Annotated in this window: 51 protein-coding genes, 9 tRNA genes and 1 other RNA gene; 29 read left to right on the top strand and 32 right to left on the bottom strand. The window is 71.6% G+C overall.

The features are described from left to right. The first annotated feature begins 160 nt into the window (after positions 1-160). The gene (locus ACH4VX_RS17325) at positions 161-358 is read left to right on the top strand and encodes a hypothetical protein (protein WP_398368237.1); all 198 of its coding nucleotides are present in this window, start codon (positions 161-163) and stop codon (positions 356-358) included. A gap of 105 nt (positions 359-463) precedes the next feature. On the opposite strand, the gene ACH4VX_RS17320 is transcribed toward ACH4VX_RS17325, so the two are convergent. The 8 genes from ACH4VX_RS17320 to ACH4VX_RS17285 all read right to left on the bottom strand — a co-directional run bounded on the left by ACH4VX_RS17320 (position 464) and on the right by ACH4VX_RS17285 (position 4,997). Beyond that, on the bottom strand, positions 464-1,366 hold the full coding sequence (locus ACH4VX_RS17320) for an RNA polymerase sigma factor SigF (RefSeq protein WP_398368236.1): 903 nt from the start codon (positions 1,364-1,366) through the stop codon (positions 464-466). Positions 1,367-1,613: 247 nt separating this feature from the next. Continuing rightward, positions 1,614-2,570, bottom strand: a complete 957-nt coding sequence (locus tag ACH4VX_RS17315) for an RNA polymerase sigma factor SigF (RefSeq protein ID WP_398368423.1) — start codon at positions 2,568-2,570, stop codon at positions 1,614-1,616. Between the two features lie 177 nt (positions 2,571-2,747). After that, the gene (locus ACH4VX_RS17310; protein ID WP_398368235.1) at positions 2,748-3,041 is read right to left on the bottom strand and encodes a Dabb family protein; all 294 of its coding nucleotides are present in this window, start codon (positions 3,039-3,041) and stop codon (positions 2,748-2,750) included. Continuing rightward, positions 3,041-3,217: a hypothetical protein gene (locus ACH4VX_RS17305; RefSeq protein WP_398368234.1), complete on the bottom strand. Its 177-nt coding sequence runs from the start codon at positions 3,215-3,217 to the stop codon at positions 3,041-3,043. The genes ACH4VX_RS17310 and ACH4VX_RS17305 overlap by 1 nt, the downstream gene beginning before the upstream one ends. A 90-nt stretch (positions 3,218-3,307) precedes the next feature. Continuing rightward, positions 3,308-3,392 (bottom strand) — tRNA-Ser (locus tag ACH4VX_RS17300). A gap of 45 nt (positions 3,393-3,437) precedes the next feature. Then, complete coding sequence (tadA, locus tag ACH4VX_RS17295) at positions 3,438-3,869, bottom strand: tRNA adenosine(34) deaminase TadA (RefSeq protein WP_398368422.1); 432 nt, start codon at positions 3,867-3,869, stop codon at positions 3,438-3,440. 56 nt (positions 3,870-3,925) lie between these two features. Next, a complete protein-coding gene (locus tag ACH4VX_RS17290; RefSeq protein WP_398368421.1) occupies positions 3,926-4,471 on the bottom strand; it encodes a hypothetical protein in 546 nt (181 codons plus the stop codon). A 322-nt stretch (positions 4,472-4,793) separates the two neighbouring features. Beyond that, a complete protein-coding gene (locus tag ACH4VX_RS17285; protein ID WP_398368233.1) occupies positions 4,794-4,997 on the bottom strand; it encodes a hypothetical protein in 204 nt (67 codons plus the stop codon). A gap of 137 nt (positions 4,998-5,134) precedes the next feature. Here ACH4VX_RS17285 and upp point away from each other — a divergent pair, with 137 nt between their 5' ends. Continuing rightward, positions 5,135-5,770, top strand: coding sequence for a uracil phosphoribosyltransferase (gene upp, locus ACH4VX_RS17280; RefSeq protein WP_358287171.1), 636 nt, complete (start codon positions 5,135-5,137; stop codon positions 5,768-5,770). 37 nt (positions 5,771-5,807) lie between these two features. Here upp and ACH4VX_RS17275 read toward each other — a convergent pair whose 3' ends face one another. The 3 genes from ACH4VX_RS17275 to ACH4VX_RS17265 form a co-directional block, all read right to left on the bottom strand. Further along, positions 5,808-6,419 (bottom strand): LytR C-terminal domain-containing protein, encoded by a 612-nt coding sequence (locus ACH4VX_RS17275; protein ID WP_398368420.1) that lies wholly within the window; start codon positions 6,417-6,419, stop codon positions 5,808-5,810. A gap of 135 nt (positions 6,420-6,554) precedes the next feature. After that, positions 6,555-6,851, bottom strand: coding sequence for a type II toxin-antitoxin system VapB family antitoxin (locus ACH4VX_RS17270; RefSeq protein WP_004929488.1), 297 nt, complete (start codon positions 6,849-6,851; stop codon positions 6,555-6,557). A gap of 335 nt (positions 6,852-7,186) precedes the next feature. Next, positions 7,187-7,909 (bottom strand): siderophore-interacting protein, encoded by a 723-nt coding sequence (locus tag ACH4VX_RS17265; protein WP_398368419.1) that lies wholly within the window; start codon positions 7,907-7,909, stop codon positions 7,187-7,189. A 67-nt stretch (positions 7,910-7,976) separates the two neighbouring features. On the opposite strand from ACH4VX_RS17265, the gene ACH4VX_RS17260 reads away from it, so the two are divergent. From ACH4VX_RS17260 to ACH4VX_RS17235, 6 genes are all read left to right on the top strand, one after another. Next, positions 7,977-10,556, top strand: coding sequence for a penicillin acylase family protein (locus ACH4VX_RS17260; RefSeq protein WP_398368232.1), 2,580 nt, complete (start codon positions 7,977-7,979; stop codon positions 10,554-10,556). Beyond that, positions 10,549-11,160, top strand: coding sequence for a GNAT family N-acetyltransferase (locus tag ACH4VX_RS17255; RefSeq protein ID WP_398368231.1), 612 nt, complete (start codon positions 10,549-10,551; stop codon positions 11,158-11,160). The genes ACH4VX_RS17260 and ACH4VX_RS17255 overlap by 8 nt, the downstream gene beginning before the upstream one ends. Beyond that, complete coding sequence (locus ACH4VX_RS17250) at positions 11,157-11,636, top strand: cupin domain-containing protein (protein WP_398368230.1); 480 nt, start codon at positions 11,157-11,159, stop codon at positions 11,634-11,636. The genes ACH4VX_RS17255 and ACH4VX_RS17250 overlap by 4 nt, the downstream gene beginning before the upstream one ends. Continuing rightward, positions 11,633-12,400 (top strand): SDR family NAD(P)-dependent oxidoreductase, encoded by a 768-nt coding sequence (locus ACH4VX_RS17245; RefSeq protein ID WP_398368229.1) that lies wholly within the window; start codon positions 11,633-11,635, stop codon positions 12,398-12,400. The genes ACH4VX_RS17250 and ACH4VX_RS17245 overlap by 4 nt, the downstream gene beginning before the upstream one ends. Before the next feature lie 157 nt (positions 12,401-12,557). Beyond that, positions 12,558-14,327: a copper resistance protein CopC gene (locus tag ACH4VX_RS17240; RefSeq protein ID WP_398368228.1), complete on the top strand. Its 1,770-nt coding sequence runs from the start codon at positions 12,558-12,560 to the stop codon at positions 14,325-14,327. A 124-nt stretch (positions 14,328-14,451) separates the two neighbouring features. Further along, on the top strand, positions 14,452-15,021 hold the full coding sequence (locus ACH4VX_RS17235; protein WP_398368418.1) for a DM13 domain-containing protein: 570 nt from the start codon (positions 14,452-14,454) through the stop codon (positions 15,019-15,021). A gap of 28 nt (positions 15,022-15,049) precedes the next feature. Here the strand turns inward: ACH4VX_RS17235 and ACH4VX_RS17230 are convergent, their stop codons facing one another. After that, entirely contained in the window at positions 15,050-15,715 is a 666-nt protein-coding gene (locus ACH4VX_RS17230) for a maleylpyruvate isomerase family mycothiol-dependent enzyme (protein ID WP_398368227.1), read from the bottom strand. A gap of 211 nt (positions 15,716-15,926) precedes the next feature. On the opposite strand from ACH4VX_RS17230, the gene ACH4VX_RS17225 reads away from it, so the two are divergent. Further along, the gene (locus ACH4VX_RS17225) at positions 15,927-16,385 is read left to right on the top strand and encodes an ATP-binding protein (RefSeq protein WP_398368226.1); all 459 of its coding nucleotides are present in this window, start codon (positions 15,927-15,929) and stop codon (positions 16,383-16,385) included. Between the two features lie 12 nt (positions 16,386-16,397). Here ACH4VX_RS17225 and ACH4VX_RS17220 read toward each other — a convergent pair whose 3' ends face one another. Beyond that, on the bottom strand, positions 16,398-18,803 hold the full coding sequence (locus tag ACH4VX_RS17220; RefSeq protein WP_398368225.1) for a helicase-associated domain-containing protein: 2,406 nt from the start codon (positions 18,801-18,803) through the stop codon (positions 16,398-16,400). Between the two features lie 270 nt (positions 18,804-19,073). Between ACH4VX_RS17220 and ACH4VX_RS17215 the strand changes: the two genes are divergently transcribed. Further along, the gene (locus ACH4VX_RS17215; RefSeq protein ID WP_398368224.1) at positions 19,074-19,370 is read left to right on the top strand and encodes a hypothetical protein; all 297 of its coding nucleotides are present in this window, start codon (positions 19,074-19,076) and stop codon (positions 19,368-19,370) included. On the opposite strand, the gene ACH4VX_RS17210 is transcribed toward ACH4VX_RS17215, so the two are convergent. After that, complete coding sequence (locus tag ACH4VX_RS17210) at positions 19,349-19,783, bottom strand: winged helix-turn-helix transcriptional regulator (protein ID WP_398368223.1); 435 nt, start codon at positions 19,781-19,783, stop codon at positions 19,349-19,351. The two genes, ACH4VX_RS17215 and ACH4VX_RS17210, sit on opposite strands and share 22 nt — an antisense overlap. 131 nt (positions 19,784-19,914) lie before the next feature. On the opposite strand from ACH4VX_RS17210, the gene ACH4VX_RS17205 reads away from it, so the two are divergent. Continuing rightward, complete coding sequence (locus ACH4VX_RS17205; protein ID WP_398368417.1) at positions 19,915-20,787, top strand: aldo/keto reductase family oxidoreductase; 873 nt, start codon at positions 19,915-19,917, stop codon at positions 20,785-20,787. A gap of 811 nt (positions 20,788-21,598) precedes the next feature. Here the strand turns inward: ACH4VX_RS17205 and ACH4VX_RS17200 are convergent. After that, a tRNA-Ser gene (locus ACH4VX_RS17200) sits at positions 21,599-21,686 on the bottom strand. Positions 21,687-21,759: 73 nt separating this feature from the next. Between ACH4VX_RS17200 and ffs the strand changes: the two genes are divergently transcribed. From ffs to ACH4VX_RS17170, 6 genes are all read left to right on the top strand, one after another. Next, positions 21,760-21,858, top strand: an RNA gene (gene ffs, locus ACH4VX_RS17195) — signal recognition particle sRNA small type. Positions 21,859-21,905: 47 nt separating this feature from the next. Continuing rightward, positions 21,906-24,149: a DNA polymerase III subunit gamma and tau gene (locus ACH4VX_RS17190; RefSeq protein ID WP_398368222.1), complete on the top strand. Its 2,244-nt coding sequence runs from the start codon at positions 21,906-21,908 to the stop codon at positions 24,147-24,149. A gap of 88 nt (positions 24,150-24,237) precedes the next feature. Continuing rightward, positions 24,238-25,491, top strand: coding sequence for a phosphoribosylamine--glycine ligase (gene purD, locus ACH4VX_RS17185; protein WP_398368221.1), 1,254 nt, complete (start codon positions 24,238-24,240; stop codon positions 25,489-25,491). A gap of 280 nt (positions 25,492-25,771) precedes the next feature. Then, a complete protein-coding gene (locus ACH4VX_RS17180; RefSeq protein WP_398368220.1) occupies positions 25,772-27,514 on the top strand; it encodes a hypothetical protein in 1,743 nt (580 codons plus the stop codon). Positions 27,515-27,759: 245 nt separating this feature from the next. Then, positions 27,760-29,283, top strand: a complete 1,524-nt coding sequence (locus ACH4VX_RS17175; RefSeq protein WP_398368219.1) for a N,N-dimethylformamidase beta subunit family domain-containing protein — start codon at positions 27,760-27,762, stop codon at positions 29,281-29,283. 119 nt (positions 29,284-29,402) lie between these two features. Next, complete coding sequence (locus ACH4VX_RS17170) at positions 29,403-30,302, top strand: phosphoribosylaminoimidazolesuccinocarboxamide synthase (protein WP_398368218.1); 900 nt, start codon at positions 29,403-29,405, stop codon at positions 30,300-30,302. Between the two features lie 49 nt (positions 30,303-30,351). Here the strand turns inward: ACH4VX_RS17170 and ACH4VX_RS17165 are convergent. The 8 genes from ACH4VX_RS17165 to ACH4VX_RS17130 all read right to left on the bottom strand — a co-directional run bounded on the left by ACH4VX_RS17165 (position 30,352) and on the right by ACH4VX_RS17130 (position 34,892). Next, positions 30,352-30,427 (bottom strand) — tRNA-Gly (locus ACH4VX_RS17165). Positions 30,428-30,449: 22 nt separating this feature from the next. Beyond that, complete coding sequence (locus ACH4VX_RS17160) at positions 30,450-31,064, bottom strand: response regulator (protein WP_398368217.1); 615 nt, start codon at positions 31,062-31,064, stop codon at positions 30,450-30,452. Beyond that, positions 31,061-32,302: a sensor histidine kinase gene (locus tag ACH4VX_RS17155; RefSeq protein ID WP_398368216.1), complete on the bottom strand. Its 1,242-nt coding sequence runs from the start codon at positions 32,300-32,302 to the stop codon at positions 31,061-31,063. Before ACH4VX_RS17155 ends, ACH4VX_RS17160 begins: the two co-directional genes overlap by 4 nt. Before the next feature lie 28 nt (positions 32,303-32,330). After that, positions 32,331-33,107, bottom strand: coding sequence for an ABC transporter permease (locus ACH4VX_RS17150; RefSeq protein WP_398368215.1), 777 nt, complete (start codon positions 33,105-33,107; stop codon positions 32,331-32,333). Beyond that, positions 33,104-34,066: an ABC transporter ATP-binding protein gene (locus ACH4VX_RS17145; protein WP_398368214.1), complete on the bottom strand. Its 963-nt coding sequence runs from the start codon at positions 34,064-34,066 to the stop codon at positions 33,104-33,106. The genes ACH4VX_RS17150 and ACH4VX_RS17145 overlap by 4 nt, the downstream gene beginning before the upstream one ends. A gap of 127 nt (positions 34,067-34,193) precedes the next feature. Then, positions 34,194-34,269, bottom strand: a tRNA-Gly gene (locus ACH4VX_RS17140). 97 nt (positions 34,270-34,366) lie between these two features. Further along, positions 34,367-34,438, bottom strand: a tRNA-Gly gene (locus tag ACH4VX_RS17135). Between the two features lie 136 nt (positions 34,439-34,574). Then, positions 34,575-34,892: an Lsr2 family protein gene (locus ACH4VX_RS17130; protein WP_398368416.1), complete on the bottom strand. Its 318-nt coding sequence runs from the start codon at positions 34,890-34,892 to the stop codon at positions 34,575-34,577. Positions 34,893-35,245: 353 nt separating this feature from the next. On the opposite strand from ACH4VX_RS17130, the gene purS reads away from it, so the two are divergent. From purS to purM, 7 genes are all read left to right on the top strand, one after another. Then, complete coding sequence (purS, locus tag ACH4VX_RS17125) at positions 35,246-35,509, top strand: phosphoribosylformylglycinamidine synthase subunit PurS (RefSeq protein WP_006133353.1); 264 nt, start codon at positions 35,246-35,248, stop codon at positions 35,507-35,509. Further along, positions 35,506-36,186 (top strand): phosphoribosylformylglycinamidine synthase subunit PurQ, encoded by a 681-nt coding sequence (gene purQ, locus ACH4VX_RS17120; protein WP_398368213.1) that lies wholly within the window; start codon positions 35,506-35,508, stop codon positions 36,184-36,186. Before purS ends, purQ begins: the two co-directional genes overlap by 4 nt. After that, the gene (purL, locus tag ACH4VX_RS17115) at positions 36,183-38,441 is read left to right on the top strand and encodes a phosphoribosylformylglycinamidine synthase subunit PurL (protein ID WP_398368212.1); all 2,259 of its coding nucleotides are present in this window, start codon (positions 36,183-36,185) and stop codon (positions 38,439-38,441) included. The genes purQ and purL overlap by 4 nt, the downstream gene beginning before the upstream one ends. Positions 38,442-38,533: 92 nt before the next feature. Then, positions 38,534-39,331 (top strand): sterol carrier family protein, encoded by a 798-nt coding sequence (locus ACH4VX_RS17110; RefSeq protein WP_398368211.1) that lies wholly within the window; start codon positions 38,534-38,536, stop codon positions 39,329-39,331. A 49-nt stretch (positions 39,332-39,380) separates the two neighbouring features. After that, positions 39,381-40,166, top strand: coding sequence for an META domain-containing protein (locus ACH4VX_RS17105; protein ID WP_398368210.1), 786 nt, complete (start codon positions 39,381-39,383; stop codon positions 40,164-40,166). 62 nt (positions 40,167-40,228) lie between these two features. Further along, entirely contained in the window at positions 40,229-41,755 is a 1,527-nt protein-coding gene (purF, locus tag ACH4VX_RS17100; protein WP_398368209.1) for an amidophosphoribosyltransferase, read from the top strand. Between the two features lie 33 nt (positions 41,756-41,788). Continuing rightward, a complete protein-coding gene (gene purM / locus ACH4VX_RS17095) occupies positions 41,789-42,856 on the top strand; it encodes a phosphoribosylformylglycinamidine cyclo-ligase (protein WP_398368208.1) in 1,068 nt (355 codons plus the stop codon). 131 nt (positions 42,857-42,987) lie between these two features. Here purM and ACH4VX_RS17090 read toward each other — a convergent pair whose 3' ends face one another. Together ACH4VX_RS17090 and ACH4VX_RS17085 are read right to left on the bottom strand one after the other, a co-directional pair. Beyond that, positions 42,988-43,236, bottom strand: coding sequence for a DUF3073 domain-containing protein (locus ACH4VX_RS17090; RefSeq protein WP_073933448.1), 249 nt, complete (start codon positions 43,234-43,236; stop codon positions 42,988-42,990). A gap of 318 nt (positions 43,237-43,554) precedes the next feature. Then, positions 43,555-44,643 (bottom strand): Leu/Phe/Val dehydrogenase, encoded by a 1,089-nt coding sequence (locus tag ACH4VX_RS17085; protein WP_398368207.1) that lies wholly within the window; start codon positions 44,641-44,643, stop codon positions 43,555-43,557. Positions 44,644-44,863: 220 nt separating this feature from the next. On the opposite strand from ACH4VX_RS17085, the gene ACH4VX_RS17080 reads away from it, so the two are divergent. Next, positions 44,864-45,706, top strand: coding sequence for a hypothetical protein (locus ACH4VX_RS17080; protein ID WP_398368206.1), 843 nt, complete (start codon positions 44,864-44,866; stop codon positions 45,704-45,706). Between the two features lie 539 nt (positions 45,707-46,245). Beyond that, complete coding sequence (gene bldC, locus ACH4VX_RS17075) at positions 46,246-46,452, top strand: developmental transcriptional regulator BldC (protein WP_003949541.1); 207 nt, start codon at positions 46,246-46,248, stop codon at positions 46,450-46,452. Positions 46,453-46,888: 436 nt separating this feature from the next. Here the strand turns inward: bldC and ACH4VX_RS17070 are convergent, their stop codons facing one another. The 7 genes from ACH4VX_RS17070 to ACH4VX_RS17040 all read right to left on the bottom strand — a co-directional run bounded on the left by ACH4VX_RS17070 (position 46,889) and on the right by ACH4VX_RS17040 (position 53,417). Beyond that, the gene (locus ACH4VX_RS17070) at positions 46,889-47,053 is read right to left on the bottom strand and encodes a hypothetical protein (protein WP_398368415.1); all 165 of its coding nucleotides are present in this window, start codon (positions 47,051-47,053) and stop codon (positions 46,889-46,891) included. A gap of 176 nt (positions 47,054-47,229) precedes the next feature. After that, positions 47,230-47,304, bottom strand: a tRNA-Asp gene (locus ACH4VX_RS17065). Between the two features lie 92 nt (positions 47,305-47,396). Then, positions 47,397-51,374 carry an ATP-dependent RNA helicase HrpA gene (gene hrpA / locus ACH4VX_RS17060; protein ID WP_398368205.1) on the bottom strand — a complete coding sequence of 1,326 codons (3,978 nt, stop codon included), beginning with the start codon at positions 51,372-51,374 and terminating at the stop codon, positions 47,397-47,399. A 94-nt stretch (positions 51,375-51,468) separates the two neighbouring features. Beyond that, positions 51,469-51,542, bottom strand: a tRNA-Phe gene (locus tag ACH4VX_RS17055). Positions 51,543-51,566: 24 nt separating this feature from the next. Then, positions 51,567-51,641, bottom strand: a tRNA-Asp gene (locus ACH4VX_RS17050). 37 nt (positions 51,642-51,678) lie between these two features. Next, a tRNA-Glu gene (locus ACH4VX_RS17045) sits at positions 51,679-51,751 on the bottom strand. Positions 51,752-51,830: 79 nt separating this feature from the next. Then, on the bottom strand, positions 51,831-53,417 hold the full coding sequence (locus ACH4VX_RS17040) for a metallophosphoesterase (RefSeq protein WP_398368204.1): 1,587 nt from the start codon (positions 53,415-53,417) through the stop codon (positions 51,831-51,833). A gap of 84 nt (positions 53,418-53,501) precedes the next feature. Between ACH4VX_RS17040 and ACH4VX_RS17035 the strand changes: the two genes are divergently transcribed. The 3 genes from ACH4VX_RS17035 to ACH4VX_RS17025 all read left to right on the top strand — a co-directional run. Beyond that, a complete protein-coding gene (locus ACH4VX_RS17035) occupies positions 53,502-53,852 on the top strand; it encodes a metallopeptidase family protein (RefSeq protein WP_073933509.1) in 351 nt (116 codons plus the stop codon). Between the two features lie 73 nt (positions 53,853-53,925). Next, a complete protein-coding gene (locus ACH4VX_RS17030; protein ID WP_398368203.1) occupies positions 53,926-54,468 on the top strand; it encodes a hypothetical protein in 543 nt (180 codons plus the stop codon). Positions 54,469-54,719: 251 nt separating this feature from the next. After that, positions 54,720-56,610: DEAD/DEAH box helicase (locus ACH4VX_RS17025; RefSeq protein ID WP_398368202.1), on the top strand; the 1,891-nt coding region annotated here is incomplete at its 3' end.

Below are 56,610 nucleotides of genomic sequence, written 5' to 3'. Positions count from 1 at the left end.
AACAAAAAAGGGCTTCCTGGTCCAAAAACTTGGCAAAGGCAAGTAATCGCGAAAGTAAATCCGCAGGTCCGAGCCCGTCCGCCCCGCCGACGCCGCCCGTCCGCCCTTGCCGGCGCCCCCACTTGGGCACCTCACCCGGCATTCGCTAGGGTCTCGGGACATGGCTAACACCCAGGGCCCGCAGGGCAACCACGACCCCGCCGGCAGCACCCAGATGTTCCGCGCGTTCGTCGACGAGGAACCCCAGGGCCGACAGGCCGCCGCGACCGGCGGTGGCGGCCCGCGGATCGGCCTGATCGTCGGCATCGTCGTCGCCGTGGCGGTCGTCGCCGCGGTGGCCTGGCTCGCGCTGAAGTAGCCGGAAACGCGGCGGCCGCCGTTGCGCCCGTAGAGGGCGCCCCGGCGGCCACGAAACCGATGTCATGCGCGGAGCGTCCTCGGACGCCCCGCCCCCTGTCGTGCCTCAGTCCGAGATGAGGCCCTCCCGCAGCTGGGCGAGCGTCCGGGTGAGCAGCCGTGAGACGTGCATCTGGGAGATGCCGACCTCCTCGCCGATCTGGGACTGGGTCATGTTGGCGAAGAAGCGCAGCATGATGATCCGCCGCTCCCGGGGCGGCAGCTTCGCCAGCAGCGGCTTGAGCGACTCCCGGTACTCCACGCCCTCCAGCGCCGTGTCCTCGTAGCCGAGGCGGTCCGCGAGGGAGCCCTCGCCGCCGTCGTCCTCGGGGGCGGGGGAGTCCAGCGAGGACGCCGTGTACGCGTTGCCGACCGCGAGGCCGTCGACGACGTCCTCCTCCGACACGCCCAGCACGGCGGCGAGTTCGGTGACCGTCGGGGAGCGGTCCAGCTTCTGGGAGAGCTCGTCGCCGGCCTTCGTCAGCGCCAGGCGCAGCTCCTGCAGCCGGCGCGGCACCCGCACCGACCACGACGTGTCGCGGAAGAACCGCTTGATCTCACCGACCACCGTCGGCATCGCGAACGTCGGGAACTCCACGCCCCGTTCGCAGTCGAAGCGGTCGATCGCCTTGATCAGCCCGATGGTGCCGACCTGGACGATGTCCTCCATCGGCTCGTTGCGCGAGCGGAACCGCGCCGCCGCGTACCGCACCAGCGGCAGGTTGAGCTCGATCAGGGTGTCCCGGACGTAGGCGCGCTCCGGGCTGTCCTCGTCCAGCGCGGCGAGCCGCAGGAACAGGGAGCGGGACAGGGTGCGGGTGTCGAGGGCCGCGGTGTCCGGGAGTTCCGGAGCGGGCGTGGTCGGGAGGGCCGGGCCCTCGTCGATGGGGCCGAGTGCGTCGAGAGCATGGGGAGCTGTCTCGCTCTCCGCGAGTGTGAGCACCTTCGAGCTGCCCTGTTCTGCGGACATGCCACCCCCTTTGGGTCGCGGGACGGTCGCGGCGGACGCTCCCCGATCGAGGAACGCAGCCATCACCTGGAATACCGGCGCCGAGGCTCCGGCAAACGCGCTTTCCGCAGAATGTCACATGTCGGCAACGCGCTGTAGCGACATGTCGACATCTGAGATGTGAATCAGCCCTGGAAACAAGGGGTCTGACAGACTTTCAGCTCAGAAACGCGCAGAACGGCACGCATGAGCGATTCGCTCTTTCCGGTTACGCCTCGATCCTGTTTGCGGAGCGCAGCCGCTGGAAGCTACGTGCCAGTAGACGGGACACGTGCATCTGCGAGACACCGAGTTCCGCACTGATCTGCGACTGGGTGAGATTGCTGTAGTAACGCAGCAGCAGGATGCGCTGCTCCCGCTCGGGCAGCTGGACGAGCAGGTGCCGGACGAGGTCGCGGTGCTCGACGCCGTCCAGGGCGGGATCCTCGTACCCCAGCCGGTCCAGCAGTCCGGGCATCCCGTCGCCCTCCTGCGCGGCCTCCAGCGAGGTGGCGTGGTACGACCGTCCGGCCTCGATGCAGGACAGCACCTCCTCCTCGGTGATACGCAGCCGCTGGGCGATCTCGGCGGTCGACGGGGAGCGTCCGAAGGCGGTCGTCAGGTCCTCGGTCGCGCTGTTGACCTGCACCCACAGCTCGTGCAGCCGGCGCGGTACGTGGACGGTGCGGACGTTGTCCCGGAAGTACCGCTTGATCTCGCCGATCACCGTCGGCATCGCGAACGTCGGGAACTGCACGCCCCGGTCCGGGTCGAAGCGGTCGATGGCGTTGATGAGCCCGATGGTGCCGACCTGGACGACGTCCTCCATCGGTTCGTTGCGGGAGCGGAAGCGGGCGGCGGCGTAGCGCACCAGGGGCAGGTTGGCCTCGATGAGCGCGGCGCGCACGCGGACGTGCTCCGGCATGCCCGGCTCCAGCTCCTTGAGCTGACCGAAGAGCAGCTGCGTCAGGGCCCGGGTGTCGGCGCCGCGCCGCTTGGCGGGGCTCATCGGCGGGTCGGCGGTCGCGGACGGGTCGGCGGTCGCGGGCGGGTCGGGGGAGGGGGGACCGGGGGAGGGGGAGCCGGGGAGAGGCGGGCCGTGGGAGGGCTGGGCGGGGGCCGGAGCCTGGACCGCGTCGGGGGACACCTCGTCCTGGGGCGGCGCAGTACTGGCCGACACGGTCAACGCCACCTCTTCATCGCTCACATCGTCCGTCAACTCGTCCGTCAAAAGCGGTCATAGCATCACAAGACTGACTCACTGTGCGCAAGCACCGCATATTCCGTGTTGAGCGCAAAACATGGGCATATGGCACAACAAAACCCCCCGCCGTCACGGCGGGGGGCTCCAGGGGGCGGGGTGTCAGAATTCGTAGTCGGCGATCACCCACGTGGCGAACTCGCGCCACAGTCCGACACCCGCCTGGTGCTCCGGGTGCTCCACGTACCGGCGCAGTGCCTCCGCGTCCTCGAACGCCGAGTTGATGGCGAAGTCGTAGGCGACGGGACGGTCGCTGATGTTCCAGGCGCACTCCCAGAAGCGGATCTCCGGGATCCTGCCGTCCAGCGAACGGAAGGCCTCCACGCCCTCCACGACCCTCGGGTCGTCGCGCTCGACGCCCTCGTTCAGCCGGAAGAGCACCAGGTGGCGGATCATCACTTTCCTCCGTCGGCCAGCCAGGTCATGAAGTCGCCGATGGCTTTCGCGGCGTCCGATATGCCCTCGAACCCGACCGTGACGTAGTCGCCGGCCGTCTCTGGGTCCGTGATGATCAGGTACAGCACGAAGACCACGACGACGTAGATGGCGATCTTCTTCGCGTTCACCGCCACCGCGGCCCCCCTGTCACTGGTGTCACACGAGCATCGAGCGGCCCCATGATCGCACGAAGGGCCCCGTCTGACGACGGGGCCCTTCACCAGCGGTAGCGGAGGGATTTGAACCCTCGGTGACTTGCGCCACACTCGCTTTCGAGGCGAGCTCCTTCGGCCGCTCGGACACGCTACCGAGGGAGACCTTACAGCACGGCGGGTCGTGGTTTGAAATCGGTATTCACCGGTTCCGGAAGAACTCCGTGATCGGCCGGGCGCACTCGTCGGCGAGCACGCCCCCGATCACCTCGGGGCGGTGGTTGAGCCGCCGGTCGCGGACGAGGTCCCACAGGGAGCCGACCGCGCCCGCCTTCTCGTCCCGGGCGCCGTAGACCACCCGGTCCACCCGTGACTGCTGGATCGCGCCCGCGCACATCGTGCACGGTTCCAGCGTCACCACCAGGGTGCAGCCGGACAGCCGCCACTCCCCGAGCCTCGCGGCGGCCCGCCGGACGGCGAGGACCTCCGCGTGTGCCGTGGGGTCGCCGACGGCCTCGCGCTCGTTGTGGGCGGCGGCCAGCACGGTGGCGCCGTCCGGGGCCAGCACGACGGCGCCGACGGGGACGTCCCCGCCCCGGACGGCCCGTTCGGCCTCGTCCAGGGCGAGCCGCATCGCGGGCTGCCAGGGGTCGCGTACCGGGTCCGGCGGCCCCGGTACGTTCTGCACGGTCAGCGGACGGTCTCCAGGACCTCCGAGGCGCCCAGGGCGTCGGCGATCTCGGTGACGGCGTCCTCGGTCATCGCACGCAACTCCTTCTCGCTCACGCCCAGATCCTCCAGGATCTGCGCGTCACCGACCGGTCCGTGCGGCACGGCGTCGGCGCCACCGGCGGGCGCGGCGCCGACGCCGACGCCGGCGTCCTCGTCGTCCGGTTCACCGTCCTCCGTGCCGTCGAGGTCGAGGGCGTCCAGGTCGGCGCCGTCGTCGCCGGATTCCCGGCCGAGCAGCTCGTCGGTGAGCAGGATCTCGCCGTAGCTGCTGCGGGCGGCGGCGGCGGCGTCGGAGACGTAGACCCGGGGATCCTCCTCGCCGTCCACGCGGACGACACCGAACCAGCCGCCCTCCTGCTCGATCAGCACGAGCACCGTGTCCTCGTCGGGAGAGGCCTCCCGGGCCAGGTCGGCCAGATCCGGCAGGGTCTCCACATCATCGAGCTCCGTGTCGCTCGCTTCCCACCCGTCTTCGGTGCGCGCGAGCAGTGCGGCGAAGTACACCGTGACTCTCCCACTGGTCATAGGCGTGCCGGTCGGGGGTCCCCCCGGCGGAGGTGTCGCGGGCGGGGAGACGGTGCTCCGAGCCCCACCCACTCGGAATCGTGGCAGAAACAAGGCCGTCAGGGGACGTCTTCGGCTCCCTGTGTCCGGCATTTTGACCGCAGTCCGCCGAGTGCGCCCACGAAGGACCCACCAGCGCACTCCTTGTCGCCACGTGCGGATCGTACGCGGACTCACGCGCCTTCTCCGCACGGGCACTTCGGCAAACGCGTGCGCGTGGCGCGATCTTCCCGCGGCCGGGTGGGATTTTCCCCGGTGCCGCCTACCAGCGGAAGGTGCGCATGCGCATCGCGTGGCGCAGCCGGGCGGCCTTGGCGCGGCGCGGCTGGACCCGGTCGCGCAGTTCCCGGGCCTCGGCGAGTTCGCGCAGGAACCGGGCGCGCCGCCGCCGTCGCTCGGCCTCCGTCTCCGCCGGATCGGGCGTCCCGTGCGGCGACGGATCGTCTCGGCTGTCCTGCTCAGGCATTGGTTCACCACCCCAGTCCGTCCCTCCCACCTTCCCCCGGACGGACGATTTGACGCAGGCGAACGAGTGACGGGCACACGGAGGGCTTGCCGTGTGCGGGGACGCCGGGCCGACCGGGCCCGGTTAATGTTGACGCCATGCGTCTCCACGTCGTCGACCACCCTCTGGTCGCCCACAAGCTCACCACGCTGCGCGACCGGCGCACCGACTCCGCGACCTTCCGCCGTCTCGCCGACGAACTGGTCACCCTGCTCGCCTACGAGGCCACGCGCGACGTGCGCACCGAACAGGTCGACATCCAGACGCCGGTCGAGCGGACCACGGGTGTCAAGCTCTCCCACCCGCGCCCGCTGGTGGTGCCGATCCTGCGGGCCGGTCTCGGCATGCTGGACGGCATGGTCCGGCTGCTGCCGACCGCCGAGGTGGGCTTCCTCGGCATGATCCGCAACGAGGAGACGCTGCAGGCATCGACGTACGCCACCCGGATGCCGGAGGACCTCTCCGGGCGCCAGGTCTACGTCCTGGACCCGATGCTCGCCACCGGCGGCACGCTGGTCGCGGCGATCCAGGAACTGATCCGGCGCGGCGCGGACGATGTGACCGCCGTGGTGCTGCTGGCCGCGCCCGAGGGCGTCGAGATCATGGAGCGAGAGCTGGCCGGCACCCCGGTGACGGTGGTGACGGCGTCGGTCGACGAGCGGCTCAACGAGCACGGCTACATCGTGCCGGGTCTCGGCGACGCGGGGGACCGGATGTACGGGGCGGCGGAGTAGGACCCGCGGCCCCGCGGCTCAGCGGTTCCTCTTCGTCTCAGCAGTTCTTCTTCGAGGCGGGCGTCGCCCCGGGCTCGGCCAGTACGGTCAGGGCCCGGTCGGCGTCCGCCTTCTTCGTCAGGGCCTTGAAGCCGTCGCCGATGACCAGGTCGACCTCGGTGCCCTCGCGGACGGGGTCGGTACGGCGTTCGGCGTCGGCGAGCTGGGCGCCGAGCACCGGCAGCGAGGTGTCGAGGGCGGCGGCGGGTCCGAGGAGTACGCCGGTGCCCTTGACCTTCTTGTCGTACTCCTTGGACGCGTTGCCGACCTCGCCGATCTTGAAGCCGCGCTTCTTCAGCTCGTCGGCGGTCTTCTGGGCGAGTCCGCCGCGGGTCGTGGCGTTGAGGACGTTGACCGTGATCGTCCCGGGCTCGGGCAGCGCCTTCGGCGCGGCCGTGCGGCTCGCCGTGTCGGCGCAGGCCGCCTTGGTGCCGTTCGCGGAAGCGGAGTCGCCGCCGCCGGTGAACACGTCGATGAGCTGGAGCGTGCCCCAGCCGCCCACGCCGAGCACGGCGACGGAGGCGACGGTCAGGACGACGAGCCTGCCGCGCCGCGGGGGCCGGCGCATCCGCGGGTACTTGTCACCCGTGATCCGGTACTGGCCGCCCATGCCGGGTGGAGTGAGCATGCTCATGAGCGCAGCGTAGTGCGCTCGGGCGGCAATGCCTACCGGATGATCATCCGACTGTGTGCGGTCCGACCCGAAAGGGCCAAAGCGGGCCCCGAGGGAGACGCCGGCCGGGCGTCAGTCCAGTTCGAGGACGCGGGCGTGCAGCACCTGGCGCTGCTGGAGCGCGGCCCGCACCGCGCGGTGCAGCCCGTCCTCCAGGTACAGATCGCCCCGCCACTTCACGACGTGCGCGAAGAGGTCGCCGTAGAAGGTCGAGTCCTCGGCGAGGAGGGTCTCGAGGTCGAGCTGCTGCTTGGTCGTCACGAGCTGATCGAGGCGGACCGGGCGCGGCGCGACGTCCGCCCACTGCCGGGTGCTTTCCCGGCCGTGGTCGGGGTACGGCCGGCCGTTTCCGATGCGCTTGAAGATCACACGGAAAGCCTACCGGTCAACGCGTTCCGGGCGCAGCCATGGCGACGCAGTGCGACGCCGGAAAAGGCACCCGAATACGGGGCGAAACGGGATGGTGATCTGATATGACCGATCGCGGTACGGGGTTGTCGGCCACCACGCCCGAGACACCGGGCCGTCCTTCCGGCCTCCCCGGGAAGACCTCCGTCCGCTTCCCGGAATCCTTCTCGGCCTTCGCCGCGGCCTTCACTTCCCGCGTATGCGCCCGGACTTCGGCCGGTGGTTCCGGGCCCGCGTGTCGGGGCCCGGCCGAGGTGCGGAGCGACGCCCGTGCCCCGGTGATCACGCCTCCCGGCTCAGCTCGCGCGCCAGTACCCCAGCGCGTGCACCCGGTGCTTGGGCACGTCCAGCTCCTTGCGTACGAACGCCGACAGCGCGCGGGTGGTCGCGGTGTCGCAGGCGATCCACACGTACGGGTCGGGGGTGGACCGCAGCAGCTCGGGCAGGTCCGCCCGGACCCGTTCGAGCAGCGCCGCCCCGGCCCCCGACCGGGGCACCTCGCGCACCTCGATCCGGTCGGGGTCGGCCCGGAAGGGCAGCCCGTCGAGGGTGCCCTCGAACCAGACGGTCGCCGGGGTCGCGCACAGCGCGCCGAGCAGCGAGTTGACGGCCGGCAGCGAGGCCGGGTCACCGATCGCGACGATGTGGGAGGGGCCGGGGTCCGGCTCCTCGAAGCCCGTGCCCTGCACGGTCGCCTCGATGGTGTCGCCGGGCTTCGCCGCCCTGGCCCAGTCGCTGGCGCACCCCTCGTGCAGTGCGAACTCCAGGCTGAAGGTGCCGGCCGCCGGCTCGGGGTCGACCAGGGTGTACGCCCGCTGGTGCGGCCTGCCCGCGTTGTCGAACCACAGCCGCACCCACATCGTCGGGTGGTCACCGGTCGCCACCAGCATCCCGCCGTCGGTGAAGCGCACCCGCCGGTAGTCGGCGGTGACGTCCTCCGTGCCGGTCACGGTGAACGCGAAGTCCTTCGCACGCAACAGCTTGAGGACCGCGCCCTCCCAGCCCCGCCCCTGCCCCATCGCGCCTTCACCCTTCGCGTACTTCGCGTACGATTTCGTCACGGTTCACTTAGGGGAGCCTAACCTAATGGGAAATGAGGGCACAGTGGGCGGCGAGATCTTCCGGGACCCCTGGGGCGTCCCCCATCTGCGCGCGGGGAGCGCGCACGAGCTCGCGTACGCCCAGGGCCGGGTCACCGCCCTCGACCGGGCCTGGCAGCTCGAGGTCGAACGGCACCGCGCGCAGGGCACCTCGGCCTCCTTCCTCGGCCCCGAGTCGCTCCCCTGGGACCGTTTCGCCCGCCGCGCCCGCCTGGCCGACACGGCCCGCCACTGCTGGACCGAACTGCGGCGGACGGACCCGGAAACGGCGGAGTGGGTACGGGCGTACGTGTCCGGCGTGAACGAGGGCCTGGCATCCGCCGGGGACCCGGGTTCCGGCCTGCCGGCCGGCAGCGGGGGCCCGGCGTCCGGGACCGGTGCCGCGCCTGCCGGGGACATGGGCTCCGGCCTGTCGGCCGCCGGCTCCGGAACCCGGGCCGACGCGTTGGACGGCGGCCCCGCGGGCAGCGTGGGGCCGGTGTCCGGGACCGGTGCCGCGCCCGTCGGGGACGCGGGTCCGCGCAGACCGGCCGGCGACTCCGGTGCCCGGGCCGACGTGTCGGACGACGGCCCCGCCGGGCAGGGCGGCCGTAGGGGTCCGGTGTCCGAGGTCGCGCCCGAGTTCGCCCGCGCGGGCCTTCGTCCCGGGCGCTGGGAGCCCTGGACCCCGCTCGCGGTCTGGCTCTCCACCCACATCCTGTTCGCCGGCTTCCCCGCCAAGCTCTGGCGCGCGCACATCACCGCCCACCTCGGTGCGGACGCCGTCGGCCTGTTCGCCTCCGACGGCCCCGGCACCGCCGGCAGCAACGGCTGGCTGGTCACCGGGCAGCGCACGGTCACCGGGCACGCGGTCATCGCCGGGGACCCGCACCGTTTCATCGAGGACCCCGGCGTCTACCAGCAGATCCGCCTGTCCTGCCCGGAGTTCGACGTCGTCGGCCTCGCCGTGCCCGGCGTCCCCGGCATCGCCCACTTCGGCCACACCGGCACGGTCGCCTGGGCCATCACCAACGCCATGGCCGACTACCAGGACCTCTACCGCGAACGGCTGCGGCGCACCGGCGCCGGCGTGGAGGCGCTCGGCCCGGACGGGACGTGGCACCGTGCCGCCCGGCACACCGAGACCGTCGAGGTGGCGGGCGAGGAGCCGGTCGAGGTCGAGGTCATCGAGACCGGCCGCGGCCCCGTCGTCATCGGCGGCCCCGAGGGCCTCGACGACGGCGTGCCCGAGCCCGGCGAGCCCCCGCTCGCCGTCGCCCTGCGCTACCCGCCCCGCGTCACCGGCGACCTCGGCTTCGGCGCCCTGCTGCCGCTGCTGCGGGCCCGCCGGGTCGCCGACGTCGACCGGGCCCTCGACCTGTGGGCCGAGCCGGTCAACGTGGTCATGGCCGCCGACACCGAGGGAGGCACCCTGCACCGGGTGGCCGGCCGGGTCCCGGTCCGCTCCGAGGCCAACCGGACCCGCCCGGTGCCGGCGTGGGAGCCCGGCCACGAGTGGCGGGGCCGGCACGAGCCGCCGCGCGCCGGACTGGCCGACGGTGTCGCCGTGATGGCGAACCAGCGCGGCCCGGCGGCCCCGCTGGGCGTCGAGTTCGCCCCGCCGCACCGCGCCGACCGCATCACCGCACTGCTGGCACAGCGGACCCGCTGGTCCGCCGCCGACATGTCCACCATCCACATGGACACCCACCTCGCCTCCGCCACCCCCCTGCTGAACCTCCTCGCCGCCCTCGACGGCCCCACGACGAGCGGCCCCACTGCCGCGGCCGACGACCCGGGCCCGGGTGACCCTGCTCCCGGGCACGACGCCCCGGGCGTCCCTGCCACCGGGTGTGACGGTTCGCGCCTGCGCGCCCCCGCACCCGCCACCGCGGCCGACGACCCGGCCCCGAGCGGTCCCCCCGCAGCCCCGGACGTCCCGCCCCTCACCGCCCCCGCCGCCGCCCTGCGCGACCGCCTCCTGCGATGGGACCGCCGGATGGACGCGGACAGCGCCGACGCGGCCGTCTTCGCGGCGGTGCGAGGCGCGGTCGTACGCCGGCTCGCCGCGCAGCCCGCCTTCGCCACGGCGGCCACGCCACCCCCGTACCCCGAGGTCTTCCGCCCCTGGCTCGCCCTCGTCCCGCGCGTCGGCCACGCCCTCGAACACCTCCTCTCCGCCGAGGAACTGTTCGGCATCGACCGCACCGCGGTGGTCCGCGCGGCCCTGGAGGAGGTGGCCGCCCGGCCGCCCGCCGGCACCTGGGGCGACACCCACCGCCTGGTCCCCTGGCGGGCGCTGCCGCCGGCCACGCCGTACGACGAACCCGGCCTCTCCGGCGACCACGACTGCGTGCTGTGCACCTCCCCCGTACCCGGCCTCACCGACCTCGCCGCACGCGGCCCGGCCGCCCGCTACGTCTGGGACCTGGCCGACCGGGAGAACAGCCGCTGGGTGGTGCCGCTGGGCGCGTCCGGCGTACCCGGCTCACCCCACCACCGCGACCAGCAGCCCCTGTGGCTCGCCGGAGACCTGGCCCCGGTCCTCACCGACTGGGCACAGCTGAAGAAGGAGACCGATGTCTGACCCGTACGCCTCCCGCGCGGCCGTCCACGAGCAGACGGCCGAGGGCTTCGGCACCGTACGCGTCCTGCCGCTGGACCCGGCCGCCGACGCCCCCCTCCTGCACCGCTGGGTGAGCGAGGAACGCGCCGTCTTCTGGGGCATGAACGGCCTCACCGCACAGCAGGTCGCCGAGGTCTACACCCACATGGACACCCTCGACACCCACCACGCGTACCTCGTCCTCAAGGACGGTGATCCCGCCGCGCTGCTCCAGACGTACGAACCGGAGGCCGACCGCGTGGGCGACTGCTACCCCGTCGAACCCGGCGACATCGGCATCCATCTGCTGATCGCTCCCGCCGCCGGCACCGGGAGTGCGCGCCCCGGCTGGACCGCCGCCCTGATGGGCGCCATCACCACGTACGTCCTACTGGGCCTCGGCCGGCAGCGCGTGGTGGTCGACCCGGACGTGGCCAACGAGAAGGCCGTCGCCCGCTTCCTCAGGCAGGGCTTCACCGCCGGCCCCGAGGTCGTCCTGCCGGAGATCGACCTCCCGGACGTGTACCTGCCCGAGAAGAAGGCACAACTCGCCTTCCTCACCCGCGAGGTAGCCTTCGGCGGGTGACCCCCGACGACCTCGTCGCCCACTACGGACTGGAGCCGGTCCCCCGCGAGGGCGGCCGGTTCCGCCAGACCTGGGCCGGTCCCGCACGCCCCGACGGCCGCCCCGAGGGCACCGCGATCGTCGCCCTGCTCACCGACGCCCCCGGCGACTTCTCCGCCCTGCACCGGCTGCCCTCCGACGAGATCTGGCACTTCCACCTCGGCGACCCGCTCCACCTGCTCCTCCTCGACCCCGACGGCACCACCCGCACCCCCGTGCTCGGCCCGGACGTCCTCGGCGGCCAGCACGTCCAGCTCACCGTCCCGGCCGGCACCTGGATGGGCGCGCGGGTGGCGGAGGGCGGCGCCTGGACGCTGTTCGGCTGCACGATGGCACCCGGCTTCACCTACGAGGGCTACGAGCACGGCGACGCGGCGGAACTGACGGCGCGTTACCCCGCGCGGGCGGCGCTCATCGTGGAACTCTGCCGTCCATGAGCCGAAAGGGCCTGCTCGACGGCCAGGTCGCCCTGGTCACGGGCGCGGGCGGCGGCATCGGGCGGGGCATCGCGCGGCGGTTCGCCGAGGAGGGCGCGGCCGTCGCGCTGCACTGCCGTACGGCGACGGCGTCCGCGCGGGAGACCGCCGCCCGCATCCGGGAGTCGGGCGGCGCGGCCGTCGTCCTGCGGGCCGACCTCACCGACGAGGACGCCTGCCACCGCGTGGTGGCCGAGGCGGCCGACCGGTTCGGCGGCCGGCTGACCGCGCTCGTCAACAACGCCGGCGTCCAACCGGTGCGGGAACTCGCCGGGATGACGGCGGACGAGTGGCGCACGGTCGTGGACACCAACCTCACCAGCGTCTTCGCCTGCACCCAGGCGGCGGCGGAGCTGATGCGCGACGGCGGCGGCACCATCACCCACATCGCCTCCGTCGAGGCCCACAGCCCCGCCCCGGCCCACGCCCACTACTCCGCCTCCAAGGCGGCGGTGGTGTCGCACGCCCGCGCGGCGGCCCAGGAGTACGGACCGTGGGGCGTGCGCGTCAACACGGTCTCGCCCGGCCTGATCGAACGGGAGGGCCTGGCGGAGGCCTGGCCGGAGGGCGTACGCCGCTGGCGGCAGGCGTCCGCCGTGGGCCGGCTCGGCCGCCCGGAGGACATCGGCGACGCCTGCGTGTTCCTGGCCTCCCGGCTCGCGTCCTGGGTGACGGGCCACGATCTGGTGGTGGACGGGGGAGTCTCGGCCCGGCCGGCCTGGTGAGCCGATGAGCGGAGAGGGCCGCCCGTCCGTACGTAACCCGTAACCGGAATCGCCGGGAGGCGGGTACGACGTGGAGCGACGGCGGAACGAGGCGGCGGGCGATGGCGGACGGGACGGGACCCCGGGCAGCCGCGGACCACGGCGACTTCAAGGGCTGGTGCTGCTGGGCACCGTGCTGGTCCTGCTCCTCCTCGGCAGCGCGGCCCCGGCGAGCGCCCACGCCGCCCTCCGCGGCAGCGATCCCGGGGACGGAAGCGTCGTCAAGTCCGCGCCCCGCCACCTCACCCTGACCTTCACGGAGTCCGTCGGCCTGCTCGACGACTCCTTCCGGATCTACGGCCCCGACAACCGCCGCGTCCATCCGGGCGAGCCGCAGCACGCGGACGGCGCCTCGGACACCGCCCGCGCGGACCTGCCCGGCGGCCTCGCCGACGGCACGTACACGGTGGCCTGGCGGGTCGTCTCCGCCGACAGCCACCCGGTTTCCGGCGCCTTCACCTTCTCCATCGGCAAACCCTCGCCCACCGCGCCGGCGGCGCCCACGGACCACGCCGAGCACCCGGTGACCAAGAGCCTCTACGACACCGGCCGCCACCTCGCGTACATCGCCGCCGCGCTGCTCATCGGCACGGCGGCGTTCGCGGCGCTGTGCCGGCCGCCCGACCCCTCCCCGCTGCGGGCGCCGCTGCTCACCGGCTGGTGGACCCTGCTGACGGCCACGGCCGCCCTGCTCGTCCTGCGCGCCCCGTACGAGAACGGCACCTCACCGGCGACCGCCCTCGACCTCGCGGCGTTCACCGACACCCTCTCCGGCCGCCCGGGCATCGCCCTGCTGAGCCGCCTCGCCCTGCTGCTGACGGCGGCGGCACTGGTACCGCTCGCCCGGCGCCGCGCCCCGCGCACCCGCCTGGCGGCCGGCACGGCACTCTCCGTCGCCCTGGCCCTGACCTGGGCGGCGGCCGAACACGCCTCCGTGGGCATCCAGGTCCCGCTCGCGATGACGTCGTCCGTGCTCCACCTGCTGGCGATGGCGTGCTGGCTCGGCGGCCTGACGGCCCTGCTCCTCACCCTCCACCGGGCGAAGACCCCGCCGCCGGTCGCCACGGTCACGGCCTTCTCCCGCCTGGCCTTCGCCTCGGTGACCGTCCTCGTCGTCACCGGCGTCTACCAGTCCTGGCGAGGCCTGGGCTCCTGGAGCGCCCTCACGGAGACGTCGTACGGCCGGACCCTGACGGTCAAACTCGCCGCGACGGTCTTCCTGCTGCTGGCGGCGGCGCTGTCCCGCCGCTGGACGGCCCTCCTGGCGCGACCGGCGGCGACCCCGGCGGCGGTCGGGGAACGCGTACCGGAACTGGTGGGCGCGCCCGGGAGCCCTCGGGGGCCGGAGCCGGAGCCGAGCCCCGCGCTCCCGCCGGCGGACGGAGCGGACGACCGCCGGCGCCGCGCTCTGCGCCGCTCCGTCCTGGCCGAGGTCGTCGTGGCGGTGGTCGTCCTGCTGGTCACCACGGTGCTGACCGGCACCCTCCCCGCCCGCGCGGAGGGCGAGGCGGCCAAGGCGCCCGAGCCGCAGGTGGCCGGCCTCCCCGGGGCGGAGGCGTTCACGATCCCCTACGACGCGGGCACTCCCGGCGGCCGGGGCACGGTCCAGCTCACGATGGACCCGGGCCGGGTGGGGGAGAACGGCCTCCAGGCGGTGGTCTTCGGCCCCCAGGGCGCCCTGACCTTCGTTCCGGAGCTCCGCGCCTCCTTCACCCTCGCGGCGAAGGACATCGGCCCCATCGACGCGAAGCTGACCGACCGGGGCGGCTACTGGGCCACCAACGACCTCAACCTCCCCCTCGAAGGCACCTGGACGATGAAAGTGACGATCCGGGTCTCCGAGGTGGACCAGGTGAGCGAGACCCGGCAGGTGGAGATCACCCGCTGAACACGGGACAGGCCGCCAACGGCGCGACACGTAAGGATTTCGTCATCCGCCACGCCGCTCCGGACGGCCGGCCCGCCCTGTTGAATGGGAGCCGGGACAGGTGACTTCCAGGAAGGCGGGCGACATGGGGCGGGTACGGAGTGCGCTGTTCAGACCGTGGACGGCCGGAGTGCTGATGGTGGCGGTCGCCGGCGGCGGCTTCGGGCTGTACTGGTTCCAGCCGTGGAAGCTGTGGCAGGACGAGACGGTGCGGGAGGCGCTGCCCGAGGTCACGGCAGCCGCCTCGACACCGCCTGCCGGGGCACCGTCCGGGGCGACGGCCACCCCGCCTCCGGCCGGCCCGACGACGCTGGCGAGCGGCGAGTTGATCAGCCACGAGCATGCGACGTCCGGCACGGTGAAGTTCGTGCGGCTGGCCGACGGCAGCCATGTGGTGCGCCTGGAAGGGCTCGACACCAGCAACGGCCCCGACCTGCACGTCTGGCTGACCGACGCGCCGGTGGAGGAAGGACGCGCCGGCTGGCACGTCTTCGACGACGGCCGGTACGTCAGCCTCGGCAGGCTCAAGGGCAACAAGGGCAGCCAGAACTACACCGTGCCCGAGGACATCGACCCGTCCCGCTACACCAGCGTCAGCATCTGGTGCGACCGCTTCGACGTCTCCTTCGGCGCGGCGGAACTCGCCCGCGCCTGACGACCGGGCCGGACGTCACGACACCGTGTCACGCCTGCCCGCAGCGACTGCGGAGAAGCTCCACACCATCTCCTTCGAGATCGTCGCAGTACGCCGCGCGCCCGGTCATGGCCATGATCAGGGCCATGGTGCGGCCGGACACGAGGGACCCGGAACCGGTCGTGAACGGGCCGTCATCCGCTGCAAGCCTCAGGCCACCGATGCGTCCCTTGGCGACGACCACGAGGTCCGAGCCCTGGTAGTACTCGGCCGTCCGGGTGACGACGTCGATCGGATGATCGCGGCGTATGCCCAGCGGGCGCCGGATGTCCTCTCCGTGCACGAGCGTCTCGCCCAGCATGGCGACGGCGGGCAAGGGAGGCTTGGTCGTGCTCGGGACGATGCGCCGGAAGCGTTCGAGGGTCTCGCCCGGGGTCGCGCCGAGCTGCTCGGCCAGCCGCACGGCCACCTGCTTGTCGAAGTCGAACCGGCAGCGGATCACACCCGCCAGCCAGTGCACGGTGTTGAGGCTCGCGCCCGCGGTCAGGTGCGCCAGCACCTCGCGCACCGTCAAACCGGCGCAGAGCGAGGGCGTCGCCCACTGCTCGTCCGTCAGATCCGCGAGATCGGCCGCCAGCGCCGCCCGCTCGGCGTGGATCAGGGGCCATATCCCGGTCTCGCGATTGCGGCCTGCTGTCAGTACCGGATCAGTCATTCGGGCTGCACTCCTGTCAAGGACCGTGGTCGGCATCGCCCCGCCCGAACAGGGGACGTCCGGCAGGGGCGTTCCCGAAGGAGACCCCCGCTCCGGAGCAAAGTCATCGCCGGTGAGCGATCTTTGACTGCAGGACCGTGGTCGGTCGCGGGCGGTCGCAGGCGGTCGCGGGCGACGAGTACGGCTTCGCGGGCGAGAGCGGCGGCGGGGCGTGGGACGGCTGCCGGGGGCTTGTGCACGTGCCCTGTTCCGCGAGCAGGCGGCCTCCCGGGAACTCCCGCAGGACGTGACGGACACGGCGGAACTGCTCCTGAGCGAGCTGATGACGAACGCGTACCGCCACGCGAAGGGCTCGGTCGGCCGCGAGATCCGGGCCCGCTGCGTCCTCACCGACGCCCGCCTCCGCATCACGGTGACGGACGCCGACGCCACGCTCCCGACCCCGACCACGGCTCGCCCGGACGACGAGTCGGGCCGGGGCCTCGCCCTCGTGGCCACGCCGGCGGACGACCGGGGCGCGCAGAGGAGGGAGTGCGGCGTCGGCAAGGAGGTGTGGTTCGAACTCCTTGCGAGCCCGTCCGGCCCCAGCCGGAGAATCACGGGAGTGCGCCGCTTCGGGGGAGGACTCCCACCGCAGACAGTGTCGACGGAGACGCTGTCTGTGATGTGACCATTCCCTCTTTCACTCGGGGGTGACGCTCATGACGCCGTGGATACGCGAGAGGGTGAACACGCGCTCGTCGTCCCGCAGGTGGCACCAGGCGTCGAGGTAGGGCGGGTCGAGGATGAGGTCGCTGAGGGTGCGTACCGTCCGGTTCCCCGAGGTGGCGACGTATTCGACGGTGATGGGTGCACCGGTGTCGATGGCATGGGCGAGCTGACGGACGTCGCCGTACGGCAGGCGCTTCGCCCACCCCGAGACGATCTCCTCGGTGTCCGTGGCGAAGGGCGGTCCTCCCTCGAACGGCGCGGGGTCGGGAAGCGTGGGCGGGGCCTTCAGCAGCCGGGCCGCCAAGGCGTTCGGGTCGACCGGGACGAGGGTCTTCGTCATGCCGGTGCGGCGCGGATCCGGCACAGGAGCGGCGGCGGCCCGCTGGGGCGGGACCTTCTCGATCCGCACCGTGCCCTCGGCGGTCTCCGCGACGGGGGCGTACCCCTCGGCCCGGAGCGCGGCGAGCGTCGTGTCCAGCGGGCTGCGGCTGACCAGCACCGTCGGCGCCAGCTGTCGCAGTCCGAGTTTTGCGAGCCCGCGGTGGGCGGCGAGTTCGGCCAGGAGGGCGGGCTCGTCGCCGTGGAGGACGCAGGCGGCGGGGGAGACGCGTACGCGCCCGTGGCCGCGTACGGTGTCGGCGATCAGGTACGTCAGCGGCTGCGGCAGGGGCCCGGCGGCAACGGCGGCCAGGTCGGCCGTGATGTCCTCGGGGGCGTGACCGGCGTCCAGTGCCCGGCGGACGCCGCCGGAGCTGAACCGCCACACGGATGCCGTGCCGCTGGTCTCCCGGTCGGCGACGGAGTCCAGGAGCCGGGCCAGCCGCGCGGACGGTGTGCCGGTGACGACGGCGGTGAGGTCGGCGCCGATCCGTGCCGTCGCGGTGGCCGAGGGCAGCAGCCGCCGGCACTCGAGGTCCAGCGCCTCCGTGTCGCCGCTGTGCAGATGGACACCGAAGGCGGACAGGGCGCCGCGAGCGAGTACGCCGAGCATCTCGGCCTCACGGATCACGGTGGTGAACGGTGTTCCGTCCGAGGGCGACGAGTGGGCGAACGGGCGGTGCCAGGCGATCCGGGCCCCCAGATCCGAGGTGACCGTCACGCCCTGCCGTACCGGAAGCTCTGCGGCCGAGGCCAGCAGCCCGTGGCGGGCCTGCGCGCAGCCGTTGCAGGGCGGTGTTCCCGCGAGAGCGGGAAGCGCCTTGTTGTCCTCGTCGCGGGCCTGGGTGGGGGTGAGCGGCAGGTCCCGCCACGCCCGGAGCAGTACGGCGAACTGCTCCGGGGGTTCCTTTTCCGCCCAGGCGTCGTACGCCTCGGTGGGCGCCACGTGCCTGCCGTCCCGGGCCAGGAGCCCGGCGGCGTGCGCGGTCTCGAGGGCAAGGCGTACGACGGCGTCGTCGGCCTGCGCGGCCTTGCCGATGCGTGCCAGTTCACGCGCACCGATCCCGCCGGACTTCAGCCGGGCCGGCGGGGTCGCCGAGCAGGCCGACAGGACCGAGACGGCATGGGCCGTGAATGCCGCGGCCGCGGCCGACGCCTCGCCGTCCACCTCCTTCGGGGTGACCGGTGTCAGCCGCGCGGAAGGCGGGACGGGCTCGAACGGGGCGTGCCAGGCGGGTCCGCGCAGCGCGCGCGTCACCTCGGCAGGCATCCGGGACGGGCCGTAGCGGTGACGGTCCTGGACCAGGAGCCCCCGGTCCAGCGCCCATCGCTCGCCCGGTCCGGCGCCGGGGCCGGGAGTGCCGAACATGTCGAACTGCGACTGCCCCGGTGTCCCCTCCGCGCGGTGCTCGAGCAGCTCCCGCGCCGCTGCAGGGGCCTTCGCGACCACCTGGACAACCCGTTCCGGGTCGCTGTGGTGTCCCAGCAGCGCGGCCAGTCGCTGCGGCTTGGTGCCCGGCGGCGTGACGCCCAGTGCCGCCAGCATGCGGCGCAGTTCGTCGGAGGTCGCGCCCGCGAGCAACTGCTCCAGCGGAGCGTCCAGCCCCAGGGGCGCGTCCCATGCCTGGCGCAGCGATCCGGCGATACGTAGCCCGCCGGCGCCGTCCGGCCAGACCAGAGCGTGATCGGCCAGCGCTTCCAGCACGGTGTCCAGCGCGCGAGTGGTCTCCTCGTCCACCGCCCCGAGCAGCTCCGCCAGCGCATCGCGCGACGCGGGCGCACCCAGCGACGCCATCGCCTCGGCCACCTGGAGATGCGGCAGCACGAGCCGCGACAGGGCCAGATCCACTGACCCCGAACGTTGAAGACGGTCCGCCAGTTCCCCCACCGAGCGCGGCTCCGGAGGGGACATGGCGTCCTTCCGTGCTTCGAGCACGCGTGCCAGACGGGAGCTGTCGAGGCCACCCAGCCATGTCGCCAGCGTTGAACGGGACTTCACGCGGAATGCACCTCGTCGGACCAGGGAGTCGCAGGGGGGCCGGAGTCCCGGCGCCGGATCCAAGAGTGGCGTATTCCCAGGGTCGGTGGGCGCCGTACGGGGGCAGGTTCCCCCTGGAGAGTACTGACGGCTTGTGTCGCGCCTCAACTACGCGCCTCAACTACGGCGTGAGAAAACCCGCCCGGAGCCCGTGTCGGTGGCTCAGGGTCGGTGACCAGGTCGTCTGCACCGCACCCGGCTGGATTCCTACTCGTTCAACAATGCGGCCGCGTGGGCGATACGTACAGCGTCGGCGAAGGGCCGGCCACCAGGGTCGGCCTCTCCCTCCCCGAGGGGACGGCGAAGGTGATGCGCCGGCGGGTGGGCAAGCGTGGGTTCTCCGCGTTCATCACCGAAGCGGTGGAGCGCGGGTTGCGCGGTCAGATCCTGGACGAGTACCTGGCCGACTACGAACGCCGCCAGGGGCCGGTCTCCGAGCACGAGCAAGGGCGGGCAGGCCGGGTCTTCGACGGGATGTTCGCCGAGGAGGTGTCGGAGGTGAGCCGTCAGGTGGTGTGGGCGTTGTAGTTTTCGCGATTGGCGAGCACCTCGGTCATGTGGGTCTGGGCCCAACTTCTGATTTCGCGCGTCATGTGGTGGAGGGAGAGGCCGAGGTCGGTCAACTCGTAGGAGACGGTGACCGGGACGGTAGGCGTCACGGTCCGGGTGAGTAGGCCATCACGTTCCAGTGACCGCAGTGTCTGGGTCAGCATCTTCTGGCTGACCCCGGCCAGGAGACGAGAGATCTCGGAGTAGCGCAGCGCCTTCGGAGCGTCTGCTGCACCGGGAGAGGGAGAAGCGTCGCCGCCCAGTGCGCAGAGGATCAGGACGACCCACTTGTCCGATATCCGGTCGAGCAGTTGGCGGCTGGGGCATACCGCCAGGAACGCGTTGTACTCCACCTTGGCCTGAGCCCTCTTCTGGGCAGCTGTCGTTGTCACAGATCGCACCTTTCTCCTTTGGGTAGGTTACGCACTCTCAAGTGCCTACTTCCTGACGGGAAGTTACTCTCCGATGCTGGTGCAGGGAGGTGGAACGCGCCGCCCCCAAACGAACTTCGGAGGGCACCACGTTGAGCACACCATCCACATCTCTTCCCGGGGGAACTTGGACCCTGGGCGACCTGACGGTGACCCGGTTCGGCTACGGCGCCATGCAGCTCGCCGGCCCATGGGTCGTGGGGCCGCCCGCCGATCACGAGGGTGCGCTGGCCGTGCTGCGCGCGGCGGTCGACCTGGGGATCACCCACATTGACACCAGCGACGCTTACGGGCCGCGCATCACCAACGAGTTGATCCGAGAGGCACTGCACCCCTATCCCGGGACGCTGCACATCGTGACCAAGGTGGGGGCGAACCGCGACGCACAGGGTGGCTGGCCCACGGCCCGGCGACCCGAAGACCTGCGCAAGCAGGTCCATGAGAACCTCCAGGCCCTCGAGGTCGAGGTGCTCGACCTGGTCAACCTACGTATGGGCGACGCCGAAGGGCCGCAGCCGGGTTCGCTCGCCGAAGCGTTCGAGACTCTCGTCGAGCTCCAGCAGGACGGACTCATCCGCCACCTCGGGGTCAGCAATGTCACCGCGGAGCAAATCGCCGAGGCTCAGAACATCGCTCCAATTGTGTGCGTGCAGAACATGTACAACCTTGCTCACCGTTACGACGACGAACTCATCGACCGGCTCGCGGCCGGGAACGTCGCGTACGTGCCCTTCTTCCCCCTCGGCGGTTTCACTCCGCTCCAGTCTTCGGCGCTTTCGGCGGTCGCCACCCGCCTGGGGGCGACTCCGATGTCAGTCGCGCTGGCCTGGCTGCTGCAACGGTCACCGAACATCCTGCTCATCCCCGGCACGTCCACAGTGGCGCATCTGCGTGAGAACGTCGCAGGCGCAGGACTCTCCCTCTCTCCCGAAGACGTGGCAGAGCTGGACGACATCAGCAGCTGAATACCCCGGGCCCAGAAGGGTTCTCGGAGCCGAGGGCGTGGAAGTTGGCGTCGAGGTCTCCCGAGGACGGAGGTTCCGACGCCAGCCATCCGGAAGACCTCGACGTGCCTGACGCCCACCCTGTTGCAGGCTTCGCCTGCCCTGACCGACCTTGGGTTCTAACGGTCCTCGCAATACTGAACCGTTCCGGGTTCGGTAGAGATCTCCGGAGTGTCCTGAGTTTGGGGCGGGCCCGGAGGCGAGAACTGCGGGAGCGGTGGAGACGCACCGACCGTCTGGGGGCGATGTCACCGTTGATGCCTCGGGGATTACGGCGGTCATGATCGTTCTCCTCCTCGGGGAGCACGGGCGAAGGACCTCGCTGGGAAACGTTGGCTGCCAGCAAGTGGGGTCTGCCTTGCTTTCCCAGTCGTCACGCCGGCGGTCGGGCCAGGCGTCCCTCCCCGTTCGAGGGACATGCCGCCCGAAGCTGCTGCTCAGCAGTGCGATCCGTGTTTTTGGTGGCAGCCCGAACGGTGGTGGCCAGCCCTGCATGGAGGGGCGCTTGGGGCCTGCAGAGGTAGGCGACCGGTGTGCGCGATGAGGCCGCTCCTACGTGTGGGGCGGGGCTACTCGACCGCTGTGGCTGCCGAGGGAGCCGCAGGAGGAAAATTGGGGCGGCGCCCAGCGCGGGGACGCGTCATAGGCGCCGGCGGGTGCACGCCGTTCGCCCAGGTCCGTGTCCATCCGATCATGGCAACTGAGACCAAGCACGTCGAAGGGCCCCACCGCAAGCGGTGGGGCCCTTCGACGTTAGTGCCCGGTGAGGCACTGGCGGAGGATACGAGATTCGAACTCGTGAGGGGTTGCCCCCAACACGCTTTCCAAGCGTGCGCCCTAGGCCACTAGGCGAATCCTCCGGTGGGAACATTACATGACCGAGAGGAGTGCTCGCGAACTCGTTCCCCGCCCGCGACATGGGGTAGCCTCTGGCGTAGCCCCTCACGCGGCGCTATCTGACTGAACTCCCCCAGGGCCGGAAGGCAGCAAGGGTAGGTCGGCTCTGGCGGGTGCGTGGGGGGCGCTTGCGTTCCGGGCGTCCGGTCCGGTTGTCGGTGGGCGCCTATAACCTCGTATGCGTGTCGTCTCTCGCGTTGTACCGCCGCTACCGCCCGGAGTCCTTCGCCGAGGTCATCGGGCAGGAGCATGTCACCGACCCGTTGCAGCAGGCGCTGCGGAACAACCGGGTCAATCACGCGTACCTGTTCAGTGGTCCGCGCGGATGCGGCAAGACGACCAGCGCGCGGATCCTGGCGCGGTGCCTGAACTGCGAGAAGGGCCCGACCCCGACGCCGTGCGGGGAGTGCCAGTCCTGCCAGGACCTCGCGCGCAACGGTCCGGGTTCGATCGACGTCATCGAGATCGACGCCGCTTCCCACGGTGGTGTGGACGACGCCCGTGACCTGCGCGAGAAGGCGTTCTTCGGGCCCGCGGGCAGCCGGTACAAGATCTACATCATCGACGAGGCCCACATGGTCACGCCGGCCGGTTTCAACGCGCTGCTCAAGGTCGTCGAGGAGCCCCCGGAGCATCTGAAGTTCATCTTCGCGACCACCGAGCCCGAGAAGGTCATCGGGACCATCCGCTCGCGTACGCACCACTACCCGTTCCGGCTGGTGCCGCCCGGCACCCTGCGGGACTACCTCGGTGAGGTGTGCGGCAAGGAGGACATCCCCGTCGACGAGGGCGTGCTGCCGCTCGTCGTGCGGGCCGGCGCCGGGTCCGTGCGTGACTCGATGTCCGTCATGGACCAGCTCCTCGCCGGCGCGGGCGAGGACGGTGTGACGTACGCCATGGCCACCTCCCTGCTGGGGTACACGGACAGCTCGCTGCTCGACTCCGTCGTCGAGGCCTTCGCGACCGGTGACGGCGCCGCCGCCTTCGAGATCGTCGACCGGGTGATCGAGGGCGGCAACGACCCGCGCAGGTTCGTCACGGACCTGCTGGAGCGACTGCGGGACCTCGTCATCCTCGCCGCCGTTCCCGACGCCGCCGAGAAGGGGCTCATCGACGCCCCCGCCGACGTGATCGAGCGGATGCAGGCGCAGGCCGGCACCTTCGGGGCCGCCGAGCTGAGCCGTGCCGCCGACCTCGTCAACGAGGGGCTCACCGAGATGCGCGGCGCCAACTCGCCGCGCCTCCAGCTCGAGCTGATCTGCGCGCGCGTGCTGCTGCCCGCCGCCTACGGCGACGAGCGCTCGGTCATGGCCCGGCTGGACCGGATCGAGCGCGGGGTGAACTTCTCCGCGGGCGGCGCCGGTGCCGGTGTGCCCGCCGTGGCGTACGTCCCCGGGCCGGAGGTCCACGGGGGAGCGCCGGGGCAGGGCTCCGGCGAGCCGGCAGGCGGTCCTGCCGCCGCCCGGGCCGCGGTACGGGGGCCCGGTCCGGCACCCGCTCCCGCGCCGCCTGCTCCCGCTCCCGCGCCCGCCCCTCCCGCCGCGCAGGCTCAGCAGCCCCCGGCGCCCGCCCCGGCGCCGTCCGTGGCGCCGCCCGCGCCCAGCGCCCCCGGTGCCTGGCCCACCGCCGCCTCCGCCGGTGGAGGCGGCCGTCGGCCCGGCGGCTGGCCCACGGCCGCCCCGGCGGGCGGGGCTCAGCCTTCGGCCCCGGCCGGCGCCCCCGCGCCCACGCCCCAGGCGGCCCCCGCGCCCGCACCCTTGGGCGGTGGCGGTGGCGGTGGCGGGCTCGACCCCCGCACGCTCTGGCCGAACATCATGGAAACGATCAAGAACCGTCGTCGCTTCACCTGGATCCTGCTCAGCCAGAACGCCCAGGTGACCGGCTTCGACGGCACGACGCTCCAGATCGGCTTCGTGAACGCCGGAGCGCGGGACAACTTCCTCAGCAGCGGCAGCGAGGACGTACTGCGCCAGGCGCTGGCCGAGCAGTTCAACGTGCAGTGGAAGATCGAGGCGGTCGTCGACCCGTCCGGCGGCGAGGGCGTGGCGGCCCCGGCCCCGGCCGGGCCACCCGGCGGCGGCCGCAACAGCGGCGGAGGCGGAGGCTACGGCGGTGGCGGCGGGCACGGCGCCACCGGCACCGGCACCGGTGGCGGCCGACGGCCCTCCGCTCCCCAGGCGGGCGCCCCGGCCGCCGCGCCCGCGCAGCCGGCGGTGAGCGCCCCGGCGGCACCCGCGCCCGCCCCCGGTTCCACCCCCGCCCCGGCACCCCGCCCGTCCGCCCCGGAACCGCCGCCCCCCGTCTCGCCCGAGGACGACGTCCCCGAGGACGACGACCCCGACCTGGACGAGTCCGCCCTCTCCGGGCAGGACCTGCTCGTCCGCGAGCTGGGCGCGACGGTCGTCGAGGAGATCACGAACGACTAGGGGCTCGGAGGAACGTACGAACGGCGTCCTCCCGCTCCTTCGGAAGCCCGCACAAGGCGAACCCGCCGTCTCCCGTTAGGCTGACCCCGTGAAGGTCCTCGTCATCGGCAGCGGCGCCCGCGAACACGCCCTGTGCCACTCCCTGTCCCTCGACCCCGACGTCACCGCGCTGCACTGCGCCCCCGGCAACGCCGGCATCGCCGGGGTCGCCGAGCTGCACCAGGTCGACGCCCTCGACGGCGCGGCCGTGTCCGCGCTGGCCACGCGCCTCGGCGCGGACCTCGTGGTGGTCGGCCCGGAGGCGCCCCTCGTCGCCGGTGTCGCCGACGCCGTGCGCGACGCGGGCATCCCGGTCTTCGGCCCGTCCAAGGAGGCCGCGCAGCTCGAGGGCTCCAAGGCCTTCGCGAAGGACGTCATGGCGGGGGCCGGCGTGCCCACCGCCCGCAGTTACGTCTGCGCGACGCCCGAGGAGGCCGACGCCGCCCTCAAGGCGTTCGGCGCCCCGTACGTCGTCAAGGACGACGGGCTCGCGGCCGGCAAGGGTGTCGTCGTCACCGACGACATCGAGGCGGCCCGCGCGCACGCCGGCGGCTGTGAGCGCGTGGTCATCGAGGAGTTCCTCGACGGCCCCGAGGTCTCCCTCTTCGCGATCACCGACGGTGAGACGGTCGTACCGCTCCAGCCCGCCCAGGACTTCAAGCGCGCGCTGGACGGCGACGAGGGTCCGAACACCGGCGGCATGGGGGCGTACTCCCCGCTGCCGTGGGCCGACCCCAAGCTGGTCGACGAGGTCGTGGAGACGGTTCTGCAGCCGACCGTGGACGAGATGCGGCGCCGTGGCATCCCGTTCTCCGGGCTGCTCTACGCCGGTCTGGCGATCACCTCGCGCGGTGTCCGCGTGATCGAGTTCAACGCCCGCTTCGGCGACCCCGAGACCCAGGTGGTCCTGGCCCGGCTGAAGACCCCGCTGGGCGGTGTGCTGATGGCCGCCGCCACCGGCAACCTCGCCCATCTGGAGCCGACGCGCTGGAGCGACGAGGCCGCGGTCACCGTGGTCGTCGCCTCGCACAACTACCCCGGCACCCCGCGCACCGGCGACCCGATCACCGGCCTGGACGAGGTCGCGGCCCAGGACGCCCCGCACGCGTACGTGCTGCACGCGGGGACGAAGCGGGAGGGTGACGCGGTCGTCAGCGCGGGCGGGCGCGTGCTGTCCGTCACGGCGACCGGCAAGGACCTCACCGAGGCCCGTGACCGCGCCTACCGCGCGGTGTCCCGCATCGGCCTCGACGGCTCCCAGCACCGCACGGACATCGCGGCGAAGGCGGCGCAGGACGCGTAACCCGGACGGTCGACGCCGATGAACCCCGCAGGCCCCGGATCCGTCTCAGGATCCGGGGCCTGACCCTTGCCGTCCGTCGTCCACCTTTCCCCAAAGCCATTCCATCGAGTGAGCGATGCGCCATCCGGCTGACGAGAACCGGGGGCCCAACTATGGTGCCGCGCAAGCGTTCCGGCACTTGGCCCACCGGCATTGCGATGTCAGTGGCGGGTGCCACAGTGGGGGAGTGGACAACGCCGGGACAGCATCAGGACCGCCGGAAGGGGGATGAGGTCGGGCCATGAGCGGAAGCGGAACGGGAGCGGAGGCGGGCGCGCAGTCCGCGCGGTCGCACGCGCTGGCCGTGCTGCGCGTCCGGAGCCGGGCGCTGGCCGTCGCGCTGCTGCCGGCCGCCGGCGCCGTGATCCTGCTCGTCGGCGGGTCCACCGGCCATCTGCCGGGCGGCGGCTGGGACCTCGCCCGTCGGCTCCTCACACCGGTCGCGGTGCTCGTCCTGCTCGCCGCCGCCGGCGTGGCCCTGGTCGTCGCGCGGGCCCGGCCCGCCATGAGCCCCACGGTCCCGATCGCCGAGAACGCGGCCCCGGACCTGTACCGGATGGTGCGCGACCTCGCCGACCGGCTCGACGTTCCCGCCCCCTCCGCGATAGCGCTCACCCCGGACTGCGACAGCTGGCTTGAGGACCGCACCCACCCGGCCCACGGCCCCCCGCCCGCCGAGAAGCACGGCGACATAGCCGGTGCGGGGCAGCCCGCCCGGGTCAGGGCCGCCGCCGCGCCCGTGCTGGTGATCGGCTCCCCGTTCCTGTGGTGGATGCGGGTGGGCGAGCTGCGCGCGGTCCTCGCCCCGGTCGTCGCCGGTACGGGACCGTCGGCGCACCCGGACATAGCCGCCGCCCGGCGCTTCGTGCGGGGGCTGGACGCCGCGGTGGCCGTGACCTCGGCGCCCCGCCGGGGACCGGTGGTCCGCGGGGTGCTCGCGGGTGTCGGCCGGGTCACCCGGCTGCTGTTGCGCGGCTGCCGGGGGCATGTCGCCGAGATGGAGCGCGGGGTCGCCGCGGCGGCGGCCGAGCGCGCACAGGCCGTGGACTACGGGCTGCGGATCGTCGCCCAGGAGCAGGTGGGTCTGGCGTACGCGGGCTGGGACCGGCTGCTCACCCGGGTCGCGCTGCCGGCCTGGCGGATGGGCCGCTGGCCCTCGCGGCTCAACGTGGGAGTGGTGGCGGCGCTGACCGAGCTGTCCCGCCGGGACCGGCTGGCGGAGGGCTTCGCCTCCCGCCTCGGCGAGCGTCCCGCCTGTGACCTGCTGGAAGAGCCCGGCACGGTGGACGAGGCCGCCTCGCTCCTCGCCGCCCGCCTCTTCCACGGCGGGCCCGCGGGAACCGGTCCGGACTGGTCGCCGGTCCACTGGGGCGACTATCCGGAGCAGGTCGTCGACCGCAAGTGGCGCACCGAAGCCGCCCGCCTCCACCGCGTCCTGGACGCCCTCCACGTACCCCCGGCCCCCGGCGAGCCCCCGGCCCCCGACGGCCCCACCCTCTCCCGGGTCCTCACCCACCTGGCGACCTCACCGCCCCCGCCGGCGGACCCCGCCCCGCCCGCCGCCGCGGAAGACGACGAGGACCTGATCGGTACCACCCCCCGCAGCGCCGCCCTCGCCGCCCGGCTCACCGCCGAACTGGCCCGTGAGGCGGCCGCCGCGACCTCCGCCCCGCGAGGCGCCGATCCCGCGCCCCTCCGGGACGACCAGGCGCTCCCCCTCTTCCCCCTCCAGCCCCCGCGCACCGGCCGGGAGCTGCTCGCCGATCACATCGCGGCGATGGTCTGCTGCGCCGCGATGGACACCGCGGGAGCCACCCCCGGTCTCGACTGGCTCGACGGCCCCGCCCTCCTCCTCGGCGGCGCACGGGCCACCGACCTCTCCCCTCAGGTCCTGACCCTCATCGAGGACGGCGACCCCTCGGCCCTCCGCCTGTGGCTGATCAGGCAGGGCATACGCCCGGAGAAGCCGGTACGGCTCGTCTGAGCCGACCACCCGCATCCATTCCCCGGCACCCCGGAGTCCATCCTTCCGCTTTCGGTCAATTCAAAACGAACGGTGACGGAGTGCGTGCGTAATGTGATGTGCTTGGACCGTTCGCGCTCGCCGGCAAGAGCGTGCGACATACGACAAGCACATAACTGGCGGCAGGCATCATCCGCCAGTCGACTGCCGGACAGCACCACGCACCGCACCGCACCGCGACGGGGGCACGAGGGAGGGGAGCGATCATGGGTTCGGAGCAGGTCCGCCGCTGGGAGTCGGGAGCGCTGGCGCACGCCGTGAACGATCCCTTCGGACAGGGCCCCCTCCCGTGGCTGCGCGGCAGCGAGACGTACTTCGGCGACAGCGGCCAGGTCGTCCCCTGGTACGTGGACCCGGAGCCGTACGCGGACCCGGAACGGGCCGCCGCCCGCGTCCCGGGACAGGGCGGGCCCAGGATCCCCGCCCCCCGTACCTCCGACTCGGTCGGGCCCCGCGCCGCCGACGACGTGCACCGCCAGATCAAGGGCTTCGCCTCCACCGGCGCGGTCGCCCCCGGTGAGTCCATCGACTTCCACATCACCGTCGACCCGCCCCAGCCGTTCGACGTCGACGTCTACCGCATCGGCCACTACAGCGGCCACGGCGCCACCAAGATCACCTCCAGCCCCCGTCTCTCCGGCCTCGTGCAGCCGGCGCCGCTCACCGCCGACCGCACCGTCTCCTGCCACCACTGGTGGCTGTCCTGGCGGCTGCCGATCCCGTCGTACTGGAGCATCGGCGCGTACGTCGCCGTCCTCACCACCGCCGACGGCCACCGCTCGCACATCCCGTTCACCGTCCGCGACAGCCGCCCCGCCGACCTCCTCCTGGTCCTGCCCGACGTCACCTGGCAGGCGTACAACCTCTACCCGGAGGACGGCCGCACCGGCGCGAGCCTCTACCACGCCTGGGACGAGCAGGGCCGGCTGCTCGGCGAGGCCGACGCCGCCACCACCGTCTCCTTCGACCGCCCGTACGCGGGAGCCGGCCTCCCGCTGCACGTCGGCCACGCCTACGACGTCATCCGCTGGGCCGAGCGCTACGGCTACGACCTCGCCTACGCCGACGCCCGCGACCTGCACGCGGGCCGGATCGACCCCACCCGTTACCGGGGCCTGATCTTCCCCGGCCACGACGAGTACTGGTCGGCGCCCATGCGCACCGCCGTGGAACGCGCCCGTGAGCACGGCACGTCCCTCGTCTTCCTCTCCGCCAACACCCTGTACTGGCAGGTGGAGCTCGCCCCCTCCCCGTCCGGCCCCGCCCGCCTGCTGACCTGCCGCAAGCGCCAGGGCCCGGGCAGGCCCACGCTGTGGCGGGAACACGACCGCGCGGAGCAGCAGCTGCTGGGCATCCAGTACGCCGGTCCCGTCCCCGAGCCGCATCCGCTGATCGTCCGCAACGCCGGCCACTGGATGTGGGAGGCGACCGGCGCGCACGAGGGCGACGGCATCGAGGGCATGGTCGCGGCCGAGGCCGACCGTTACTACCCGCGCACCCCGCTGCCCGCGCACGAGGAGCGCGTCCTGCTCGCCCACTCCCCGTACACCGACCGCCGGGGCGCCCGCCGCCACCAGGAGACGTCCCTCTACCGGGCCCCCTCCGGCGCCTGGGTCTTCGCCTCCGGCACCTTCGCCTGGTCCCCCGCCCTGGACCGCCCGAACCACGTCGACCCCCGCGTCCAGCGCGCCACGGCCAACCTCCTGGACCGCATCTGCAAACGCGACTGACCCGTGGCGACGACCGTCCGCCCCATACGGGAGAATCGACGTACTCGGCCCGCCCGTCTCCCGCCACCACCCTGTGGGAGCCCTGCGGCGCCCCTTTTGTCCAACCACGGGGAGGAACCGTGTCCGGATTCGTCGAAAAGCCCGAGCCGATCCAGGTTCCGGGTCTGGTGCACCTGCACACCGGCAAGGTGCGCGAGCTGTACCGGAGCGAGGCGGGCGACCTCGTGATGGTCGCCAGCGACCGCATCTCCGCCTACGACTGGGTGCTGCCGACCGAGATCCCCGACAAGGGGCGGGTCCTCACCCAGCTCTCCCTGTGGTGGTTCGACCAGCTCGCCGACCTGCTCCCCCACCACGTCCTGAGCACCGAACTCCCGGCCGGCGCCCCCGACGACTGGGCGGGCCGCACCCTGGTCTGCAAGTCCCTGAACATGGTCCCGGTGGAGTGCGTGGCCCGCGGCTACCTCACCGGCTCGGGCCTGGTCGAGTACGACGAGTCCCGTACGGTCTGCGGCCTCGCCCTTCCCGAAGGTCTGGTGGACGGCTCGGAACTGCCCGCCCCGATCTTCACCCCGGCCACCAAGGCCGCCGTCGGCGAGCACGACGAGAACGTCTCCTACGAGGAGGTCGCCCGCCAGGTCGGCGCGGAGACCGCCGCCCAGCTGCGCCAGGCGACCCTCGCCGCGTACTCCCGCGCCCGGGACATCGCCCGTGACCGGGGAATCATCCTCGCGGACACCAAGTTCGAGTTCGGCTTCGACGGCGAGACCCTGGTCATCGCGGACGAGGTACTCACCCCGGACTCCTCCCGCTTCTGGCCGGCCGAGCAGTGGGAGCCGGGCCGCGCGCAGCCGTCGTACGACAAGCAGTTCGTGCGGGACTGGCTGACCTCCGCCGAGTCGGGCTGGGACCGCAGGAGCGAGCAGCCCCCGCCGCCGCTGCCGCAGCACGTCGTGGACGCCACCCGGGCCAAGTACGTGGAGGCGTACGAGCGCCTGACCGGCACCACCTGGAGCTGAGCGCCGAGCGCATGACGAAGGCCCCGGTCGATCGACCGGGGCCTTCATGTGGAGCGAACGACGAGGTTCGAACTCGCGACCTCAACCTTGGCAAGGTTGCGCTCTACCAACTGAGCTACGTTCGCATGCGCCGTGGCGCGAGAACCACTATACCCAACCTCGCTCCCGCGCGAGGCGTACCGCCGCATGGCGGTTCTCCGCCCCGAGCTTCGAGACGGCCGAGGAGAGGTAGTTCCGCACGGTCCCCTGGGACAGCGCGGCCCGCTCCGCGATCTCCGCCACGGGTGCCCCGTCCGCCGCGAGTTCCAGCACCTCGGCCTCGCGCGCGGTCAGTGGCGAGTCACCGGCGGCGATCGCGTCGGCGGCCAACTCGGGGTCGACGTAACGGTTTCCCCCGTGCACCGTGCGGATGATCTCCGCGAGGTGCTGGGCGCTGACGGTTTTGGGGACGAACCCGCGCACCCCCGCCGTGAGCGCCCGCTTCAGATGCCCGGGCCGCCCGTGACCGGTCACGATCAGCACCCGGCAGTCGGGCAGCTCCGTCCGCAGGGATGTGGCGACCTTCACACCGTCCGCGCCGGGCATCTGCAGATCCAGTACGGCGACATCGGGGGCGTGCGCCCGCGCCATCGCCAGCGCCTCCGGCCCGGAGGCCGCCTCGGCGACCACGAGGAGGTCGTCCTCCAGGGACAGCAGGGCGGCCAGCGCCCCGCGGATCAGATGCTCGTCGTCGGCGAGCAGCACACGGACGACGTCGCTCACGACGCGACCTCCAGCACCGGCTCCGCCGTCAACGGGACCTCCGCGACCAGCCGGAACACGCCCTTGTCGGCGCCCGAGGCGTCCAGCGTGCCGCCCACCGCCGACAGCCGCTCCCGCAGCCCCGCCAGACCCGAGCCGCCCGCACGACCCGGGCCGGCCGTCCCGGACGGAGCCCCCGCCCCGTCGTTCTGCACCGTCAGCACCACACGCCCCTTTGGCATCCGCACCGACACGGTGCACTTCTTCGCGTCTCCGTGCCGCAGCACGTTGGTGGTCGCCTCCCGCACGACCCAGCCGAGGGCCGACTGCACCTCACTGGGCAGTCCCGCCGTCTCCCCGCTCACCTCGCAGTCGATCCCGGCCGCCCTCAGCACTCCCCGCGCACCGCTGAGCTCGGCCTCCAGGTCGGCCTCCCGGTAACCGCGCACCACGTCGCGCACCTCCCGCTGGGACTCCTGGGCGATGCGCTGCACCTCGATCATCTGCTCCACAGCCTCGGGCCGCCCGCGCCGCGCCAACTGGACGGCCAGCTCGCTCTTGAGCGCGATCACGGCGAGGTTCCTCCCCATCACGTCGTGCAGGTCCCGCCCGAACCGCAGCCGCTCCTCGGCGACCGCGAGCCGGGCGCGGGTCTCGCGCGCCTCGTCGAGTGCGTAGACGGCGTTGAGCAGCCAGACGGAGAAGACCGCGGTGAAGGTGAGGAAGCCGGCGCCGGCCAGCACGATCACGGCCGTTCCCAGCGCGGCGGGACCGGGCACGCCCAGCGGCCAGGCCACGAGGCCCCCTCCGGCCCCGAACCCGCCGACGACGGCGAGGACGCGCCGCCGGTCGCGCACCCCGAGCGCGATGATGCCCGCGCCGAAGCAGAGCACGCCCCCGAAGACCGAGCCCGCAGCGGTGTCGACGGCGTCACCCGACGGCCCGTGTTCCGCGATGCCGAGGGCGGCGACCGCGAGCGCCGCGGTCAGGACGCCGAGCGTCCACAGCAGCCGCAGCGGCTGGGGACGCCGTCCGCGGGTCCAGTCCAGGGCCCGGGAGACGACCACCATGCCCAGCGCGGCGTGCGCCGTGACCAGCAGCGACAGGACGAGTGCGAGCCGTCCTCCCACCTGTCCGAGGACCGGCAGGCCGATCGCGGCCATCTCACAGAGACAGATGAAGTGGAACGACCACCTCGTGTACGTCTCGACCTTCGCCGGTGTGCTCTTGCGCCTCCACCAGCCGCCCGGCCTGCTCATGTCCCGTGTCCCCCCGCCCTCACGTACGTCAGTTCCTCGGCTCCCAGCGGAACCACCGCCGTACAGCAAACACCGCCAGCACGGTCCAGGCCACCGCCGTCACGAGGGCGCCCAGGGCCTCGTAGGCCGACAGGTCGCCGGTCCAGCCGCCGCGCACCAGGGTGACGACCGGGGTCAGCGGCAGCAGCTCGCAGACGGCGGCCACCCGGTCGGGGAGCAGTTCCAGCGGGACGAACATGCCGGAGCCGATCATCGAGACCATCAGCAGCGGCATCGGCGTGACCTGCGCGCTCTCGGCGGTCCGGGTGAACCCTGCGGTGACGGCCGCGAGCGCGGCGCACATCACGAGTCCCAACAGCAGGCCCAGGACGGCCAGATGCGGTGCGGACGGCGCGGACATGTCCAGCAGCACCGCACAGGCCGCGATCAGTACCAGGCACTGCGTCAGCCCGGTGAGGACGGACGGCAACGCGGACCCGCCGAGGATCTCGGCGTCCTGCAGCTCGCCCGTGCGCAGCCGCTTGAGGACGAGTTCCTCGCGGCGGACGACGAAGACACCGACGAGGGCGGAGTACACGGCGAACAGCAGGGAGAAGCCGACGGCGGCGGGCAGCACGACGGTGCCGGGGGTCAGTCCCGCCTCGGCGAGGTCCATCTCCTCGGCCGCCGACCGCACGCTCAGCGGCAGCACCAGCGGCACGAACAGCGCGGCGACGAGCGTGCCCTTGCTCCGCCCCAGCAGCGTCAGTTCGGCGCGGGCGAGGGAGGTCATCCGGCTCACCGGGGTGGTCGTGGTCGTGCTCATGCCGCGTACTCCTTCGTCGCCGTGGTTCCGGCCGACGCGTCCTTGGCGATCCCGAGGAACGCCTCCTCCAGGGATGCCGACCGTACGTCCAGCCGGCGCAGTTCCACCCCGGCGCCGTGTGCCCACATCAGCAGTCCGGTGGCCGCCCGCTGCAGTTCGCGGGTGCGCATCCGGACGGTCCGGCCGTCGACCGCGTGGTCGCTCACGCCCAGTTCGGCGAGGGGCGGCAGGTCGCCCACGAAGTATCCTTCGGGCAGTTCGAAGGTGATCCGGGACGGCTCGGTGGCGGTCACCTCGGCCGGGGTGCCGGTGGTGGCGATGCGCCCCTCGTGCATGATCGCGAGCCGGTCGGCGAGGTTCTCGGCCTCCTCCAGGTAGTGCGTGGTGAGCAGCACGGTCGTACCGCCGTCGCGCAGCGCGCTCACCAGCTCCCAGGTGTTCCGGCGGCCTTCGGCGTCGAGCCCGGTGGTGGGTTCGTCGAGGAAGAGCACCTCGGGGTCGCCGAGCAGCGCGAGCGCCAGGTCCAGGCGGCGCCGCTGGCCCCCGGACAGCTGCTTCACCCGGACGCCGGCCTTCGCCTCCAGCCCGACCAGCGCCAGCACCTCCCGCTCGGGGCGGGCCCCGCTGACGCACCCCGCCCACATCCGGGCGGTCTCGGCGACGGTCAACTCGGAGGGGAACCCCCCTTCCTGGAGCATCACGCCGGTGCGGGGCCGTACGGCGGCACGGTCGGTGTACGGGTCGTGGCCGAGCACCCGGACCCGCCCGCCGGCCGGAGCGGCGAGCCCCTCCAGCAGCTCGACGGTGGAGGTCTTGCCCGCGCCGTTGGTGCCCAGCAGGGCGAAGACCTCTCCGCGCCGTACGGAGAAGTCGATCCCGCGTACCGCTTCGAACCCGCCCCCGTAGACGCGTCGCAGGCCGGTGGCCTCAATCACGTGTTCGTGTTCGTTCGCTTCCATGCTCCGAGCATCCCGGCGGCCGGAACGGCCCGGCAGTGCGGGCTGTCATCACCGGACATGACAAATGTCAGACGGATCCTTGGGGAACGCACGACAAAGGCCCCGGTCGATGACCGGGGCCTTGATCTGGAGCGGACGACGAGGCTCGAACTCGCGACCTCAACCTTGGCAAGGTTGCGCTCTACCAACTGAGCTACGTCCGCATTGCCTCTGGCCGCCAAGCCTCTGAAGGACTCGGCCACCGATCGGCGCGGGCACCAGCCTACCTGATCCACAACGGTGGTCGGTACGGCGGTGCAGAGCGGGTGACAGGAATTGCACACTGCGCCTTCCCCCTGGAAGGGGGATGTTCTACTACTGAACTACACCCGCGAGTACTCCGTGAGCCGGGCCTTTCGGCCTTGCCCCTCGGCGTGCTCCAGACTCTAGCTGATCAGCAGGGGTGCTGCGCAAGTCGGCTGCCGAGAGGGACGGGTGACCGGCCGTCGGGGCGGGTCACCCGTCCGGCTCACCGCGCCGCGGCGAACGCCTCGTACACCTTCTTCGGGATCCGGCCCCGCGCCGGCACGTCCATCTTGTTCGCCTGCGCCCAGGCGCGCACGGCGGCCGGGTCCGGGGCGACCTCCGTCTGCCGGTACGCCTTGCCGGAGCGCGACCGCTTCCGGCCGGCGTCCACGTAGGGCTCGAGAGCCGCACGCAGTTTCCCGGCATTGGTTTCATTGAGGTCGATCTCGTACGACTTGCCGTCCAGTCCGAAGGCGATCGTTTCCGCCGCTTCCGAGCCGTCGATGTCGTCAAAGAGAGTGACCACGACCTTCTGCGCCACGAATATCGGTCCCTTCATGCGACACCTCTCGTCCGGACGTCCGTGATGACGTGCCGGGACATCGCCGAGATGTCGGCTGTCCGCCTGTAATCGGGCAAAGTATCTGCTAATGACAATTCATTTGTACAGTGCCCGGCATTGCATTGTGAAGCCCGACTAAATCTGCCCGCGTGTCCGGGCGCAATAGAGATGTGCGGGCGAACGGAGATCTTTCCCCGATCTTTTCCCTGACGTCTCCCCGCGATGCCGAATCGTGATGACGGTCACGTAGATTCCTCCAACTCTACTCGCGTAGAAATTTTGTGCGGGTAGTCTGAAGGAACCTGCTCAGCACCACACCACCGGGAGTGCCAGTGGCACGCGTCGTAGTCGACGTCATGCTCAAGCCGGAGATCCTCGACCCCCAGGGCCAGGCGGTGCAGCGCGCACTGCCGCGACTGGGTTTCGAGGGGATCTCGGACGTCCGTCAGGGAAAGCGATTCGAACTGGAAGTTGACGGGCCGGTCGACGAGGCCGCGCTCGCCCGTATCCACGATCTTGCGGAATCCTTCCTCGCCAACACCGTGATCGAGGACTTCACCGTACGGGTCGAGGAAGTCGCGGAGGCCGCGAAGTGACCGCTCGTATTGGCGTCGTCACTTTCCCGGGCAGCCTGGACGACCGGGACACGCAGCGCGCCATCCGCGTCGCCGGTGCCGAACCCGTCGCCCTCTGGCACAAGGACAAGGACCTCAAGCAGGTCGACGCCGTGGTGCTCTGCGGCGGTTTCTCGTACGGCGACTATCTGCGCGCCGGCGCCATCGCGCGCTTCTCGCCGGTGATGGACACCGTCATCGACCAGGCCAGGGCCGGCCTGCCCGTGCTCGGCATCTGCAACGGCTTCCAGATCCTCACCGAGGCGCACCTGCTCCCCGGCGGCATGCTGGGCAATGACCACCTGCACTTCATCTGCCGTGACCAGAAGCTGCGGGTGGAGAACGCGGACACCGCCTGGACCACCGACTACACGGCCGGCCAGGAGATCCACATCCCGCTGAAGAACATGGACGGCCGCTACGTGGCCGACCGGCGGACGCTGGACGAGCTGGAGGGCGAGGGCCGGGTCGCCTTCCGCTACCTGGACGTCAACCCCAACGGCTCGCTCAACGACATCGCCGGCATCACCAACGCGGCGGGCAACGTCGTCGGCCTGATGCCGCACCCCGAGCACGCCGTCGAGTCGCTGATCGGTACGGGCCGTACCGACGGCCTGCCGTTCTTCACCTCGATCCTCAAGAAGCTGGTCAACGCATGAGCCGGACGCCTCTGGACACGGTCGAGCACGCGGCCGCGACCCCCGACGTCGAGCTGCCCTGGGCCGAGCTGGGCCTGAAGAAGGACGAGTACGAGCGGGTGGTGGAGATCCTCGGCCGCCGCCCGACCGGCGCCGAGCTCGCCATGTACTCCGTCATGTGGTCCGAGCACTGCTCGTACAAGTCCTCCAAGGTCCACCTCCGCCAGTTCGGCGAGAAGGTCCCCGAGAACGACGCGATGCTCGTCGGCATCGGTGAGAACGCCGGTGTCGTCGACGTCGGCCAGGGCTACGCGGTCACCTTCAAGGTCGAGTCGCACAACCACCCCTCCTACGTCGAGCCCTACCAGGGTGCGGCCACGGGCGTGGGCGGCATCGTCCGCGACATCATCGCGATGGGCGCCCGTCCGGTCGCCGTCGTGGACCCGCTGCGCTTCGGCGCCGCGGACCACCCCGACACCAAGCGCGTCCTCCCGGGCGTCGTCGCCGGCATCGGCGGCTACGGCAACTGCCTGGGCCTGCCCAACATCGGCGGCGAGGTCGTCTTCGACGCCTGCTACCAGGGCAACCCACTGGTCAACGCCGGTGCCATCGGCGTCATGCGGCACGAGGACATCCACCTCGCCAAGGCGTCCGGCGCGGGCAACAAGGTCATCCTGTACGGCGCCCGCACCGGCGGCGACGGCATCGGCGGCGCCTCGATCCTGGCGAGCGAGACGTTCGACGACGCCAAGCCGTCCAAGCGCCCCGCCGTCCAGGTCGGTGACCCCTTCCAGGAGAAGCTCCTCATCGAGTGCACCCTGGAGGCGTTCAAGGAGAAGCTGGTCGTCGGCATCCAGGACCTGGGAGCCGCGGGCCTGTCCTGCGCGACCAGCGAGCTGGCCTCCAACGGCTCCGGCGGCATGCGCGTCACCCTCGACGACGTCCCGCTGCGCGACTCCACGCTCTCGCCCGAGGAGATCCTCATGAGCGAGTCGCAGGAGCGCATGTGCGCGGTCGTCGAGCCGGAGAAGGTCGACCGCTTCCTCGAGATCTGCGACAAGTGGGACGTCATCGCCACCGTCATCGGGGAGGTGACCGACGGCGACCGGCTGGAGATCTTCTGGCACGGCGGCAAGATCGTCGACGTCGACCCGCGCACGGTCGCCCACGAGGGCCCGACGTACGAGCGCCCCTACGCCCGCCCGTCCTGGCAGGACGAGCTGCAGGCGGACGACGCGAACAAGCTGCCGCGCCCGGAGACGAGCGAGGAGCTGAAGGACCAGGTCCTGAAACTGGTGGGCTCGCCCAACCAGGCCTCCAAGCAGTGGATCACCCAGCAGTACGACCACTTCGTGCAGGGCAACACCGTCCTCGCCCAGCCCGAGGACTCCGGCATGATCCGCATCGACGAGGCGTCCGGCCTCGGCGTCGCGATCGCCACCGACGGCAACGGCCGCTACGCCAAGCTCGACCCGTACACGGGCGCGCAGCTGGCCCTCGCGGAGGCGTACCGCAACGTCGCCACGACCGGTGCCAAGCCCCTCGCGGTCTCCGACTGCCTGAACTTCGGCTCGCCCGAGGACCCGGCCGTCATGTGGCAGTTCGCGGAGGCCGTACGCGGTCTGGCGGACGGCTGTCAGCAGCTCGGCACCCCGGTGACCGGCGGCAACGTCTCCCTCTACAACCAGACGGGCGAGGCCGCCATCCACCCGACCCCGGTGGTCGCGGTCCTCGGCGTCATCGACGACGTGGCCCGCCGTACGCCGGTCGCCTTCCAGGAGGACGGCCAGCTGCTGTACCTCCTCGGTGACACGCGCGAGGAGTTCGGCGGCTCGGCCTGGTCCCAGGTCGTCCACGACCACCTCGGCGGCCTGCCTCCGAAGGTCGACCTGGAGCGCGAGCGCCTGCTGGCCGAGATCCTGATCTCCGCCTCCCGCGACGGCATGATCGACTCCGCGCACGACCTGTCCGACGGCGGCCTCGTCCAGGCGGTGGTCGAGTCGGCGCTGCTCGGGGAGAAGGGCGCGCGTCTGGTCGTACCGGACGGGCTCGACGCCTTCACCTTCCTGTTCTCCGAGTCGGCGGGCCGCGCGATCGTCGCGGTGCCGCGCTCGGAGGAGGTCCGCTTCAACGACATGTGCGGTGCGCGCGGCCTCCCGGCCACCCGCGTCGGCGTCGTCGACGGCGACACGGTCGAGGTCCAGGGCGAGTTCGCGCTCCCCCTGACCGAGCTGCGCGAGGTCCACGAGGGCACGATCCCGGCCCTGCTGGCCTGACCCTTCCGTCCTTCCCGCACGGGAACGAAGCCCCCGCCCGGTCCGCCGGCCGGGGGCTTCGGCGTACGGCCCCTCCCGCATAGGCTGCCGCCATGCCACCGGCCAAGAAGCGCGCCCGTTCCTACGACCCCGCCAGGACCCGCACCGCCGTACTGGCGCAGTTCGGGAACGTACGGGCGGCCGTACGCACCCTCACCCCCGAGCAGCTCGCCCTGCCGACGCGGCTCGGCGACTGGACCGTACGGGAGCTGGTCGCGCACATCGGGATGGCGCTGACGGCCGTGGACCGGCTGCTGGAGGAGCCGGTGCCCGCGCGGCAGGACGGGCGGCTGCTCGACTGGCCGTCCGCCATCGCCGCCGACGCGGACGCCATCGCCGGCACCGCCCGCCGGCTCGCGGCGGACCACCCCGACCCCGACGCCCACCTCGCCGAGACCGAGCGGCGCTTCACCGACCGCCTCGACGGAACCCCCGGCGGCCGGCTGCTCCCCACCAGCGCGGGCGCCCTGACACTGGCCGACTACGTCGTCACCCGCACCGTCGAGCTGGTCGTCCACACCGACGACCTGAACGCCGCCGTGCCCGGCCTCGACATCCCGTACGACCGTCAGGCCCTCGCCGCCTGCACCCGGCTGCTGGCCGACGCGCTCGCCGCGAGGGCCCCCGGCGGCTCCACGGAGGTGCGGATCCCGCCGTACGCGGTCGTGCAGTGCGTGGAGGGGCCGAGGCACACCCGGGGCACCCCGCCGAACGTCGTCGAGACCGACCCGCTGACCTGGATCCGGCTGGCCGGCGGACGGACGGCCTGGCAGGACGCGGTGGTCGACGCGAAGGTGAGCGCGAGCGGGGAACGGGCGGACCTCGGGCCGTACCTGCCGCTGCTGGGATGAGTCCGGGGCGGAAGGGGAACCACTCGCTCCCCGCCTTCGTCGAATCGGCATGTACAGGCAGAAGCACAAGCAGCGCATGACCCTGACGGCCGTCGCCGTGCTCGTCGTCCCGCTCGCGGCGGCCTGTGGCAGCGAGAAGGCGGGCGCCGGCAGCGGCACCGCGCAGGCGGAGGAACCGGTCACCGGCATCCACTGGAGCATCGACAGCGTCACCGTCGACGGCACCGTCCACCGCGCCCCCGACGGCGCGCACCTCACCCTCGACGACAGCGGCCGGGCCCAGGGCAGCTACGGCTGCAACACCTTCAGCGCCGATGTCACCGTCGACGGCGACCGGATCACGCTCAGCGATACCGCGTCCACCGAGATGGCCTGCGACGACAAGCCCATGGACGTCGAACGGACCCTCTCCCGCACCCTCTCCGACAGCACCCTGAAGACCGACGTGGACGACGGCCGTCTCACCCTCACCACCGGGTCCGGCGACACCGTCCGCCTGAGCAGGACCGAGGACACCCCGCTGCACGGCACCGAGTGGACCGTCACCGCCCCCGCCGTCGACGGCCGCGCCCACCTCACCTTCGACAAGGAGGAGGGCACCGTCGCCGGCCGCCTCGGCTGCAACCACGTGAACGCCGACGCCACCGTGCGCGACGGCCATATCACCCTCGGGACGCCGTCTCTGACCCGAATGATGTGCGAAGACTCACTCATGGACAGCGAGAAGGCGCTGACGAAGCTCTTCAACGGGACGGTCGCCTACGAGGTCGACGGCCGGACCCTGACGCTGACCAGCGAAAACGGCACCAGCGTCCGGGCGGTCGCCGAGCAGTGATCCACTGCTGGGGCCACATCCCCAATTCGGACCAGTGGTCGACCTCGCCTACACTCGGAGTCGTGCCACGTGGTGACGGACGACTCAACCACGACCTGCTCCCCGGTGAGAAGGGCCCCCAGGACGCTTGTGGCGTCTTCGGTGTCTGGGCTCCGGGCGAAGAGGTCGCCAAGCTCACGTACTTCGGGCTCTACGCCCTCCAGCATCGGGGCCAGGAATCCGCGGGAATCGCGGTCAGCAACGGCTCCCAGATCCTCGTCTTCAAGGACATGGGCCTCGTTTCCCAGGTCTTCGACGAGACCTCTCTCGGTTCGCTCCAGGGTCATATCGCGGTCGGACACGCCCGCTACTCGACCACGGGCGCCTCCGTGTGGGAGAACGCCCAGCCGACGTTCCGCGCCACCGCGCACGGATCCATCGCGCTCGGCCACAACGGCAACCTGGTCAACACGGCGCAGCTCGCCGAGATGGTCGCCGAACTCCCCAAGGAGAACGGCCGCGCCCCCAAGGTGGCGGCCACCAACGACACCGACCTGATCACCGCCCTGCTGGCCGGCCAGCGCGCCGCCGACGGCGAACCGGTGACCGTGGAGCAGGCCGCGCACGCGGTCCTCCCCCAGGTCCAGGGCGCCTTCAGCCTCGTCTTCATGGACGAGAACACCCTGTACGCGGCCCGCGACCCGCAGGGCATCCGCCCGCTGGTCCTCGGCCGCCTGGAGCGCGGCTGGGTCGTCGCCTCCGAGTCCGCCGCCCTCGACATCTGCGGCGCCAGCTATGTCCGCGAGATCGAGCCGGGCGAGTTCGTCGCCATCGACCAGAACGGACTGCGCACCTCCCGATTCGCGGAAGCGAAGCCCAAGGGGTGTGTCTTCGAGTACGTGTACCTGGCCCGCCCGGACACCGACATCGCCGGCCGGAACGTGTACCTCTCGCGCGTCGAGATGGGCCGCAAGCTCGCGAAGGAGGCCCCGGCCGAGGCCGACCTGGTCATAGCGACCCCGGAGTCCGGCACCCCGGCCGCCATCGGCTACGCGGAGGCGTCCGGCATCCCCTTCGGCGCCGGCCTGGTCAAGAACGCGTACGTCGGACGTACGTTCATCCAGCCCTCGCAGACCATCCGGCAGCTCGGCATCCGTCTGAAGCTGAACCCGCTCAAGGAAGTCATCAAGGGCAAGCGCCTGGTCGTCGTCGACGACTCGATCGTGCGCGGCAACACCCAGCGCGCCCTGGTCCGGATGCTCCGTGAGGCGGGCGCCGCCGAGGTCCACATCCGGATCTCCTCGCCGCCCGTGAAGTGGCCCTGCTTCTTCGGCATCGACTTCGCCACCCGCGCGGAGCTCATCGCCAACGGCATGACGATCGAGGAGATCGGCACCTCGCTGGGCGCCGACTCCCTGTCGTACATCTCCATCGACGGCATGATCGAGGCGACCACCATCGCCAAGCCGAACCTGTGCCGCGCCTGCTTCGACGGCGAGTACCCGATGGAGCTGCCCGACCCCGAGCTCCTCGGCAAGCAGCTCCTGGAGACAGAGCTGGCCGCCGGCACGGCCGCCCCGGCCTCGGTCGACGCGATCCGCCGCCCGTAAGCCCTGACGGACGACACGAAAGCTCTCACAGTCATGTCCCAGAACACTGGTGCCAGCTACGCAGCGGCGGGCGTCGACATCGAGGCGGGCGACCACGCCGTCGAGCTGATGAAGAAGTGGGTGAGGAAGACGCAGCGCCCCGAGGTCCTCGGCGGCCTCGGCGGCTTCGCCGGCCTCTTCGACGCCTCCGCCCTGAAGAACTACGAGCGGCCCCTGCTCGCCTCCGCCACGGACGGCGTCGGCACCAAGGTCGACATCGCGCGCCGGCTGGGCGTGTACGACTCCATCGGCCACGACCTGGTCGCCATGGTCATGGACGACATCGTGGTGTGCGGCGCCGAGCCGCTGTTCATGACCGACTACATCTGTGTCGGCAAGGTCCACCCGGAGCGGGTCGCCGCCATCGTCAAGGGCATCGCGGAAGGCTGTGTGCTGGCCGGATGCGCCCTGGTCGGCGGTGAGACGGCCGAACACCCCGGTCTGCTGGGTCCGGACGACTTCGACGTCGCCGGGGCCGGTACGGGCGTCGTGGAGGCCGACCGGGTGCTCGGCGCGGATCGCATCCGCACGGGTGACGCGGTGATCGCCATGGCGTCCTCCGGGCTCCACTCGAACGGCTACTCCCTCGTCCGCCACGTGCTGCTGGACCGCGCGGGGCTCGCCCTGGAGGCCCGGATCGACGAGCTGGGCCGCACCCTCGGCGAGGAGCTCCTGGAGCCCACCAAGATCTACTCGCTGGACTGCCTGGCCCTGCTGCGCACCACCGAGGTGCACGCGTTCAGCCACGTCACCGGCGGCGGGCTCGCGGCCAACCTGGCCCGGGTCGTCCCGGACGGACTGCACGCGATCGTGGACCGCTCCACCTGGACCCCCGAACCGGTGTTCGACCTGGTCGGCCGGACCGGTTCGGTCGAGCGGCTGGAGCTGGAGAAGACGCTGAACATGGGCGTCGGCATGATCGCGATCGTGCCGCAGGAGTCCGTCGACGTGGCGCTGACGACGCTGGCCGACCGCGGGGTGGACGCCTGGGTCGCCGGTGAGATCACCGGCCGCGGTGAGCACACCACGGGCGCCGCCCTCGTCGGTGACTACGCGAAGTGAGCGACGGTGTGCTGCCCGCGCGGTGAACGTGCGGGCAGCACATCAACACATCAGGCCGTCAGGGCAGCCGAGGCAGCACTAAACCCGGTCGGTGACCGGAGTCACCGACCGGGTTGGTGTTCAGCGCAAGGTCAAGCGCCGCGACGCTGTTGCGAGGACGGTCCGTCCTCGTCCTCGTCGTCGTCCTCATAGAGGTCGGCGTACCGTGCGTACAGGTCGTCGTCTTGCTCATCGTCCTCGAAATGCTCACCATTCGGTGGCTGGTTCGATGGCGATGCGCCCAGCTCCTCGGCCAGGCGGGAGAGATCAGTCCCACCGCTGTTGTACTTCAGCTGGCGGGCGACCTTCGTCTGCTTGGCCTTGGCCCGGCCGCGCCCCATGGCTCGACCCCCTCAACGACGGGGCTCGACGGCCCCAGAGTCTTGACACGCGTTCATGGTCCAGAACGGACTCTCCGCGGAGAGTCCGGTCCGTAGGGCTTCCACGGTACCTGAGCCCGCGCCCATACGGTACGTCGCCCGCATGACGTGCCCGCGCCCAGGACCTTCGAGGCGCCCCGTCCTCGCTGGTCAACCGCGATTTTAACCACTTATCGACGGTCGACCCGCCGGAAGAAGTGAGAGTTCTCTCCAAGTGACCCCCGGCGGGTACCGCTCACATGTACGAGGGCGCCCCGAGCCGGGCCGCCCGCACACGCGTCATCGCACCGGGCGTGCCTCCGCCATCCGCTGCTCGGCGATCCGGTCGGCCGCGGCGGCCGGCGGAATCCCGTCCTCCTTCGCACGTGCGAATATGGCGAGCGTGGTGTCGAAGATCTTGGACGCCTTCGCCTTGCACCGGTCGAAGTCGAAGCCGTGGAGCTCGTCGGCGACCTGGATGACACCGCCGGCGTTCACCACGTAGTCCGGCGCGTAGAGGATCCCGCGGTCGGCGAGGTCCTTCTCCACACCCGGGTGGGCGAGCTGGTTGTTGGCGGCGCCGCAGACCACCTTGGCGGTCAGCACCGGCACGCTGTCGTCGTTCAGCGCCCCGCCGAGCGCGCACGGGGCGTAGATGTCCAGGCCCTCGGCGCGGATCAGCGCCTCGGTGTCGGCGACGGCGGACACGCCCTGGGGGTGCCGGTCGAGGATCCGTCGTACGGCGTCCTCGCGCACGTCGGTGATCACGACCTCGGCGCCCTCCGCGCGCAGGTGCTCCACCAGGTGGTGGCCGACCTTGCCGACGCCCGCGACACCGACCCTGCGGTCGCGCAGCGAGGGGTCGCCCCACAGGTGCTGGGCGGCGGCCCGCATGCCCTGGTAGACGCCGAAGGACGTGAGCACGGACGAGTCGCCCGCGCCGCCGTTCTCCGGGGAGCGGCCGGTGGTCCAGCGGCACTCGCGGGCCACGACGTCCATGTCGGCGACGTAGGTGCCGACGTCACAGGCGGTGACGTACCGGCCGCCGAGGGAGGCGACGAACCGGCCGTAGGCCAGGAGCAGTTCCTCGGACTTGATCCGCTCCGGGTCGCCGATGATCACGGCCTTGCCGCCGCCGTGGTCGAGCCCGGCCATGGCGTTCTTGTACGACATTCCGCGCGCGAGGTTCAGCGCGTCGGCGACGGCCTCCTCCTCGGAGGCGTACGGGTAGAAGCGCGTACCGCCGAGGGCGGGGCCCAGCGCGGTGGAGTGGAGGGCGATGACGGCCTTGAGGCCGGTGGCACGGTCCTGGCAGAGCACGACTTGCTCATGGCCTCCCTGGTCCGAGTGGAACAGGGTGTGCAGGACGCCGTCAGATACGTCGGTCACTGTGGTGACTCCTGAGTAAGTAGCGGCGGGCGGGATCGGCCCCCGTAGAGGTGGCGGGGACTGTGGCACGAGATTAGATCCTTGCGCGCCCGTCGGCGGCACCGTGTCCCGGATCACCTCCGTCCGGAGTACCGCCGTGCGACGATTTGCAGGGGTTTCCCACCCGTCCGAGAGGAGGCCCGGCAGGTTTTCGCGACGGCCCTCGGGGGAGGGAGCAGGCGTGCCCAAGGTGTCCTCGGTGATCGTCCCCTACGCGACCTACTTGCGCGTGTACGAACCGCTGGCCGCCTTCCCGGAACCGGAACGCGGTCACTGGGCCCGTTACGCCCGCCGCCCCGACCGCCCCTCCTGCCAGGACGAACTCCGCCGGGCCCTGGCCGACCTCGCGCCCACCCCGCCGGTACCGGTGCCGGTGCACGAGAGCGGCGACGCGTTCGTGCTGGAGGCCGACGGTGTGGTCTGCGTCTGCCCCTGGCGCACCCGGCTGCGCGGCTGGCAGGCCCTGGGCGAGCTCGCCGAGGAATTCCCGCTGCCGGTCCTGGACGCGCTCCTGCCCCCGGTCGTACGGCACCAGGCGGCCCGGGACTACGAGCGCTGGCTGGCCGACCACCCCGACGCCCGGCCGTGGATCCGCACCGCGACCTGGCAGGTGCCGATCAACTGGTTCGTGCTGTTCGCGGACGACGAGCGGGAGTACGCCGAGGGCTCCGCCGGCGAGGCGCCCGTCCTGCGCTACCGGACCCCGATGGTCCAGGCCCGCCGACGGGTGGCGCGCGGGCTGCGGGCGCTGCGGGACGCCGTGGACGAGAGCCTGCTGATCGACGGCCTCGTGGACGTCGGGCGCTGGCTGGAGGAGTTCCATCCGCGCTCGCTGGTCGAGCTGGACTACGGCGGACTGGTGCACGCCCTGCCGGCCGGCACGCTCGAGGGCGACCATTCGGCGGCGGACGTGACCGAAGGGATCGCGGCGCTGCGGCGCGGTGACGGGGAGGGCGCAGGGGATGCCTACGGGCGCCTCGTGGAGCGCTGGCGGTCGGTCCGCGACCTGCGTTCGGCGAACTGACGTTTGACCAAACGCCGTTCTTGGGGTTTTGTCTTCGCCCTGAGGTGCCTGAGGTTTCGTCAGTGCACGCCCGAGAACGGACGTAGGCGCCGATCCGGGCGTATGTCCCAAGCGCGTCAAGCGTGACGGACCGCACTTACGTGGCCCTTGCGCCCCTTGCCCACCCTCATGCCAAAATAGGACAAGGAGTCCGGGGAGGACTCTTCCGTCCTGCTGTGCTCAACTATGGGCGGATTCTCGGCATTACGTGCTTTGGGGGGTCCGGTGACTCCTGATCGCTGCTGTGACTGATCGTCACAGCGGCGTGACTGTCCGCTATGGCATGGTCCATCGGCTTCCGCGGCTGATGAACACCTGGGAGGGCAATTCCATCGGTTTGGCCGACGTGGTTGGACAGATGGTGTAGTTGTAGTGCCGAGGACAAGCCGTTCGTCCTATAACCGACTCGACTCGCGTCCGCCATTTCGGGCAACGCGGGTCAAGGTGCAGAATTTAGAGGAAAGAACCGAGAAGGTTCGGTTCTCCCGAGGAGGCCGCTCATGACCGCTCGCACCCCTGATGCCGAGCCGCTGCTGACCCCGGCTGAGGTCGCCACCATGTTCCGCGTCGACCCGAAGACGGTCACGCGCTGGGCGAAGGCTGGCAAGCTCACGTCGATCCGCACGCTCGGCGGGCACCGCCGTTACCGCGAAGCCGAGGTCCGCGCACTGCTCGCGGGCATTCCGCAGCAGCGCAGCGAGGCCTGAACAACCGCATGAACCGGGCAGAACCGACTGGTCCCCCACCGGCCGAGCCGCCCGGGAACCCTGGCTCCAAGCGACACGGGGACTGCCCCAACAGGCCCCTCGCCCAAGCAGATCAGAGCTTTCCAGGCAACTGAACAAGGGTGCGTCGTCGATCGCGCTGGACTCCGCCGAGTCCGGCGCGATCTTTTTTGTGCGCTGATGGGGGACCGGCTTCGCCCTGGCGGGAGCCGGGGAAGGCTCTGTGAGCGGGCTTGTCGGACTCTGGGGAGGGGTGGAGGGTCACCTGGGCGCGGGTCGGCACGGACCTCTCCGAGTGGTGCAATTGCACATATTAAATTGACCTGTTGTAGGAGAGGTGTAAGTACCGCACTTCCTAAAACTCATACGGTGACACCCGTCACATACCAGTCGGCTTGTTGAGCCTGCGGCATATGCGCTAGAGGGAACGGGCGTTGGGGCCGGGGTGTTCCCCGGCGGGCCGGGAGGCGTCCGAGGGGCGGGGCGCGGAGCCCATCGCCATCCGCGGGAGACGGTGGCGGGTGGGACGGTGGCGGGTGGGACGGTGGAAGGTGAGGTGCCGGTACGGCGACGCGGCCGACAGGCGCGCACGGAGCGGCGCCCTGCTCCCCGGAGTACCGAGGGGCGGCGGAACCTGTCAAGACGGCAGAGGGGTGCAGGGCGCCCCGAACGCACGACAGGAGCCCGGATCCGAAGACCCGGGCTCCTGTCGTGCGTGAGGCCCGCTCCCCTTGCGGGGTGCGGGCCTCACGGTTACTGCGGTCCTGACGGGATTTGAACCCGCGGCCTCCACCTTGACAGGGTGGCGAGCACTCCAAACTGCTCCACAGGACCAGATTTCGCGGCGCCATTCGTGCGTTGCGCTGCGAGAAGGACTCTACAGGAGGCGGACCCCCTGGTCGAACTCACCCTGCGTGCGGGGCCCGTCACGGCACCGCCGCGTCGATCGCCTTCACGATCCGCTTGTCCGACACCGGGTACGCCGTACCGAGCGCGTGGGCGAAGTAGCTGACCCGCAGCTCCTCGATCATCCAGCGGATGTCCAGCACCTGCCGCGGCACGGGCCGTCCCTGCGGCATCTGCTCCAGCAGCCACGCGTACTCGTCCCGCATCTCGTGGACCTTCGCCATGCGCGTGGTGTCCCGCTGCGCGTTCGCCGGCATCTGCTGCAGGCGCCGGTCCGCGGCCACCAGATAGCGCATCAGGTCCGGCAGCCGCCGCAGCCCCGCCTCCGTCACGAAACCGGGCCGCACGAGCCCGTCCAGCTGCCCCCGTACGTCCTGGAGGTTGGGCAGCAGCACAGGGCTCCGTATGCCCTTCAGGCGGCGCTCACAGGCCTGCCACGCCGCCAGCACCTGCTGCACCTGGCCCACCGCGCGGACCGTCGTGTCGACGATCTCCGCGCGGACCTTGTCGTACAGCTTCCGGTAGGACTCCTCGTCCCACACCGGCCCGCCGAAGTCGGCGATCAGCTTGTCCGCCGCGGCCGTCGCACAGTCGTCGAACAGGGCCTGCACCGAACCGTGCGGATTGGCGGACAGCGCCAGCTTCTGCGCGTTCGTCAGCTTCTCGGACGCGAACTTCGCGGGGTTCACCGGAATCCCCAGCAGGATCAGCCGGCGCGTGCCCTTCCACATCGCCTCCGCCTGCTCGGCCTCCGTGTCGAACAGCCGGACCGACACCGTGTCACCGTCGTCGACCAGCGCCGGATACGCCTTCACCGGCTGACCGGCCCGGCGCGTCTCGAACACGCGGGTCAGCGAACCGATCGTCCAGTCCGTCAGCCCCTTGCGCTCCAGGGACTCGCCGCCCTGACGCTGCGCCGTGGCGGCGGCCGCCTGGGACAGCGCCTGGCGGGCCTTCGGCCGCAGCCGGAGCTTGAGCGCCTCCAGATCCTTGTCCTCGGCGACCTTGCGGCGCCGCTCGTCGACGATCCGGAACGTCACCTTCAAGTGGTCCGGAACCCGGGACCAGTCGAAGTCCTCCGCATCGAACGGCACCCCGACCATTCGCTTCAGCTCACGCGCCATCGTCACGGTCAGCGGCTCCTGCAGGGGCACCGCCCGCGCCAGGAACGCCTTCGCGTAGTTCGGCGCCGGCACGTAGTTCCGCCGGACCGGCTTGGGGAGCGAACGGATCAGCTCCGTGACGACCTCCTCGCGCAGCCCTGGGATCTGCCAGTCGAAGCCCTCGTCCGTCACCTGGTTCAGCACCTGGAGCGGAACATGGACCGTCACGCCGTCGGCGTCCGCACCCGGTTCGAACTGGTACGTGACCCGGAACTTGAGCGGGCCCTGCCGCCAGGAGTCCGGGTAGTCCGCCTTGGTGACCGCCTCCGCCGACTCACGGATCAGCATCTCCCGCTCGAAGTCGAGGAAGTCCGGCTGCTCGTGCCGCTTGTGCTTCCACCACGAGTCGAAGTGCGCCCCCGACACCACGTGTTCGGGGATCCGCTGCTCGTAGAAGTCGAACAGGGTCTCGTCGTCGACCATGATGTCCCGGCGCCGCGCGCGGTGCTCCAGCTCCTCGACCTCGGTCAGGAGCCGCCGGTTGTCGGCGTAGAACTTGTGGTGCGTCCGCCAGTCACCCTCGACCAGGGCGTTGCGGATGAACAGCTCCCGGGAGATCTCCGGATCGATCCGGCCGTAGTTCACCTTGCGCTGCGCCACGATCGGCACGCCGTACAGCGTCACCTTCTCGTACGCCATCACGGCCGCCTGGTCCTTCTCCCAGTGCGGCTCGCTGTACGTGCGCTTGAGCAGATGCTCCGCGAGCGGCTCCACCCACTCCGGCTCGATCTTCGCGTTGACCCGCGCCCACAGCCGGGACGTCTCCACCAGCTCGGCCGACATCACGAACCGCGGCGGCTTCTTGAAGAGCGCCGAACCCGGGAAGATGGCGAACTTGGCGTTCCGTGCGCCCAGGTACTCGTTCCGCCCGCCGTCCTTACGGCCCGCCGGGCCCGAGTCCTTGGACTCCTTCACGTCCTTCATGCCGATGTGCGACAGCAGACCGGCCAGCAGGGAGACGTGGACACGGTCGCCGGGGGCGTCCTCCTCGTTGAGGTGGATGCCCATCTGCTTGGCGACCGTACGCAGCTGCGTGTAGATGTCCTGCCACTCGCGGATCCGCAGGAAGTTCAGGTACTCCTGCTTGCACATCCGGCGGAACGACGACGAACCGCGCTCCTTCTGCTGCTCGCGGACGTACCGCCACAGGTTGAGATACGCGAGGAAGTCGCTGGACTCGTCCCGGAACCGGGCGTGCTGCTGATCGGCCTGCGTCTGCTTGTCGGCGGGCCGCTCCCGCGGATCCTGGATGGACAGCGCGGCCGCGATGACCATCACCTCACGGACGCAGCCGTTCTTGTCCGCCTCCAGCACCATGCGGGCCAGCCGCGGGTCGACCGGCAGCTGCGCCAGCTTCCGCCCGGCCTCCGTCAGCCGTTTGCGGGGATCCTTCTGCGCCGCGTCGAGAGCGCCCAGCTCCTGCAGCAGCTGCACACCGTCGCGGATGTTGCGGTGGTCCGGCGGGTCGATGAACGGGAACTTCTCGATCTCACCCAGGCCGGCCGCGGTCATCTGCAGGATGACCGAGGCGAGGTTGGTGCGCAGGATCTCCGCGTCCGTGAACTCCGGACGGGCCAGGAAGTCGTCCTCGCTGTACAGCCGGACGCAGATGCCGTCCGAGGTACGGCCGCAGCGGCCCTTGCGCTGGTTGGCGCTGGCCTGCGAGACCGGCTCGATCGGCAGCCGCTGCACCTTGGTGCGATGGCTGTAGCGGGAGATGCGGGCGAACCCGGGATCGATGACGTACTTGATGCCCGGCACGGTCAGGGACGTCTCGGCGACGTTCGTCGCCAGCACGATCCGGCGGCCACTGTGCTGCTGGAACACCCGGTGCTGCTCGGCGTGCGACAGCCGGGCGTACAACGGCAGCACCTCGGTCGACCGGTACCGCTTCTTCGTGAGCGCGTCCGCCGTGTCCCGGATCTCCCGCTCACCGGAGAGGAACACCAGGATGTCGCCCGGCCCCTCCGCCATCAGCTCCTCGACGGCGTCCGTGATCGCGGTGATCTGGTCCCGGTCGGCGTCGTCCGAGTCCTCCTCAAGCAGCGGCCGGTACCGCACCTCCACCGGATACGTACGCCCGCTGACCTCGATGATCGGCGCGTCCCCGAAATGCCGGGAGAAACGCTCCGGGTCGATGGTCGCGGACGTGATGACGACCTTGAGGTCCGGACGCTTCGGCAGCAGCTGCGCGAGATAGCCGAGCAGGAAGTCGATGTTGAGCGACCGTTCGTGCGCCTCGTCGATGATGATCGTGTCGTAGGCGCGCAGCTCGCGGTCGGTCTGGATCTCCGCGAGCAGGATGCCGTCGGTCATCAGCTTGACGAACGTGGCGTCCGGATTCACCTGATCGGTGAAACGGACCTTCCAGCCGACGGCCTCACCCAGCGGCGTGTCCAGCTCCTCCGCCACCCGCTCCGCGACCGTGCGGGCGGCGATCCGGCGGGGCTGTGTGTGCCCGATCATGCCCCGGACGCCCCGGCCCAGCTCCATGCAGATCTTCGGGATCTGCGTGGTCTTGCCGGACCCGGTCTCACCCGCGACGATCACCACCTGGTGATCACGGATCGCCTCGGCGATCGTGTCCTTCTTCTGGCTGACGGGCAGTTGCCCGGGATACGTGACCGCGGGCACCCGGGCACGCCGCCCGGCCATCCGTTGCTCGGACCCGGCGACCTCCGCCTCGATCTCGGCGAGCACGGCGGCGCGGGCCTCCGGGTTACGGATCCTGCGCGCACCTTCGAGCCTGCGTCCGAGCCGGTGCGCGTCGCGCAACGACAGCTCGGTGAGGCGGGAGGCGAGGGAGCCGAGAGCGGGGGCAGAGTGCGTAGACATACGGACTCCAGGATCTCATCCCGCGAAAATTCGCGGCCAATGATTTTGCCGGGGCACACAACAAGGCCCCGATCAGGGATCGGGGCCTTTGTTGTGGCTGGGGCCGGGGTCGAACCGGCGACCTATCGCTTTTCAGGCGATCGCTCGTACCAACTGAGCTACCCAGCCGAGGTGTTTCACGTGAAACACCAGCGGTCCTGACGGGATTTGAACCCGCGGCCTCCACCTTGACAGGGTGGCGAGCACTCCAAACTGCTCCACAGGACCAAGCGTGTCGTACGACAGTGTCGCACAGGGTGATGCGTGCCCCCAACGGGATTCGAACCCGTGCTACCGCCTTGAAAGGGCGGCGTCCTAGGCCGCTAGACGATGAGGGCTATCGGCCCGCCTGGGCGCTTCTCAGCGCGTCGGGGACGTGAGAAGCATACGTGGTGTCGGGAGGATCGCCAAAACGGTTTACGGCGCGGGCGTCGAGGGGGTGGCCGACGGGGTTCCGGAGGGCGACGGAGAGGTGGTCGCGCCCGGCTGGTTCTCCTTCGGGAGGTGGCGGCTGACCTCCGCCGTGGTGAGGCCGAGGCCGCCCAGTTCGATCGAGTCCCAGGCCTGGAGGCGGCGCGTGTCGCGGTCGAAGTAGAGGATCGACGTCTCGATCGGGTCCGGGTACGTGCCCTCGATGGCGCGCAGGCCGCTTCCGCCGGTGGAGCCCTCGACGCGGAGCCGGGTGCCGTACTTCATGACCTCCGTCTCCTCGTGGTGGATGTGGCCGGCCAGGACCAGCGGCACGGTGCCGTCGACCTCGCGGGCCGCGGACGGTTCGTGGGCGATCGCCACGTCCACCGGGGTGCCGGCGGTCCGCTGGTCGCGCAGGGCGGAGGCGAGACGGGCGCCCGCCAGTTCCTGGGACTGCTCGGCCCCGGTCCTCTCCGAGCGGTCGGGGGTGAACTGCGGATCGCCGATGCCGGCGAAGCGCAGGCCGGCGATGGTCTTCGCCCTGCCGTCGTCGAGGACGTGGACGTTCTTCATGCCTTCGAGGTAGCGCTGGGTGACGAGCGAGTCGTGGTTGCCGCGGACCCAGACGTAGGGGGCGCCCAGGTCCTCGACGGGGTCCAGGAAGCCGTTCTCGGCGGCGGTGCCGTGGTCCATCGTGTCGCCCGAGTCGACGATCACATCCACCTGGTACTGCTCCACCAGCGAGGCGATGATCTTCCAGCTGGCCGGGTTGAGGTGGATGTCGGAGACGTGCAGGACGCGGAGGGTGGTCGGGTCGGGCCGGTAGGCGGGGAGGGTGGAGGTGGCGTCGTAGAGCTTGGTCACGTTGGTGACCAGGCGTGCCAGCTCCTTCTGGTAGACGTCGAACTCCGTGACGATGCTGCGCGCGTCGCCGACCAGGGACGGGGCGGAGGAGAGCAGGCCGGAGAACCTGGGTTCCAGGACGGAGTCGGGGTTCCAGGTGGCGTACGCCGTGCCGCCGGACGCGGCCAGCAGGCCGAGGGCGAGGCCGCCGGCGGCGAGGGCGCGGCGGGGGCGGCGGTAGACGGCGAGGCCGAGGGCGGTGGCGCCGGTGACCACGGCGACGCAGGAGCGCACGGCGAGGTCGGCGGTGCCGTGGGCGATGTCCTGGGTGACCTCGTCCTGGAGGCCGGAGAGGCGTTCGGGGTGGTCGACGAGGGCCTGGGAGCGCTCGGGGTCGAGCTGGTCGACGTTGACGTCCAGGCGGACGGGCGCGATGTGGCTGTCGAGCTGGAGGGCGCCCAGCGGGGAGATGTTGATCTTCGTGCCGCCGGTGACGGAGGGGCGCAGGGTCATGGTGGTGTTCATGGGGCCCACCGGGACCCGGACGTTGCCGACGATCAGCAGGCCGAGCCAGGCGCCGAGGACGACCACGGCGACGAGGCCGGCCGCGCGCGTCCAGGGCCGCGGCTGCGGGGTGAGGGTGAGCGTCGCGGTGGTGGGCCGGCGGGAGCGGTGGCGGTGGGTGAGGGCCCGCGGGACCCGTGGGAGGCGGTGGAGGGCGTTCGGGACGGCGGAGGGGACGCGGGCCATTGGTCCCGTATGCCCAAGTCGGCGGCTGGATATGCGGGGCCCGCGCGCAACTCGTACGGACGGCTCGTGCCCGACAATGGCTCTGTGCTGGAGATGACGCGCGAGATGTTCGAGGAGCTGGTCGCCGAGGCGCTGGACCGGATCCCGCCGGAACTGACGCGGCTGATGGACAACGTCGCGGTGTTCGTGGAGGACGAGCCGCCGGCGGACGATCCGGAGCTGCTCGGGCTGTACGAGGGGACGCCGCTGACGGAGCGGGGCGAGTGGTACGCGGGGGTGCTGCCGGACCGGATCACCGTCTACCGGGGGCCGACGCTGCGGATGTGCGAGTCCCGGGAGGACGTCGTCGCCGAGACGGAGATCACGGTGGTGCATGAGATCGCCCATCACTTCGGGATCGACGACGCCCGGCTGCACGCGCTCGGCTATGGATAGGCCGTACGCGTGTCTTCTTGCGGGTGGTGGGAGTTGGTGTGGTTGACCCAGCACTCCGACCGGAGGTGGCCCCGTGCGCCGCTTGTACGTACCCGCCCGCCTGGCCGCCACGGTCGTGGCCGTCGTCGCCGCCGCCGGCTGCATGAGCGTGGGTGAGGACGGTGCGGGCGGGAGCGCCGGACCGTCGCACTCCGAGGGGAGGCCGGGCGGTGAGGCGCCGGACGGGGGCGCCGCGGTGTCGGGCGGCGGTGCCGGGTACGGCGTTGCGTCCGCCGACGGGGCGCGCGGGGACGGCACGGGCGAGGGGCGCAAGGGCGAGGGGAAGAAGGGCAGGGCGGGGAAGGCGGCGTCCGCCGAGGCCTCGCCGTCCGTGGGGGCGAGCCGGTCCGCGTCGGCCGACGGCGGGCCGGACGGGTCCGCGGGGCCGCCCCCGGACGACCGGCCCGTGCCCCCGGAGCCCTCGCGGACACCGGAACCGCAGCCCTCGCCGGCGCCCCCCGAGCCGTCGGTCGCACCGGAGCCGACACAGGCGGAGCCGTCCTCGTCGGCGCACCAGCCGCCCGAGACGCAGTTGGCGCAGCGGGAACCGGCGCCGGAAGCGGGGGTGCCGGTCTAAGCTCTCTTCTCCAGTGCCTCCCCGCCCGCCGGACCCCGCGCTCACCTGCCGGTTTGCTTTCGGGGTGCCGGAGTGCGTATGGTGGCAGATCGTTTGATCCTATTTGCCCGGCGCCACTGCAGAGCGCGCCGTGTGGCGCGTACTCTCTCCCTTGCCGTGGTGGACCGCATCGAGGCGGTCGTAATTGCGAACTGCGAATCACGGAGTTGACGGGCGCGTGCCGAAGAGACTCCGGAAGGTTTCGCATTCGTATGCCCATCGCCAGTACTGATCACGTCGTCGTGCCCGAGAACATCGAGGACACCGACATCGACGTCACCACCGAGGTGGCGGCTCCCGAACTCACCACCGAGGTGGCGGCTCCCGAACTCACCACCGAGGTGGCGGCTCCCGAACTCACCTTCGCCGACCTCGGCCTGCCCGAGGGTGTCGTGCGCAAGCTCGCGCAGAACGGCGTGACCACCCCCTTCCCGATCCAGACCGCGACCATCCCGGACGCGCTGGCCGGCAAGGACATCCTCGGCCGTGGCCGCACCGGCTCCGGCAAGACCCTCTCCTTCGGTCTGCCGACCCTGGCCACGCTGGCCGGCGGCCGGACCGAGAAGCACAAGCCGCGCGCCGTCATCCTGACGCCGACGCGTGAGCTCGCCATGCAGGTCGCCGACGCGCTCCAGCCGTACGGCGACGTCATGGGCCTCAAGATGAAGGTCGTCTGCGGCGGCACCTCGATGGGCAACCAGATCTACGCCCTCGAGCGCGGCGTCGACATCCTGGTCGCCACCCCCGGCCGTCTCCGCGACATCATCAAGCGCGGCGCCTGCTCCCTGGAGAACGTGCAGATCGCGGTCCTCGACGAGGCCGACCAGATGTCCGACCTGGGCTTCATGCCCGAGGTCACCGAGCTGCTGGACCAGGTTCCGCCGGGCGGCCAGCGGATGCTGTTCTCCGCGACCATGGAGAACGAGATCAAGACCCTCGTCGACCGGTACCTGAACAACCCGGTCAGCCACGAGGTCGACGCGGCGCAGGGCGCGGTGACGACCATGTCGCACCACATCCTCGTCGTGAAGCCCAAGGACAAGGCGCCGGTCACCGCGGCCATCGCCTCCCGCAAGGGCCGCACCATCATCTTCGTCCGCACCCAGCTGGGCGCCGACCGCGTCGCCGAGCAGCTGCGGGACGCGGGCGTGAAGGCGGACGCGCTGCACGGCGGCATGACGCAGGGCGCGCGGACGCGGACGCTGGCCGACTTCAAGGACGGCTACGTCAACGTCCTGGTCGCCACCGACGTCGCCGCGCGCGGCATCCACGTCGACGGCATCGACCTGGTCCTCAACGTGGACCCGGCCGGCGACCACAAGGACTACCTGCACCGCGCGGGCCGCACGGCGCGCGCCGGCCGCACCGGCACCGTCGTCTCCCTGTCCCTGCCGCACCAGCGCCGCCAGATCTTCCGGCTGATGGAGGACGCGGGCGTCGACGCCACGCGCCACATCATCCAGGGCGGCACGGCCTTCGAGCCGGAGGTCGCCGAGATCACTGGGGCCCGGTCGATGACCGAGGTCCAGGCAGAGTCGGCGGGCAACGCGGCGCAGCAGGCCGAGCGTGAGGTCGCCCAGCTCACCAAGGAGCTGGAGCGGGTGCAGCGCCGTGCCTCCGAGCTGCGCGACGAGGCCGACCGGCTGCTGGCCCGGGTCGCGCGGGAGCGGGGCGAGGACGTCGAGACGGTGGTCGCCGAGGCGGCCGAGGCGGCCGGGGCCGAGGTCTCGCTGCCGGAGCAGCCGACCGCGCGGGACGTCGAGCGGACCGAGCGCGTGGAGCGTACGGAGGCACCGGCGCCGTACGAGCGGCGCGAGCGCCGTGACGACCGCGGTGGTGACCGTGGCGGCTTCCGTCGCGACGACCGCGGTGGTGACCGTCGTGACGACCGTGGTGGGCGTTCGTTCGAGCGTCGTGACGACCGCGGTGGTTTCAACCGTGACCGTGACCGTGGTGGTGACCGCCCCGGCTTCCGCCGTGACGACCGTGGTGGTGACCGCCCCGGTTTCCGTCGCGACGACCGCGGTGGTGACCGTCGTGACGACCGTGGTGGGCGTTCGTTCGAGCGTCGTGACGACCGCGGTGGTTTCAACCGTGACCGTG

Origin of the sequence: Streptomyces sp. NPDC020731, assembly GCF_044334705.1 — a bacterium.
Lineage (GTDB): Bacteria > Actinomycetota > Actinomycetes > Streptomycetales > Streptomycetaceae > Streptomyces.
This window is presented reverse-complemented; position numbering and strand designations above follow the sequence as displayed.

What these genes read in the sequence shown, in the direction of transcription:
- tadA (WP_398368422.1), bottom strand. Translation starts at nt 3,869, where the DNA reads ATGCGGCTCGCCCTGGACGAGGCCGAACGGGCCGTCCGGGGCGGGGAC.
- ACH4VX_RS17255 (WP_398368231.1), top strand. Translation starts at nt 10,549, where the DNA reads ATGTCTGACCCGTACGCCTCCCGCGCGGCCGTCCACGAGCAGACGGCC.
- hrpA (WP_398368205.1), bottom strand. Translation starts at nt 51,374, where the DNA reads ATGTCTACGCACTCTGCCCCCGCTCTCGGCTCCCTCGCCTCCCGCCTC.
- ACH4VX_RS17260 (WP_398368232.1), top strand. Translation starts at nt 7,977, where the DNA reads ATGGGAAATGAGGGCACAGTGGGCGGCGAGATCTTCCGGGACCCCTGG.
- ACH4VX_RS17245 (WP_398368229.1), top strand. Translation starts at nt 11,633, where the DNA reads ATGAGCCGAAAGGGCCTGCTCGACGGCCAGGTCGCCCTGGTCACGGGC.
- purL (WP_398368212.1), top strand. Translation starts at nt 36,183, where the DNA reads ATGAGCCGGACGCCTCTGGACACGGTCGAGCACGCGGCCGCGACCCCC.
- ACH4VX_RS17150 (WP_398368215.1), bottom strand. Translation starts at nt 33,107, where the DNA reads ATGAGCACGACCACGACCACCCCGGTGAGCCGGATGACCTCCCTCGCC.
- bldC (WP_003949541.1), top strand. Translation starts at nt 46,246, where the DNA reads ATGACCGCTCGCACCCCTGATGCCGAGCCGCTGCTGACCCCGGCTGAG.
- ACH4VX_RS17175 (WP_398368219.1), top strand. Translation starts at nt 27,760, where the DNA reads ATGGGTTCGGAGCAGGTCCGCCGCTGGGAGTCGGGAGCGCTGGCGCAC.
- ACH4VX_RS17310 (WP_398368235.1), bottom strand. Translation starts at nt 3,041, where the DNA reads ATGATCCGCCACCTGGTGCTCTTCCGGCTGAACGAGGGCGTCGAGCGC.
- ACH4VX_RS17265 (WP_398368419.1), bottom strand. Translation starts at nt 7,909, where the DNA reads ATGGGGCAGGGGCGGGGCTGGGAGGGCGCGGTCCTCAAGCTGTTGCGT.
- ACH4VX_RS17105 (WP_398368210.1), top strand. Translation starts at nt 39,381, where the DNA reads ATGTACAGGCAGAAGCACAAGCAGCGCATGACCCTGACGGCCGTCGCC.
- ACH4VX_RS17040 (WP_398368204.1), bottom strand. Translation starts at nt 53,417, where the DNA reads ATGGCCCGCGTCCCCTCCGCCGTCCCGAACGCCCTCCACCGCCTCCCA.
- ACH4VX_RS17110 (WP_398368211.1), top strand. Translation starts at nt 38,534, where the DNA reads ATGCCACCGGCCAAGAAGCGCGCCCGTTCCTACGACCCCGCCAGGACC.
- ACH4VX_RS17320 (WP_398368236.1), bottom strand. Translation starts at nt 1,366, where the DNA reads ATGTCCGCAGAACAGGGCAGCTCGAAGGTGCTCACACTCGCGGAGAGC.
- ACH4VX_RS17145 (WP_398368214.1), bottom strand. Translation starts at nt 34,066, where the DNA reads ATGGAAGCGAACGAACACGAACACGTGATTGAGGCCACCGGCCTGCGA.
- ACH4VX_RS17235 (WP_398368418.1), top strand. Translation starts at nt 14,452, where the DNA reads ATGGGGCGGGTACGGAGTGCGCTGTTCAGACCGTGGACGGCCGGAGTG.
- ACH4VX_RS17180 (WP_398368220.1), top strand. Translation starts at nt 25,772, where the DNA reads ATGAGCGGAAGCGGAACGGGAGCGGAGGCGGGCGCGCAGTCCGCGCGG.
- upp (WP_358287171.1), top strand. Translation starts at nt 5,135, where the DNA reads ATGCGTCTCCACGTCGTCGACCACCCTCTGGTCGCCCACAAGCTCACC.
- ACH4VX_RS17155 (WP_398368216.1), bottom strand. Translation starts at nt 32,302, where the DNA reads ATGAGCAGGCCGGGCGGCTGGTGGAGGCGCAAGAGCACACCGGCGAAG.
- ACH4VX_RS17325 (WP_398368237.1), top strand. Translation starts at nt 161, where the DNA reads ATGGCTAACACCCAGGGCCCGCAGGGCAACCACGACCCCGCCGGCAGC.
- ACH4VX_RS17230 (WP_398368227.1), bottom strand. Translation starts at nt 15,715, where the DNA reads ATGACTGATCCGGTACTGACAGCAGGCCGCAATCGCGAGACCGGGATA.
- ACH4VX_RS17285 (WP_398368233.1), bottom strand. Translation starts at nt 4,997, where the DNA reads ATGCCTGAGCAGGACAGCCGAGACGATCCGTCGCCGCACGGGACGCCC.
- ACH4VX_RS17090 (WP_073933448.1), bottom strand. Translation starts at nt 43,236, where the DNA reads ATGGGGCGCGGCCGGGCCAAGGCCAAGCAGACGAAGGTCGCCCGCCAG.
- ACH4VX_RS17275 (WP_398368420.1), bottom strand. Translation starts at nt 6,419, where the DNA reads ATGGGCGGCCAGTACCGGATCACGGGTGACAAGTACCCGCGGATGCGC.
- purM (WP_398368208.1), top strand. Translation starts at nt 41,789, where the DNA reads ATGTCCCAGAACACTGGTGCCAGCTACGCAGCGGCGGGCGTCGACATC.